47 protein-coding genes and 1 riboswitch (2 of these 48 only partly in view) are annotated in these 57,671 nt (G+C 61.6%); of the genes, 12 read left to right on the top strand and 35 right to left on the bottom strand.

Annotation, left to right across the window (positions count from 1 at the left end; translation table 11 throughout):
• From GGI60_RS18565 to metA, 6 genes are all read right to left on the bottom strand, one after another.
• On the bottom strand, positions 1-138 hold the 5' end (the start) of the coding sequence (locus GGI60_RS18565; protein WP_183917565.1) for an SIS domain-containing protein. It extends 591 nt beyond the left edge of the window; the window shows 138 of its 729 coding nt (coding positions 1-138); its start codon is at positions 136-138; its stop codon lies beyond the left edge, outside the window.
• Between the two features lie 17 nt (positions 139-155).
• On the bottom strand, positions 156-1,307 hold the full coding sequence (nagA, locus tag GGI60_RS18560; RefSeq protein WP_183917563.1) for an N-acetylglucosamine-6-phosphate deacetylase: 1,152 nt from the start codon (positions 1,305-1,307) through the stop codon (positions 156-158).
• Positions 1,307-2,338, bottom strand: coding sequence for an SIS domain-containing protein (locus GGI60_RS18555; protein WP_183917561.1), 1,032 nt, complete (start codon positions 2,336-2,338; stop codon positions 1,307-1,309). The genes nagA and GGI60_RS18555 overlap by 1 nt, the downstream gene beginning before the upstream one ends.
• Entirely contained in the window at positions 2,335-3,108 is a 774-nt protein-coding gene (locus tag GGI60_RS18550; RefSeq protein WP_183917559.1) for a GntR family transcriptional regulator, read from the bottom strand. Before GGI60_RS18550 ends, GGI60_RS18555 begins: the two co-directional genes overlap by 4 nt.
• Positions 3,109-3,242: 134 nt before the next feature.
• Positions 3,243-4,265, bottom strand: a complete 1,023-nt coding sequence (locus GGI60_RS18545; RefSeq protein WP_183917557.1) for an aldose epimerase family protein — start codon at positions 4,263-4,265, stop codon at positions 3,243-3,245.
• Between the two features lie 114 nt (positions 4,266-4,379).
• On the bottom strand, positions 4,380-5,303 hold the full coding sequence (gene metA / locus GGI60_RS18540) for a homoserine O-succinyltransferase (RefSeq protein ID WP_064683908.1): 924 nt from the start codon (positions 5,301-5,303) through the stop codon (positions 4,380-4,382).
• A gap of 48 nt (positions 5,304-5,351) precedes the next feature.
• Positions 5,352-5,429, bottom strand: a riboswitch (SAM riboswitch).
• 156 nt (positions 5,430-5,585) lie between these two features.
• On the opposite strand from metA, the gene GGI60_RS18535 reads away from it, so the two are divergent.
• Positions 5,586-7,490, top strand: a complete 1,905-nt coding sequence (locus tag GGI60_RS18535) for an ABC transporter ATP-binding protein/permease (protein ID WP_183917555.1) — start codon at positions 5,586-5,588, stop codon at positions 7,488-7,490.
• Between the two features lie 10 nt (positions 7,491-7,500).
• On the opposite strand, the gene GGI60_RS18530 is transcribed toward GGI60_RS18535, so the two are convergent.
• Genes GGI60_RS18530 through GGI60_RS18520 form a run of 3 tightly spaced genes read right to left on the bottom strand, consistent with a single transcriptional unit; the run spans position 7,501 to position 10,561 of the window.
• On the bottom strand, positions 7,501-9,321 hold the full coding sequence (locus GGI60_RS18530; RefSeq protein ID WP_183917553.1) for an ABC-F family ATP-binding cassette domain-containing protein: 1,821 nt from the start codon (positions 9,319-9,321) through the stop codon (positions 7,501-7,503).
• Between the two features lie 3 nt (positions 9,322-9,324).
• Positions 9,325-9,981 carry a thiamine diphosphokinase gene (locus tag GGI60_RS18525; RefSeq protein ID WP_183917551.1) on the bottom strand — a complete coding sequence of 219 codons (657 nt, stop codon included), beginning with the start codon at positions 9,979-9,981 and terminating at the stop codon, positions 9,325-9,327.
• A gap of 55 nt (positions 9,982-10,036) precedes the next feature.
• Entirely contained in the window at positions 10,037-10,561 is a 525-nt protein-coding gene (locus tag GGI60_RS18520; protein WP_183917549.1) for a MarR family winged helix-turn-helix transcriptional regulator, read from the bottom strand.
• Positions 10,562-10,676: 115 nt separating this feature from the next.
• Between GGI60_RS18520 and GGI60_RS18515 the strand changes: the two genes are divergently transcribed.
• Positions 10,677-12,215, top strand: coding sequence for an MDR family MFS transporter (locus GGI60_RS18515; protein WP_183917547.1), 1,539 nt, complete (start codon positions 10,677-10,679; stop codon positions 12,213-12,215).
• Positions 12,216-12,602: 387 nt separating this feature from the next.
• A complete protein-coding gene (locus tag GGI60_RS18510) occupies positions 12,603-14,147 on the top strand; it encodes a M48 family metalloprotease (protein WP_183917544.1) in 1,545 nt (514 codons plus the stop codon).
• A 104-nt stretch (positions 14,148-14,251) separates the two neighbouring features.
• Here the strand turns inward: GGI60_RS18510 and GGI60_RS18505 are convergent, their stop codons facing one another.
• The 5 genes from GGI60_RS18505 to GGI60_RS18485 all read right to left on the bottom strand — a co-directional run bounded on the left by GGI60_RS18505 (position 14,252) and on the right by GGI60_RS18485 (position 20,574).
• Positions 14,252-15,115 (bottom strand): RNA polymerase factor sigma-32, encoded by an 864-nt coding sequence (locus GGI60_RS18505; protein ID WP_018244054.1) that lies wholly within the window; start codon positions 15,113-15,115, stop codon positions 14,252-14,254.
• A 373-nt stretch (positions 15,116-15,488) separates the two neighbouring features.
• Positions 15,489-16,061 (bottom strand): CarD family transcriptional regulator, encoded by a 573-nt coding sequence (locus GGI60_RS18500; protein ID WP_011427211.1) that lies wholly within the window; start codon positions 16,059-16,061, stop codon positions 15,489-15,491.
• A gap of 393 nt (positions 16,062-16,454) precedes the next feature.
• Complete coding sequence (gene fdxA / locus GGI60_RS18495; RefSeq protein WP_183917542.1) at positions 16,455-16,793, bottom strand: ferredoxin FdxA; 339 nt, start codon at positions 16,791-16,793, stop codon at positions 16,455-16,457.
• 194 nt (positions 16,794-16,987) lie between these two features.
• Positions 16,988-17,392 carry an RNA-binding S4 domain-containing protein gene (locus GGI60_RS18490; RefSeq protein ID WP_183917540.1) on the bottom strand — a complete coding sequence of 135 codons (405 nt, stop codon included), beginning with the start codon at positions 17,390-17,392 and terminating at the stop codon, positions 16,988-16,990.
• Positions 17,393-17,394: 2 nt separating this feature from the next.
• Positions 17,395-20,574 carry a helicase-related protein gene (locus GGI60_RS18485; RefSeq protein WP_183917537.1) on the bottom strand — a complete coding sequence of 1,060 codons (3,180 nt, stop codon included), beginning with the start codon at positions 20,572-20,574 and terminating at the stop codon, positions 17,395-17,397.
• 807 nt (positions 20,575-21,381) lie between these two features.
• On the opposite strand from GGI60_RS18485, the gene GGI60_RS18480 reads away from it, so the two are divergent.
• Both GGI60_RS18480 and GGI60_RS18475 read left to right on the top strand, forming a co-directional pair.
• The gene (locus tag GGI60_RS18480) at positions 21,382-21,537 is read left to right on the top strand and encodes a DUF3309 family protein (protein ID WP_003543790.1); all 156 of its coding nucleotides are present in this window, start codon (positions 21,382-21,384) and stop codon (positions 21,535-21,537) included.
• A gap of 26 nt (positions 21,538-21,563) precedes the next feature.
• Positions 21,564-21,824, top strand: coding sequence for a YMGG-like glycine zipper-containing protein (locus tag GGI60_RS18475; protein ID WP_009991900.1), 261 nt, complete (start codon positions 21,564-21,566; stop codon positions 21,822-21,824).
• 157 nt (positions 21,825-21,981) lie between these two features.
• Here the strand turns inward: GGI60_RS18475 and GGI60_RS18470 are convergent, their stop codons facing one another.
• On the bottom strand, positions 21,982-22,707 hold the full coding sequence (locus GGI60_RS18470; RefSeq protein ID WP_038691952.1) for a beta-ketoacyl-ACP reductase: 726 nt from the start codon (positions 22,705-22,707) through the stop codon (positions 21,982-21,984).
• Between the two features lie 71 nt (positions 22,708-22,778).
• Positions 22,779-23,960 (bottom strand): acetyl-CoA C-acetyltransferase, encoded by a 1,182-nt coding sequence (locus GGI60_RS18465; protein ID WP_183917535.1) that lies wholly within the window; start codon positions 23,958-23,960, stop codon positions 22,779-22,781.
• 238 nt (positions 23,961-24,198) lie between these two features.
• Between GGI60_RS18465 and phaR the strand changes: the two genes are divergently transcribed.
• Positions 24,199-24,774, top strand: coding sequence for a polyhydroxyalkanoate synthesis repressor PhaR (gene phaR, locus GGI60_RS18460; protein ID WP_183934845.1), 576 nt, complete (start codon positions 24,199-24,201; stop codon positions 24,772-24,774).
• On the opposite strand, the gene GGI60_RS18455 is transcribed toward phaR, so the two are convergent.
• The 5 genes from GGI60_RS18455 to mtgA all read right to left on the bottom strand — a co-directional run bounded on the left by GGI60_RS18455 (position 24,769) and on the right by mtgA (position 27,882).
• A complete protein-coding gene (locus tag GGI60_RS18455; protein WP_183840209.1) occupies positions 24,769-25,176 on the bottom strand; it encodes a hypothetical protein in 408 nt (135 codons plus the stop codon). The genes phaR and GGI60_RS18455 overlap by 6 nt on opposite strands.
• A gap of 147 nt (positions 25,177-25,323) precedes the next feature.
• On the bottom strand, positions 25,324-25,509 hold the full coding sequence (rpmF, locus tag GGI60_RS18450) for a 50S ribosomal protein L32 (RefSeq protein ID WP_003543812.1): 186 nt from the start codon (positions 25,507-25,509) through the stop codon (positions 25,324-25,326).
• Between the two features lie 155 nt (positions 25,510-25,664).
• Positions 25,665-26,312, bottom strand: coding sequence for a glutathione S-transferase family protein (locus GGI60_RS18445; RefSeq protein WP_183917533.1), 648 nt, complete (start codon positions 26,310-26,312; stop codon positions 25,665-25,667).
• A gap of 13 nt (positions 26,313-26,325) precedes the next feature.
• Positions 26,326-27,048: a DUF1868 domain-containing protein gene (locus GGI60_RS18440; RefSeq protein ID WP_183917531.1), complete on the bottom strand. Its 723-nt coding sequence runs from the start codon at positions 27,046-27,048 to the stop codon at positions 26,326-26,328.
• A gap of 96 nt (positions 27,049-27,144) precedes the next feature.
• Positions 27,145-27,882, bottom strand: a complete 738-nt coding sequence (mtgA, locus tag GGI60_RS18435) for a monofunctional biosynthetic peptidoglycan transglycosylase (RefSeq protein ID WP_183917529.1) — start codon at positions 27,880-27,882, stop codon at positions 27,145-27,147.
• A gap of 137 nt (positions 27,883-28,019) precedes the next feature.
• Here mtgA and GGI60_RS18430 point away from each other — a divergent pair, with 137 nt between their 5' ends.
• Positions 28,020-28,934 carry a polyprenyl synthetase family protein gene (locus tag GGI60_RS18430; protein ID WP_183917527.1) on the top strand — a complete coding sequence of 305 codons (915 nt, stop codon included), beginning with the start codon at positions 28,020-28,022 and terminating at the stop codon, positions 28,932-28,934.
• A gap of 112 nt (positions 28,935-29,046) precedes the next feature.
• On the opposite strand, the gene hisC is transcribed toward GGI60_RS18430, so the two are convergent.
• The 4 genes from hisC to GGI60_RS18410 all read right to left on the bottom strand — a co-directional run bounded on the left by hisC (position 29,047) and on the right by GGI60_RS18410 (position 33,609).
• Positions 29,047-30,108 (bottom strand): histidinol-phosphate transaminase, encoded by a 1,062-nt coding sequence (hisC, locus tag GGI60_RS18425; protein ID WP_183917525.1) that lies wholly within the window; start codon positions 30,106-30,108, stop codon positions 29,047-29,049.
• Positions 30,109-30,124: 16 nt separating this feature from the next.
• Positions 30,125-31,375, bottom strand: a complete 1,251-nt coding sequence (gene ispG / locus GGI60_RS18420; protein WP_183917523.1) for a flavodoxin-dependent (E)-4-hydroxy-3-methylbut-2-enyl-diphosphate synthase — start codon at positions 31,373-31,375, stop codon at positions 30,125-30,127.
• A gap of 200 nt (positions 31,376-31,575) precedes the next feature.
• On the bottom strand, positions 31,576-32,769 hold the full coding sequence (locus tag GGI60_RS18415; RefSeq protein ID WP_183917521.1) for an MFS transporter: 1,194 nt from the start codon (positions 32,767-32,769) through the stop codon (positions 31,576-31,578).
• Positions 32,770-32,832: 63 nt separating this feature from the next.
• On the bottom strand, positions 32,833-33,609 hold the full coding sequence (locus tag GGI60_RS18410) for a DeoR/GlpR family DNA-binding transcription regulator (RefSeq protein WP_183917519.1): 777 nt from the start codon (positions 33,607-33,609) through the stop codon (positions 32,833-32,835).
• Positions 33,610-33,888: 279 nt separating this feature from the next.
• On the opposite strand from GGI60_RS18410, the gene GGI60_RS18405 reads away from it, so the two are divergent.
• The 3 genes from GGI60_RS18405 (at position 33,889) to GGI60_RS18395 (ending at position 36,321) form a co-directional block, all read left to right on the top strand.
• The gene (locus GGI60_RS18405) at positions 33,889-34,662 is read left to right on the top strand and encodes an amino acid ABC transporter substrate-binding protein (RefSeq protein WP_183917517.1); all 774 of its coding nucleotides are present in this window, start codon (positions 33,889-33,891) and stop codon (positions 34,660-34,662) included.
• 220 nt (positions 34,663-34,882) lie between these two features.
• Positions 34,883-35,563 (top strand): amino acid ABC transporter permease, encoded by a 681-nt coding sequence (locus GGI60_RS18400; RefSeq protein ID WP_183917515.1) that lies wholly within the window; start codon positions 34,883-34,885, stop codon positions 35,561-35,563.
• Complete coding sequence (locus GGI60_RS18395) at positions 35,560-36,321, top strand: amino acid ABC transporter ATP-binding protein (protein WP_183917513.1); 762 nt, start codon at positions 35,560-35,562, stop codon at positions 36,319-36,321. Before GGI60_RS18400 ends, GGI60_RS18395 begins: the two co-directional genes overlap by 4 nt.
• A 41-nt stretch (positions 36,322-36,362) precedes the next feature.
• On the opposite strand, the gene GGI60_RS18390 is transcribed toward GGI60_RS18395, so the two are convergent.
• The 3 genes from GGI60_RS18390 to GGI60_RS18380 form a co-directional block, all read right to left on the bottom strand.
• Positions 36,363-36,935: an NADPH-dependent FMN reductase gene (locus GGI60_RS18390; protein WP_183917512.1), complete on the bottom strand. Its 573-nt coding sequence runs from the start codon at positions 36,933-36,935 to the stop codon at positions 36,363-36,365.
• A 186-nt stretch (positions 36,936-37,121) separates the two neighbouring features.
• The gene (gene pyc / locus GGI60_RS18385) at positions 37,122-40,586 is read right to left on the bottom strand and encodes a pyruvate carboxylase (RefSeq protein ID WP_183917510.1); all 3,465 of its coding nucleotides are present in this window, start codon (positions 40,584-40,586) and stop codon (positions 37,122-37,124) included.
• Positions 40,587-40,760: 174 nt separating this feature from the next.
• Positions 40,761-41,507 (bottom strand): LuxR family transcriptional regulator, encoded by a 747-nt coding sequence (locus tag GGI60_RS18380; RefSeq protein ID WP_183917508.1) that lies wholly within the window; start codon positions 41,505-41,507, stop codon positions 40,761-40,763.
• A 384-nt stretch (positions 41,508-41,891) separates the two neighbouring features.
• On the opposite strand from GGI60_RS18380, the gene GGI60_RS18375 reads away from it, so the two are divergent.
• Both GGI60_RS18375 and GGI60_RS18370 read left to right on the top strand, forming a co-directional pair.
• Positions 41,892-43,655 carry a glucan ABC transporter ATP-binding protein/ permease gene (locus GGI60_RS18375; protein ID WP_183917506.1) on the top strand — a complete coding sequence of 588 codons (1,764 nt, stop codon included), beginning with the start codon at positions 41,892-41,894 and terminating at the stop codon, positions 43,653-43,655.
• 351 nt (positions 43,656-44,006) lie between these two features.
• Complete coding sequence (locus GGI60_RS18370; protein ID WP_183917504.1) at positions 44,007-44,360, top strand: VOC family protein; 354 nt, start codon at positions 44,007-44,009, stop codon at positions 44,358-44,360.
• 50 nt (positions 44,361-44,410) lie between these two features.
• Here GGI60_RS18370 and GGI60_RS18365 read toward each other — a convergent pair whose 3' ends face one another.
• From GGI60_RS18365 to GGI60_RS18335, 7 genes are all read right to left on the bottom strand, one after another.
• Positions 44,411-45,649: an OpgC family protein gene (locus tag GGI60_RS18365; protein ID WP_183934844.1), complete on the bottom strand. Its 1,239-nt coding sequence runs from the start codon at positions 45,647-45,649 to the stop codon at positions 44,411-44,413.
• Positions 45,650-45,751: 102 nt separating this feature from the next.
• Complete coding sequence (locus tag GGI60_RS18360) at positions 45,752-54,271, bottom strand: GH36-type glycosyl hydrolase domain-containing protein (protein ID WP_183917500.1); 8,520 nt, start codon at positions 54,269-54,271, stop codon at positions 45,752-45,754.
• Between the two features lie 685 nt (positions 54,272-54,956).
• Positions 54,957-55,121: a hypothetical protein gene (locus GGI60_RS18355; RefSeq protein WP_183917498.1), complete on the bottom strand. Its 165-nt coding sequence runs from the start codon at positions 55,119-55,121 to the stop codon at positions 54,957-54,959.
• 124 nt (positions 55,122-55,245) lie between these two features.
• Complete coding sequence (locus GGI60_RS18350; protein WP_183917496.1) at positions 55,246-55,431, bottom strand: hypothetical protein; 186 nt, start codon at positions 55,429-55,431, stop codon at positions 55,246-55,248.
• A gap of 162 nt (positions 55,432-55,593) precedes the next feature.
• A complete protein-coding gene (locus tag GGI60_RS18345; protein ID WP_183917494.1) occupies positions 55,594-56,343 on the bottom strand; it encodes an ABC transporter ATP-binding protein in 750 nt (249 codons plus the stop codon).
• On the bottom strand, positions 56,340-57,173 hold the full coding sequence (locus GGI60_RS18340) for an ABC transporter ATP-binding protein (protein WP_183917493.1): 834 nt from the start codon (positions 57,171-57,173) through the stop codon (positions 56,340-56,342). Before GGI60_RS18340 ends, GGI60_RS18345 begins: the two co-directional genes overlap by 4 nt.
• Positions 57,170-57,671, bottom strand: partial view of an ABC transporter permease gene (locus GGI60_RS18335; protein ID WP_183917491.1) — the 3' portion only. 434 nt of this gene lie beyond the right edge of the window; 502 of the gene's 936 nt are visible here — the last part of the coding sequence; its start codon lies off the right edge, out of view — the gene reads right to left on this strand; it ends in the stop codon at positions 57,170-57,172. The genes GGI60_RS18340 and GGI60_RS18335 overlap by 4 nt, the downstream gene beginning before the upstream one ends.

Here is a 57,671-nt window from a genome sequence, read left to right as displayed (position 1 = left end):
GACATAAACGCGCTTGTCGCCGCGGGCGGCATCGAGGATGACCGACGCTACCTGCGCCATCGGCTCGGCAAGTACCCGTTTCAGCGTCTCCAGTCGACCGATCAGATTGGAGAAATAGGCATCGGTGATATCAGTCATGCCACGTCTCCTTGATGTCAGGCCGCCTCGCCGGCGAGCCAGGTGGCGGTAACAGTCAGCTCATCGGTAAGATGGACGAGATCGGCGCGCGCGCCCGGCGAGAGATGGCCGCGATCGGCAAGTCTGAGGAAACGCGCGGGATAGAGGGTCGCCATGCGCAAGGCCTCGGCGAGCGTCAGGTCGAGATAAGTGACGCCGTAACGGATCGTCGAGATCATGTCGACGTCGGAACCGGCCAGCGTGCCGTCGGACAGCACCAGCTTCGAGCAGAAGCCGCCTTTTTCGCGCCGGACGGTGCGCCCGTTCAGCGTGAACGAATCCTCTTCCGATCCGACGAGCGACATCGCGTCGGTGACGAAGAACAGCTTGCCTTCGCCGCGTTTGGCGCGCAGCGCCGTGCGCAAAGCCTTCGGATCGACGTGATGGCCGTCGGCAATGATGCCGCACCAGGTCGAGGGATGATCGATCGCCGCGCCGACGAGGCCGGGGGCGCGATGTCCCATCTGGCTCATCGCGTTGAAGAGATGCGTGACGCCGCGCGCCCCGGCATCGAAACGTTCCTCCGCCGCCTCGCTCGAACAATCGGAATGGCCGATGCTGACGGTGACGCCGGCTTCGGCAAGTTCGCGCACCTGGGCAACCGTCACCTGTTCGGCGGCAATAGTGACGAGCAGCGTGCCGATCGCCTCACGCGCCCGGATGAAGGCCTTGACGTCGCGGTCCTCCACCGGCCGCATCAATTCGGCCAGATGCGCGCCTTTGCGCGCCGGCGCCAGATGCGGGCCTTCGAGATGCAAGCCGGCGACGCCGCGGTGCCCTTTGACAGCCTCGATCGCGGCCTCGATCGCGGCGATGGAGGCCTCTGCCGTATCCGTGATCAGCGTCGGCAGCAGTGACGTCGTGCCATAGGGCCGATGCCCCTGTGCGATGATCTCCATCGAGGCGACTGATGGTTCGTCGTTCAGCATCCGTCCGCCGCCGCCGTTGACCTGCGCATCGATGAAGCCGGCCGAAAGCACGCCGCCGGCAAGCGTCACCGTCTCGCCGTCCGGCAGGTCGTTTGTCGCAACGATCGCTTCGACCCGGCCGTCGGCGACGATGAGCGCCTTGTCGTCACGAAAGCGCTCGCCGTCGAAAATACGGGCGCCGATGAAGATCTTGCGGGCCATCAGACCGTCTCCGTCACCTTGAGCAGGTTTGCCGGCTTGTCCGGATCGAAGCCCTTGCGGCGCGTCACCGACTCGATCAGCCGGTAATAGACGAGCAGCGACACCAGCGGATCGACGAGGCCGTTGCCCGTTGTCGGCACGCGCAGATTGATGCCGGAAAGCGGCTGCGTGGAGAAACCGACAGTGGTGGCGCCGAGCTTCTGCAGGCGCTCCAGCGCCTGGCTGTTATTGGCGAAGGCCGCGTCGTCGGGCGCAAAGGCGACGATCGGGAAACCCGGCTGCACAAGGCGCATCGGACCGTGCATCAGTTCCGCCAGCGAGAAAGCTTCTGCATGCAGGCCGGCGGTTTCCTTGGCCTTCAATGCCGCTTCAAGCGCGATCGCGAAAGCCGGGCCACGGCCGCCCGTATAGAGCGAGGTCGCATGGAAGAGCACCTCTTCGGCTGCCGCCGTATCGATCCCGGCGGTTGCCGAAAGCGCCTCCGGCAGCTTGGCGAGCGCTGTCTGCAGGTCGAACGCGCCGCCGATCGCAGCCGTGACGCCGGCAAGAGCGGCAACGGAAGCGATGAAGGACTTCGTTGCCGCAACGCTCTTTTCGGCGCCGGCATTCAGGCCGAGAACGATATCAGCCTGTTTCGCCAGCGGGCTGTCGGTGACGTTGACGACGGCGATCGTCGTCGCCCCGCCTTTCTTGGCCGCCTCCTGCAGCGCCACGATATCGGGGCTTGCACCCGATTGCGAGACGGTGAAATGCACGCCGCCCTTCAGATGGAGCGCGGCGCCGTAAACGGAAGCGATCGACGGACCGACGGACGCAACCGGAACGCCGCAGGTGATCTCGAAAAGATATTTGAAGAAGGTGGCAGCGTGATCCGAGGAACCGCGCGCCGCCGTCGTCACGACGCTCGGGCGGGCGGACGAAAACAGCCGGGCGATCTCGGCAAAGACCGGCTTTTCCTTTTCGAGGAGTGTGGCTACCACCTCCGGCGACTGGCCGGCTTCCTGCAGCATCAGCGACTGGTTCTCACTCATAGGTCATCTCCGATTCTCAATTCGGCAACGAAATCATAGGCATCGCCGCGATAGTGCGAGCGGGTGTATTCAACGACGCGCTGGTCTTCCAGGCGCGAGACGCGCTCGATCAGAAGCGCCGGCGCGCCTGATTTGACATTCAGGATGGCGGCCGAGGACGGGTCGAGCGTGACCGCGGTCAGCCGCTGCAGCGCCCGCACCGGCCTGTGGCCGTTGGCCGCCAGCGCATCGTAAAGCGATCCTTCGCCGCCGGCATCGTCGCCCAGGAACTTGATCGGCACCACCGCGCGCTCGATCGCCAGCGGCAGGCCGTCGGCAAGACGCAAGCGGTCGAGCCGCAGAACCGGCTCGTCGCCACCGAGGCCGAGCAGGAAGGATTCCTCCGGCGACGGCGTGTTGACCGACCGCGACAAGATCCGTGCGGCCGGCAGCCGCCCGCGCGAGCGCATGTCGGCGGAGAAGGAGGACAGCCGCCAGAGCGACTGTTCCATGCGCTCCACTCTGCTCGATACGAAAGTACCGCTTCCGTGCCGCGATTCCAGTACGCCCGACGCCATCAGATCGCGATAGGCGGTGCGCACGGTGACGCGGCCGAGCTTCAAGGCCTCGGCAAGGTCGCGCTCGCCCGGAAGCGCTGTGCCAGGCTTCAGCAGGCCTTCCTGCACAAGGCCGGTCAGGGCCAGCGCCAGCCGCTTGTAGAGCGGGCCGGTCAGGCCCGCGTCACGCAGACCGCGGCTATTCAGTTCCGCTATCAGACTGGTTCTATCCATGGGATGGCAATAGAACCTATTTAGAACCAATCGGCAAGACGCAATCGGATGCCGATAGAAAAAACCCTCCCCGGCGCGTGTCCGGAGAGGGTTTCATAGCGCTCAAATTTGACACGTGTTCGTCCGGCCGACGCTCAGCTCTTGGTAAAAATATAATCCGTCTCCTGACGCAGCACTTCGCCGGGGCGCAGCACCGCATTCGGGAAACCTTGGTGATTGATGGCATCCGGCCAGACCTGCGTTTCAAGGCAGAAACCTGCGAAGGGTCCGTATTTGCGCCCACCGAGGCCGGGCGCCCCGGTATTCAGCTTGAAACCGGCATAGAACTGCACGCCCGGCTCGGTGCTACGCACCTCAAGCGACACACCGGAATAAAGGCTGCGGGCGAGCGCGACGCTGCGCTTGGCGGTGCGTTCGGCTGACAGGCAGAAATTATGGTCGTACAGCACCTGCTCGCTGCCGACGAAACGCTTCATCGGCGTCATTTCGCGCAGGTCGAATTCCGTGCCGGCGACGGAACGAATCTCGCCGGTCGGCACCTGCCTCTCGTCGGTCGGCAGATAGTGGTCGGCGGCGATCATGATGTCGTGGCCGAGCGCATCCTCGCGGCCGTCGAGATTGAAATAGGCGTGCTGGCAGACATTGGCGAGCGTCGGCTGATCGCTGGTCGATTCGTAGGTCACCGACAGTTCGCCGTTGTCGCGCACCCAGAAGGTTGCCTGGATAGTGCAATTGCCAGGATAGCCGGCGCGGCCATCCGGATCGACGATCTTCAGCACCACGCGGTCGACGGCATGTTCGACGATCGTCCAGTTGCGTTTGGCGATATTGTCGCTGCCGCCATGCAGATGCGTGACGCCGTTTTCGTTCGGCTCGAGCTGATAGTCCTTGCCGTCGAGCGTGAATTTACCGCCGCCGATGCGATTGGCGCAGCGGCCTGGCGTCGCGCCGAAATAGGCGGAATAGAGCGGATAGCTGTCGAAATCCTCAAAGCCGAGCGAGAGCGGCGCATCATGTCCCTCAAGGCGCAGATCCTGGATGACCGCGCCCCAGCTGATGATCTTGGCTGTCAACCCGCCGCCCTTGATGACGACACGATAGACGGTTTCGCCCGCCTTCGTCTGCCCGAAAACTTCCCGCTCCAACTTCTCCGACATGATCGACATCCGTTCCGTTCTATCCTTGGGGTTCAGGATCGGAACCTGCCCGCATTTGCTTCAATCCGCAACCTGTCGGATCAGAAAGAAATGCCGCGGCATCCGCTCATCCGCTCAGAGATCCATGCCGATCTCTTCGACATCATAGGGCGTCGTCTGGTAAATTTCGTTGATCCAGTTGCCGAACAGGAGATGTGCGTGGCTGCGCCAGCGGTTCTGCGGCGCAAGCGCCGGATCGTTATGCGGGAAGTAATTGTGCGGCATCTTGATCGGCACGCCGGCGTCGACATCACGGAAATACTCGTCCGAGAGCGAGGTGGAATCATATTCGACATGATTGAACATGTAGAGCCGCCGGCCCCTTTTCTCATGCACGAGGCAGACGCCCATCTCGCTCGATTCCATCAGAATTTCCAGGCTTTCGGATTTCTCGATATCAGCGCGCCGGACCTCCGTCCAGCGCGACACCGGCACCTCGAAATTATCGGAAAAGCCGTTGAGATAGATCGAGGAAGGCTTCAGGTTCCGGTGGCGGTAGACGCCGAAGGCCTTCTCCTTCAGCTCGTATTTCGGAACGCCGTGGAAATGATAGATCGCCGCCATCGCGCCCCAGCAGACGTTCATCGTCGAATGGACGTTGGTTTCGGTCCAGTCGAGAATCTCCTGCATCTCTTTCCAATAGGTGACGTCTTCATAGGGCAGGAGTTCGATCGGTGCGCCGGTGATGATGAAGCCGTCGAATTTGCGCTGCTTTACCTCTTCCCAGGTCTGGTAGAAGGCGAGCAGGTGATCTTCGGAGGTGTTCTTCGCCTTGTGCCCGCCGATGCGAATGAGCGACAGCTCCACCTGCAGCGGCGAGGCGCCGACCAGGCGGGCCATCTGCAATTCGGTCTTGATCTTGTTCGGCATGAGATTGAGCAGCCCGATCTGCAACGGGCGGATATCCTGTCGGATCGCCATTGTCTCGGTCATTACCCGTACACCCTCCTGGACGAGGGTTTCGAAAGCGGGCAGCGTATCGGGGATCTTGATGGGCATTGCGGTCACTCGATCAAAAATAAAAACCGGCGGCGACAAAAAATCGCTACCGGTCCGCACGCGGCCCTTTAGCGAATTTTTTAACGTGGCTGCAAGCCGGCCGGCCAAATCACCACGGAATGCCTTAATTAGTCCCAGTCGCGCGACGAATCAACTGCCGAATGCATACAGCGGCGACTCAGGCAAGCCTCATCACAGTTTAATGACTGATAGAATCTGTTGATAGACCGGTGACGCCACCATGTTAATAATGACAGTATGGGGCGGTGTTGGAAAAGCGTGATGGCAGATAAGACCAAGGGGAGGCCGGGTATTCGGAGGCAGGATGGAGTAGGTTATGATTTCAGCCTGGCATATCGCCTCGGGGTGATGTTCTCCGCATTCTGGAATTCTGAAGTGCGTGGCAAGGTGCTGTTTCTGGCGACCGTGCTGATCCTCGTTATCCTGGCGACGTCCTACGGCCAGGTCATCCTCAATGAGTGGAATGCCCCGTTCTACGACTCGCTGGAGCGCCGCGACCTCGGCGAATTTTTCCACCAGCTCGAAATCTTCGCGATGATCGCCGGCACGCTGCTGCTCCTCAACGTGCTGCAGGCCTGGCTGAACCAAATGACCGCGCTCTATATGCGCGAGGGCCTGTCGCGCGATCTCGTCGACCAGTGGCTGAAGCGCAAGCGGGCGCTGCGGCTCGCCTCCAGCGGCCTGATCGGCGTCAATCCGGATCAGCGGCTGCACGAGGATTCCCGCAATCTCGCCGAAAGCACGACGGGGCTTGTTCTCGGCCTGCTCCAATCGACCATTCTTCTGGTCAGCTTCATCGGCGTGCTCTGGCAACTTTCCAGTGGCTTCATCTTCCATATCAGCGGCCACAGCTTCTCCATTCCGGGCTACATGGTCTGGGCCGCAATCTTTTACGCCGCCTCCGCCTCGGTGCTGAGCCAGGTGGTCGGCCGCAAACTGGTGAAGCTCAATGCCGACCGCTTCTCGAAAGAGGCCGAGCTTCGCTTCACGCTGATGCATGCCAATGAAAACATGCCGGCGATCACCGTCGCCCGCGGCGAGGAGAACGAGCGCCGGCGCATCAACACCGACATCAGCTCGGTGCTGCGGGTCGTCAAGCGCCTCGCCATGGCCAATACCAACCTCACCTGGGTATCGGCCGGCTACGGCTGGCTGGTGATCGTCATTCCGATCATCGTTGCCGCACCTGCCTATTTCTCCGGCGGCCTGACCCTCGGCCAGCTGATGATGTCGGTCGGTGCCTTCAACCAGGTCAATACCGCGCTGCGGTGGTATGTCGCCAATTTCGGTCCCATCGCCGAATGGCGCGCCACGCTGATGCGCGTCACCGATTTCCGCCAGGCGCTGCTCGACATGGACGCGGACTACGACCTGAAGGACAGCATCGCTTACGAAAACACCGCACCCGACACACTGACGCTGAAGGATGTGGTGATCAACGCCAAGATCGGCGAAGATATAGACGAATGCGGCGGTTTCCGTCTGCGCGAAACCGATGTCGTGATCAAGGCCGGCGAGAAAGTCATGATCAACGGTGATCACAGCGTCAACCGCAAGCTGCTGTTTCAGGCCATGGCCGGCCTCTGGCCATGCGGCAGCGGTACGATGGGTCTGCCGCCAGTCGACGATATCCTGTTCGTGCCGCAGGTCGCCTATGTGCCGGGCGGCACGCTACGCGAGGCGCTGGCTTTCCCCGAAAGCCCCAATGCTTACGAGAAGGCCGCCGTCGAGGCCGCCCTCGACAAGGCCGGCCTGCATTCGCTGATCACAAGGCTCGATACCCGCGCCCGCTGGGACAAGCTGCTCGACAGCGACGAACAGAAGGCGATCGGCTTCGCCCGTCTGCTGCTCGTACGCCCGCGCTGGATCGTCTTCGACGAAGTGCTGGAAGGCATGGAGCCGGAGTGGCAGGCAACGATGGCAAAGCTGCTGACCGCCATGCCCGAAACCGGCATGATCTATATCGGCCGCTCCGAAGCCTATCTCGAGGCGCTGCAGCCGCGCGTCCTGCATCTGCAGGCGCTGCCTTCAAAATCCGAAGGTCCGCAGCCGCAGGTCGCTCAGACGGGCGCCAGCGCCAGTGCGGGCGCCGCTGCCGTCCCCGCTCCCAGCGCCTTGGGTCGCCCTCGCCGGACCACTGGTTACATGGATAAAGCGAGCGGCTGAGTTGTGAAACTCAGCCCTCCAGCTCTTCCCGCAGCATTTCGAGCTCCAGCCACTCCTCTTCCATGGCGGTCAGACCGGCGCGCAGTTTCTCCATCTCGGCTGCAAGCCGGTTAAAGGCTGCCGGATCACGCGTGAAGAAATTGGGATCTGCCATCACCTGTTCGCGCTTGGCGATCTCGGCTTCGGCTTTGGCCATCTCCTTCGGCAGGTTTTCCAGCGCGAATTTCTGCTTGAAGGAGAGCTTGCCCCTTGCGCTTCCCGCGGCAGCTGCCGTCTCCTGGGTTTTCGGCCTCTCCGCCGCCTTCTCAGCCCTTTTGCGCTCCTCGAGCGCGCCCTTTCGCTGGGCGAGCATATCCGAATAGCCGCCGGCATATTCGATCCAGCGGCCATCAGGCGCATCCGGCACTGCAGGGGCGATCGTCGAGGTCACGGTGCGGTCGAGGAAATCGCGGTCGTGGCTGACGAGAATGACGGTGCCGGGAAAGCCGGCGACCATTTCCTGCAAGAGGTCGAGTGTTTCGATATCGAGATCGTTGGTCGGCTCGTCGAGGATCAGAAGATTCGCCGGGCGCGAAAGAATGCGGGCCAGCATCAGTCGGGCGCGCTCGCCGCCGGAGAGGCTCCTGATCGGCGTCCGCGCCTGTTCCGGCTGAAACAGGAACTCCTTCATGTAACCAGTGACATGCCGCTGCTCGCCGTTGACGATCAGGTTTTCGCCGCGCCCGTCCGTCAGGTAGTTTGCAAGCGTATCCTCGGGATCGAGATCCTCGCGCTTCTGGTCGAGCGTCGCGACCTCCAGATTGGTGCCGAGCTTTATCGTGCCGCTATCCGGAGAAAGCTGCCCGGTCAGCATTTTCAACAATGTCGTCTTGCCGGCGCCGTTCGGGCCGACCAAGCCAATGCAATCGCCGCGATGCACGCGGATGGAGAAGGGCGTGACGATGGCGCGCTCGCCGAAACTCTTGGTGATCTTATCGGCCTCGATCACCAGCTTGCCGGATTCCTGCGCGTCTGAAAGAGTCGCCTGCACCGTGCCCTGCGGTCCCTTATGGCCGCGATACTGCGAACGCATCGTCTGCAGCTCGCCGAGCCGGCGCATATTGCGCTTGCGCCGCGCCGTGACGCCGTAGCGCAGCCAGTGCTCCTCGCGCTCAATCGCTTTGCCGAGCTTGTGCTGCTCCAACTCCTCGGCCTCCAGAACCTGGTCACGCCACGCTTCGAAATGCGCAAACCCCCTGTCGAGCCGGCGCGAGGTGCCGCGGTCGAGCCAGACGGTCGCGGTCGAAACCTTTTCCAGGAAACGCCGGTCGTGCGAGATCAGCACCAGGGCGCTGCGGCTCTTCTGCAACTCGCCTTCCAGCCATTCGATCGTCGGCAGATCGAGATGGTTGGTCGGCTCGTCGAGCAGGAGAATGTCAGGTTCCGGCGCCAGCACCCGCGCTAGGGCGGCACGCCGTGATTCACCGCCGGAAAGATTGCTCGGATTTTCTTCGCCGGTCAGCCCGAGATGCGACAGCAGATAGGTGACGCGATAAGGGTCGTCACCCGGCCCGAGCCCGGCTTCCGCATAAGCCTGCACCGTGCTGAAGCCTGCAAAATCCGGCGACTGTTCGAGATAACGCACCGTCGAAGAGGGATGGCGGAAGACCTCGCCCGACTGCGCCTCCACCAGGCCGGCGGCAATCTTCAGCAGCGTGGATTTTCCCGAGCCGTTGCGGCCGACGAGACAGATCTTGTCGCCGGGTTCGATCTGCAGCGAAGCACCCGCCAGAAGCGGCGCGCCGCCGAAGCTCAAAAAGATGTCGTCGAGTTTCAGAATGGGAGGGGCCAAAAATCAGACTCCGGAAAGATCGTAAGGTCGGGCAAGCACGATCGCCCGGCCGCTGCCGAGCGAAAAACGAACCTTGCCTTTCGCCACGTTGGAAATGGTGCGCGACGAGCCGAAAGGCAGATCGTAATCCGTGAGCGGATAACGCGCATTCTCAATCGAAAGGCCGGTCAGCGGGCTGAATCCGGGCACTGAAAACAGGCTGCCTGCGGGGAGATCGAGTTCGATCATGCCGGCAATCAACGGCACCGCCTCCTCCTTGCCCGAGGTCAGCAGCACATCGAAACCCTCTTCCGCCAGGCTGACGGCCGACAACAGATGCTGGAGCGCATGGTCGGAGCGTTCGCCGCCGAGCGCGCCGGCGAGGATCAGCCGCCGCGCACCGCGGGCGATCGCTTCCGATACGGCGATTTCGCCGTCCGTCGCTGCTTTTGCCGCCGGGTAAGGCTGTCTCGGCACATTGGGAAACGCCCCGTCGAGATCGGCCGGAGTCGAATCGAAATCGCCGACCCAGAGCTCCGGCGTCACGCTGAGTGCCGCCGCATGCCGCATGCCGCCATCGGCTGCGATGAAGCGGCTGCCGCCGATCGCACGGCGAAGGCGCTCCGTCAGGCTGAGTTCGCCGCCGAGCAGAATGGTGAAGGTCGATTGGCTCATGGGCATTGCCCTTAGCGCAAACGGGGGGTCGAGGGGAAGGGCCGAAGGATCGGGGATCACCTCAACCCGGCGTATCCTTGTCACGCGACAGGAAGATCGCCTCGTAACCGCCGATAAAACGATCGAACAGCGTTGCGAAACGTTCGACATCCTCTTCAGGCCAATCGGAGACGATCTGAGAGATGATTGCGAATTTCTGCGCGCGGATCTCTGCAAGCAGGGCCTCACCCGCCGCCGTCATGACGACGACGATCCGCCGCGCATCGGCTTGCGATGCCTCGCGGCGCAGCACGTTGCGTCCGACCATGTCGGCGACCACCCTACTTGCCCGTGAGGGATCGATGCGCAGCATCTCCGCGATCAGGCCGACCGTGACCTCGCCGGCAGGCTGCGCCCTGCGCACGGCATCGAGCACATCGAGATGCGAAAGCTCGAGGCCCGGTGCGGCGCTTTGGATGGCCAACCGGCCGATCAGCCGCCGTCCTGTCAGCAGCCGCATGCGCGCCATGCTCCGGCCGATGAGGGGCACGTTGTCGTCCGGCTCGGCCGGGCTGTTGGACAGGATGCTGGTCAGAGTTTCATTCATCACGACACCATAACAGAGCGGAAGCGGAAACTGAATATGCCCGCGTCAATAATGTGCTATTGACAACTATATGCTAACAGCACATAAAAAGCCGACCAATCGGAACGAAGCATCCATGGACATGCAACTCGCGCCTGCGCCGCTGGTGACGGATCCTCGTCGCCGGCTTATCCTCTTCTTCTTCCTGATGACCGCCATGTTCATGGCGACGCTGGATAATCAGATAGTTTCCACGGCGCTGCCGACGATCGTCGGCGAATTCGGCCATCTCGAACGTTTCGGCTGGATCGGATCGGCCTATCTTCTGGCTCTCAGCGCCGTCATGCCGCTTTACGGCAAGCTCGGCGATCTCTTCGGCCGCAAATACGTGATGATGACGGCGATCGCAATCTTCACCGTCGGCTCTGCGGTCTGCGGCCTCGCTGTCTCGATGGATACGCTAATAGCCGCCCGCGTGCTACAAGGCCTCGGCGGCGGCGGCATCATGGTATCGATCTTTGCCGTCAACGCCGATCTGTTCGAGCCACGCGAGCGGGCGCGCTATCAGAGCTATTCCAGCCTGGTGCTGATGGCGTCGGGCGCGGTCGGGCCAGTGCTCGGCGGTACGATGAGTGACCTCTTCGGCTGGCGCTCGATCTTCCTCGTCAACGTGCCGATCGGCTTCATCGCGCTGACCGGCCTTGCCTTCATGCTACCTTACCGCAAACCGCATCGCCGCCCCAAGATCGACTATGCCGGTGCGCTGCTGCTTGCGTTGACGACGACGAGCATCGTGCTCGCCACCGATAGCAGCGAACTGTTCGGCGCATTGATCTCGCCTGAGAGCATTGGCGTCGTCGCCTTCGGCATCGTTTGCGCCGTCGCCTGGGTTTTCGTCGAACGCCGCGCATTGGAGCCGATCCTGCCGCTGCAGCTCTTCCGCAATTCGACCTTCAGCCTGCTGCTGATCATCTCGATCATGGGCGGCGCCATTGCCATCGGCATGGTCAATTACTTCGCTCTCTTCCTGCAGACGACGACGGGTCTTTCGCCATCCGCCGCCGGCCTTCTGTTCATCCTTCTCACGGGCGGTCTCGTGTGCGGATCGCTATCGGCAGGCCGCATCATTTCCAGAACGGGGCGCTACAAACCCTTCGCCGTCGCCAGTTTCACCTGTAGCGCCGTCGCCTTCGCGCTGATGTCGCAGATCCAGGCCGGAACGCCAATCGTCTTCATCGGGGCGATTATGCTGCTGCACGGAATCGGGATCGGCCTTGCCCAGCAGGTTCCCGTTATCGGCGTGCAGAATGCTGCGCCGGCCCGCGACGTCGGCGCCGCGACCGGCTCGGTGACGCTCTCGCGCATGGGCGGCGCTTCGATCGCCATTTCCATCTACGGCGCCATCATCGCCTCTGGTCTCGGCAAGGCCGGCATTCCCATTGCCGGGGTTGCCGATATCGAACAGCTGACGCCGAAGATGATGGCCGCGCTTCCCGAAGCCAGCCGCCAGGCCGTCGCGGATCTCTATGCCGCCGCCTTCTCGCCGCTGTTCGTGACCTCCTGCGCCATTGCCCTGATCGGCCTTGCCGCCGCTGTGATGGTGAAGCCCGTGCAGCTGCCGCGCGCCGGCGAGACGAAGCAACTGCAACCGGCAAGGGCGGAAGCGGCGGAATAGCCCGATGGCAAAATCGGAACGCTTCACATCAGGTGTCCCGTCCTGAGAATCACGATCAGGAGTTGTTGTTTTCGTGCGCTGTTTCTGTTTCTGCGGCGATTGCCTCAATCACTCCGTTCTTTTTCCGTGGCGCCGACAAATCAGCGCCGCGTGACGGAACTTTCGCCATAATTTCATCCGAGCGAAGGGAGACCTCAAGGCTGAGGCATTGCCAAAATGCAACGGCGCCACAATTAAACAGAGTCTCGCTATGCAACCGATGCGTAAATCAGCTACAGCAATGACTTGTATCGGCCTATTGTGCAGCGCGAGATCAGGGGTGCACACCTGTTGAGTTCCCCTTGCCAAGGCCGGTCCCGATTTGCGGCAAACCGGCAAAGCAGCGAGATGATGCGGAGAACCAGACTGGACAGCTTGACGACGTGGAAATCACCCGCGCTTTCCAGTGATGCCATCTCCGCGCCGCGCCGTTTCGCGCGTCAGCTGATGTTGCTGTCAGCCATCGCAATGGCGCTGAACGGGTGTCAATCGCTGATAGAACAATCCTATCAGCCGAGCATCTCGCCGTCTTCCAATCCGCAGATCGTTGACGAGGTGCAGAAGAACGACCCGCGTGCAGCGATGGGCGCGCGGGAACATCCGCGCATCGTGGCAAGCTACGGCGGCGAATATAAGGATGCCAAGACCGAGCGTCTCGTCGCCCGCATCGCCGGCGCGCTCACGGCGGTGTCGGAAAATCCGAGCCAGTCCTACCGCATCACCATCTTGAACTCGCCGGCTATCAACGCCTTCGCGCTGCCGGGCGGTTATCTCTACGTTACGCGCGGCCTGCTCGCCCTTGCCAATGACGCCTCGGAGGTCGCCGCCGTGCTGTCGCATGAGATGGGCCATGTGACGGCGAACCACGGCATCGAGCGGCAGAAGCGCGAAGAGGCGGAGGTCATCGCCAGCCGCGTCGTCGCCGAGGTCCTTTCCAGCGATATCGCCGGCAAACAGGCGTTGGCCCGCGGCAAGCTGCGGCTGGCCGCCTTCTCCCGCCAGCAGGAGCTGCAGGCCGATGTCATCGGCGTGCGCATGCTTGGCGAAGCCGGTTACGATCCCTATGCGGCCGCCCGCTTCCTCGATTCCATGGCGGCCTACAGCCGCTTCATGTCGGTCGATCCGGAAGCCGACCAGAGCCTCGACTTCCTGTCGAGCCACCCGAATTCCGCCCAGCGCATCGAGCTTGCCCGCACCCATGCGCGGGCCTTCGGCCAGGAAGGTTCGGTCGGCGACAAGGGCCGCGATTATTATCTCGACGGCATAGACGGCCTGCTCTACGGCGACAGCCCGGAAGAAGGCTATGTGCGCGGTCAGACCTTCCTGCACGGCGGTCTCGGCATCCGCTTCGACGTGCCGCCGGACTTTCACATCGATAACAAGGTCGAGGCGGTGATGGCCACCGGCCCGAGCGACATCGCCGTCCGTTTCGATGGCGTCGCCGACAACCAGAACCAGAGCCTTACCAACTATATCTCCAGCGGCTGGGTGACCGGTCTCGATCCGTCGACCATCCAGCAGATCACCGTCAATGGCATGGAAGCTGCCACCGCACGCGCCAGCGCCGATCGCTGGGATTTCGATGTCACCGTGATCCGCAACAATGCGCAGATCTTCCGTTTCCTCACCGCGGTGCCGAAAGGCAGCGAGGCCCTGGAGCCGACGGCCAATGTTCTGCGGGCGAGTTTCCGGCGCATGACGCCGGCGGAAGCGGCCTCGCTGAAGCCGATGCGCATCCGTGTCGTCACGGTGCGGCCGGGCGAGAACATCTCGACGCTTGCCGCCCGGATGATGGGCACCGACCGCAAGCTCGATCTCTTCAAACTCATCAACGCCCTGCCCATGGGCGCGGCCGTTTCACCCGGCGATCGCGTCAAGATCATTGCCGAGTAAAAAAAGCCCGGCTTGCGCCGGGCCAGTCTGTGCTGCTGGAGGGGAACGAGGTTTACGGCGCGCGTCTTTTCAAACGCGCAAAGGATGCTGTAAGCACTCTCGGGCTACGCGTAGGCCGCCATATGCGGGTCGGCGCTGACCAGCGCACTGCGAAGCTTTTCCATCGCCCGGCTTTCGATCTGCCGCACACGCTCTTTGGAAATGCCGAGATCGGCGCCGAGTTCTTCGAGCGTAGCGCCATCTTCGGCAAGTCGCCGGGCGCTGATGATCTTCATCTCGCGTTCGTTGAGATGTTTCAGCGCCGAGGCGAGCCAGACGCGGCGGCGCTCGCCGTCAATCATGTTGGAAACCTGTTCGTCCGGCAACGGATCGTCGCTGACGAGAAAATCCATCTTCTCCGCACTCTCGGCATCGCCGGAGACCGAGGGCGCCTGCAGCGAAGCGTCGTTGCCGGAAAGTCTGGCATCCATGGTCTGAACGTCGGCAAGGCTGACGCCGAGGGCGGCGGCGATTTCCTGATGAATCGATTGCAGCGTCAGTTGCGTGTCGCCCTTGGCGAGCTTGGCGCGCAGGCGACGCAGATTGAAGAACAGCGCCTTCTGCGCCGAACTCGTGCCACCGCGCACGATCGACCAGTTGCGCAGGATATAGTCCTGGATCGACGCCCTGATCCACCAGCTGGCATAGGTCGAAAAGCGCACATCACGTTCCGGTTCGAAACGCGCGGCCGCTTCCAGCAGTCCGACATAGCCCTCCTGCACGAGGTCGCTCATCGGCAGGCCGAAATTGCGGAACTTGCCGGCCATGGAGATCACCAGGCGCATATGCGCCATGGCGATTTGGTTGCGCGCACCGCGATCGTCGTGATCTTTCCAGCGTGTGGCGAGATCGTGCTCTTCCTGACGGGCGAGATAGGGGGCGGCCATCGCGATTTTGATCATGCGCCGATCTGCAGACATGTTCTTCATTTCGATCTCCCGAAACAGGCCTTCGCCCTCAAAATGAACAATAAAACTCACGTTCCGGAACATCGCTGTCCGGACTGAATGGGGTTCTGAATGCAAAAGGCCTCACCCCTGGACTTTTCAGGGAGAAGCCCTAATTCTCATCATGTGCCGCTGAGACGGCTGGGCCGGACCTGTTTCTTCCCGTTGCCGGATGGGCAATATTGAAAAAGCATGATCCGCTCCTCATCGAACATGACGGAATAGCAGTTCGCCCGACGAGCATCGCCCGACGAGCAGTCCGCAATTACGTGTGATAAACGCGGCAGTCGCGAAAAAGTTCCAATAAAAAAACCCGGCTCGATGGCCGGGTTTTTTTAGGAAAAAGAAAGTCGCGTCATGCGGCTTCGTCCTGCGAGTCGTCTTCTTCGATGGCCTTGCCGCGCTTCGGACCCTTGTTGAGATTGGTCTCGACGAGGCGCACGGCCTCCGTTTCCGACATCTTGTTGACAGCGGCGATCTCGCGCGCCATGCGATCGAGCGCAGCCTCGTAGAGCTGGCGCTCGGAATAGGACTGCTCGGGCTGATTCTCCGCACGATAGAGATCACGCACGACTTCAGCGATGGAAATCAGATCACCGGAATTGATCTTGGCATCATATTCCTGGGCGCGGCGGGACCACATGGTGCGCTTAACGCGCGCCTTGCCCTGCACGACCTTCAATGCACGATCGACGAAATCCGTTTCCGAAAGCTTGCGCATGCCGATGCTCATAGCCTTGGCGACCGGAACCTTCAGGCGCATCTTGTCCTTTTCGAAATCGATAACGAAAAGTTCGAGCTTCATGCCGGCAACTTCTTGCTCTTCAATAGCGGTGATGGTACCGACGCCGTGAGCGGGGTAGACGATCGATTCACCGGTCTTGAAGCCGTGACGTGCTGTAGAAGGTTTTTTCTGCTGAGTCGTCATTCTATCCAAAAACTCCCTGTTACGCTTCCGGCGGCGGCCGGAGCCGGGTCAGTCAGGCCCGGTTGAGACGGTTGCATCCGTCGGGTGACTTCACTCTGGTCCCATCAGGCAAAAGCAAGGACTTCTTGCGCGCGATCTGGGGGATCCCACGCTCAAAGCGTTGATATGTCACGGAAACCGCGTACGGATTGGTTTTGCTTTCGTGATGGTTTTGGGCATGCGTCATGCCACAAATGGAACAGTAGGCGAAACCTATCATAAAAATATGAGGAAATCAATAATTTGGTTCGCCTGAGTCATGCGGGCAACACACACCACCCATATGCGACACGCAGGATTTAAAACGTTTCATCGAGTAAACGCCCAAATCCGGCGGTCGATCGGCCAGCCGTGCTAATCGCCGGCGCCGGGTTTTTCGGAGAAATACTTCTCGAATTTTCCGGTCTGGCCGTCCATCTCCTTGGCCTCCGGCAGCGGATCCTTCTTGACCGTGATATTCGGCCAGATACTGGCATATTCGGTGTTGATCTTCAGCCACTTGTCGAGGCCCGGCTCGGTATCCGGCTTGATCGCCTCGGCGGGACACTCGGGTTCGCAGACGCCGCAATCGATGCATTCGTCGGGATGGATGACGAGGAAATTCTCGCCTTCATAGAAGCAGTCGACGGGGCAGACTTCTACGCAATCGGTGTATTTGCACTTGATGCAATTGTCGGTCACGACATAGGTCATGAAGAACTCCAGGACTTCCATGCGGATGGGGCCGGGCAACCTGGAACGTCGCGCCTATCCCCGTGCCGGACGAAAAGCGTGGACAGGCTTGGGAGGCAAGCACGCTTCCGGCAGATTGTCAGTGACCTATCGGCTTTATCGCCGGAATTCAAGGATAAACGATCTGCAAAAGCCGCCGCCGCAGACAGAGTTTTCTAATCCTCGTCCGACATCAGCCTGTCAATTGCGCGTCTTTCCTTTTTAGTCGGACGGCCGGTCCCGGTCGCCCGGATCGCCTGCTCGTAGGGGGTGAGGCGTTTTGCCTCATCTGGCGGCGGGGATTGGTCATCATAGAGGAGGCGGGCCTCCTCATAGGGACCCCGCCGCTCCCCGGCGAGGCGTACGATGAGAACGATGTCACGCCGTTCCAGCGTCAATTCGATGCGGTCGCCCGGCTTGACCATCTGACTCGGATGGCTGCAACGCTCGCCGTTGATGCGCACGTGCCCCGACTGGACATGGCTCTGCGCCAGCGAACGCGACTTCACCATGCGCGTGAAGAACAGCCACTTGTCGATGCGCTGGCGCGAACCGCTTGTCGGCTGTGTCTCCCCGCCCATGACTACTTCTTCATCTGTTCCTTGAGAGCTGCGAGCTTGGCGAAGGGAGAATCCGGATCGATCGGCTTCTCCTTGCGCGGCGGCTTGGCCTCGAAGCGCAGCGGCTGGGCTCCGCGATTGTTGTTGCGGTCGTTACGGTCATTGCGATCATTGCGATCGCCGCGATCCTGCCGGTCGCCGCGCGGCTGGTCCTTGCGCTCGCCGCCCCTTGCCTGCTGCGGCCGGCCATCGCGACCGCCGTCCTTGCCGCGGTTGTTGCGGTTGTTGTCGCGTCCGTCGCCGCGATTGCCCTCGCCGCCTTCACCGCCGCCCGGACGGCGATTGCGCTCGCCGCGGTCCTGGTTCTGGCCGCGATCGTGGCCCTGGCCACCGCGGCGTTCGCCATGACCACGCGCCTGGCGATGATTATCATTGCGGCCGCCGAGGCGCCACAGAAGAACCGGCTTCGGTTCCGCCGGTTCGCCAGCCTCCCCGATAGCAACGGTCGCATCGCCGGCAGCCGAAGCCTCCGCCGAGGCGGATGTTTCGGCCGCAGGGGTGCTTTGGAGTGCTTCTGCCGCGGGCGCGTCGGCTGCGGCCGAGGCCGCCGGAGGCTCGGAAGCAGCCTCTTCCGCCACCGCGTCGGCGTCGTCATGATCGGCCTTTTCCACCGTCTCGTCCGCGGAGGTTTCCGCAGCGGCGGCAGGCGCCGAAGCGGCGTCCTGCGCGGCAAGATGAGCTGAGGCCTCTTCCGCCTTCACGGCATCGGCGCGATAGCCGAGACCCTTGAGGATTTCTTCCATGTCCTCGAGCGTCGCGCCGAGGATCGACAGCATCGCCGTCGTCGTCATGAAGCGGCGGCCGTCATAGGCGCCCTCCGGACGGTTGTTCTGACCGGGCTTCCACTGCAGCAGCGGACGGATGATGTCGGCAAGCCGCTCAAGAATGTCGATGCGCACGGCGCGCTTGCCGAGGAAACGGAAGCCGGCGAGCTTGTAGAACATCCGCTCGTAGCTCGGATCGGTCACGACGGAGGTACGGCCGGCGGCCAGCACGGGAATGAGGTCACCGTAACCCGGCTTGTCGAGACCGTCGTTCTTCAACGCCCAGAGCAGCGTGATCAATTCGGCCGGCGCCGGCTTCAGCAGTGCCGGCACGAAGATGTGATAAGCGCCGAAACGCACGCCGTAGCGGCGCATGGAGGCGCGGGCCTCCTGATCCAGCGACTTCACCTCCTCGGTCACATCGCGACGGAAGAGCACGCCGAGATTTTCGACGAGCTGGAAGGCCAGCCCCTTGGCCAGCCCCTGCAGGTCCTCAGCGCGCGACAGATCGTCGAGCGGCTTCAGCACCGTGCTGATGTGGTGATTGACGAAGCGCTCGATGCGGGCGGCGACGTGATCGCGGGCATTGCCCGTCAACTGTTCGTCGGCCAGCAGGATCACCCGCGGGCGCATGACGTGATCGCTGCCCGAAAGCCGCGCCACCGGGTCGCCGAGCCAGCGGATCAACCCGTCCGAGCCGATCGCCAGATCGCTATTGCCGGCGGCATGCATCCGCGCCGCTCTGGCTTCGAATTCGAGCGCGAGCGCCTTCTGTGACGCAGCCTGAACCGCCTTGGCATCCGGTCCGTCCGTTCCCGCCACCGGCGTGAAACGGAATCCGCTTAACTGCCCTACATGATGTCCTTCAACGAAGACATCGCCATTCACACTGATTTCAGCTTCCAGCATCGCATTCTCTCTCAGGCGCTTCATGAGCACAGATGTCCTGCGATCAACAAAGCGTTTCGTCAACCTTTCATGTAACGCATCGGACAATCGATCTTCGATTTCCCGCGTCTTTTCCTGCCAATGTGTCGGATCAGCCAGCCAACCGGGCCGATTCGAAACATAGGTCCAGGTCCTTATCTGCGCGATTCGCGCCGAAAGCGTGTCAATTTCCCCATCTGTCCGGTCCGAGCGATGAACCTGTTCCGCCAGAAACTGCTCGTTCACCGTGCCATAGCGGACGAGATCGGAAAAGAGGGTCGAGATAAGATCGGCATGTTGTGCCGGAGTGATACGCCGGTAGTCGGGAAGTGCGCAAGCCTCCCAGAGTTTTTCGACGCGGGCCGGCCGATCGGCGAGATCGATGACCTCCGGATAGCGCGAAAGCTGTTCCAGCGCCTGTTGGTCGACCGCGGGCAGTGCTCGCGTCAGCCCTGCCACGCGCGGTCCCGCCTCGAGGCTGGCGCGCAGCGCGTTGATCGAGGAGAAGTCCATCTCGGTCGTGCGCCATTGCAAAACCTTGACGTTGTCGAATTCGTGACCCTCGATGCGCTGCACAAGCTCTTCGTCGAAGGGCGAGACCTGGCCGGTGACGCCGAAGGTTCCGTCGCGCACATGCCGCCCGGCGCGGCCGGCTATCTGGCCGAGTTCACCCGGATTGAGGTTGCGGAACTGGTACCCGTCGAATTTTCGGTCCTGGGCGAAGGCAACGTGATCGACATCGAGGTTCAGTCCCATGCCGATCGCATCGGTCGCCACCAGATATTCGACGTCGCCCGCCTGGTAAAGCGCCACCTGCGCATTGCGGGTGCGCGGGCTGAGCGCCCCCAGCACGACAGCCGCGCCGCCGCGCTGCCGGCGGATGAGCTCGGCGATGGCATAGACCTCGTCGGCCGAAAAGGCGACGATTGCGGAGCGCTGAGGCAGCCGGGTGATCTTTTTCTGTCCGGCGTAGAAAAGGTGCGAAAGCCGCGGCCGCTCGACGATGGTAATACCGGGCAGGAGCTGCTGCAGGATCGGCCGCATCGTTGCCGCGCCGAGTAGTAGCGTTTCCTCGCGACCGCGCAGATGCAGGATTCGGTCGGTGAAGATATGGCCGCGCTCGAGATCGCCGGCAAGCTGCACCTCGTCGATCGCGACAAAGGCGGCCTTGGTCTCACGCGGCATCGCTTCGACGGTACAGACCGAAAAACGTGCATTGACGGGCGAAATCTTTTCCTCACCGGTGACCAGCGCCACGTTCTGTACACCGACCTTCTCCACCACCCGCGTATAGACCTCGCGCGCCAGCAGCCGGAGCGGAAGGCCGATCACACCGGTCCCGTGTGCGACCATGCGCTCGATAGCATAATGGGTCTTGCCGGTATTGGTTGGTCCGAGCATCGCGGTCACACCGCGCCCGCTCAGAATCATCGGCTGCGAAGTCAGAGTCATCGTCCATGCAATTGAGGCAGGCGGCCCCAGGAAAACTGTCGCCTCGCGACGGAGGCACAGAACACATGGACAGCTATCGCCGCAAACGCAAGGGCAGATTTTAAAATGCTTCCGCAATTACGACCTTTGCGAGTCATCGGGAGCGCCCGCATTTCAGATTCGGAACAGCCTGAGAACGAATCAGCGACGAATCGCTGACTCCCGCTGATTCAGCTTTTGTTCACGGCTAAGTATTGATTTTGAATCACTTTTTCCTACTAGATGCTGAATCGCGAGAGTCTGTCCCTTCGCATTTCCGTCGCCTTGCCGGCGGTCTGTCGCGCGCTTTTTGCCGGTCGAAAATTCCACCCCACATTAATTTCTCGACCAAATCCGGAACGAAGCGGAGACGAATCGCCGACCCAACCGCTTTCACCTTTCGTTCACGGCAAGATCTGGTGGCGCCGCCGCCACCCGCCGCTAGATGCAGGCAGGCGACAGATCCTCGCATCTGATGCTTCGGACAGGCGTTAACCTTTCGACGACGAAATTCACACAGTCTAAGCCCGGGAAACCGCTTGTGCGATCGGTCGATCAAAAACGGAACGAATCACCGACGAATCGGCGACATAGCGACTTTTCCGCTTTGTTCGCCGCAACATATTGTATTTAAACATCTTTTTAATCATATTGACAATTTACCGGGGAACACGGATCGCAAACCATGAATCTCCTCGCAGCACAATTCGCGCGCTCAACCGGGAACAAAAATCGCCAATGCGTGTTTCTTGTCCATTCAGATTGCGGATGAAATGAAGGAAACACACCATGCTTGGCACGATACTTCTCGTTATCCTCATTCTGCTCTTGATCGGAGCCTTGCCGAATTGGGGTTATAGCCGTGGCTGGGGCTATGGACCTTCCGGCGGTTTGGGGCTAGTTCTCGTCATTATCATTATCCTTGTACTAATGGGCCGCATCTAAAGCCCGACAACCTGGGGAGTTACGACATGATGAAGAAGATTGTTCTCATTGGCGCGCTCGTGGGCGCTCTCGCATCCTGCACGGCGACCGAGCAGGGCACGGCGATCGGCGCCGGTACCGGTGCGGTTATCGGCGGCGCCGTCACCAATAGCTGGGGTGGTGCCGCTGTCGGCGCCGTTGCCGGCGGTCTGACCGGCGCTCTGATCGGCCAGTCGGTTGAACGCCGCGGCTACTGCATCTATCGCGACCGCTACGGCCGCCGCTACGAGGCCCGTTGCCGCTACTGATCGAGCAACGCATATCGGACTTCCCAACGGGCGCTTCGGCGCCCGTTTTTCTTTGCTCGCCGTGGCCGTCAGCGCCAACGGTGGCATGCCGGGACAGAAAAGGAGCGCATCCAGCCGGATGCGCTCCCCTTTTCGACCCACGTGATCGGAGAATGGGCTAGACGAAGAACTGCCCGCCATTGGCCGTCAGCGTCGAACCGGTGATGAAGCCGGCATCATCGGAGACGAGGAAGGTGACGCAACGGGCAATCTCTTCCGGCTCGCCGAGACGGCCGACGGGAATTTGGGGAATGATCCGTTCGTTCAGCACTTTCTCCGGCACGGCAAGCACCATTTCCGTGCCGATGTAACCGGGGCAGATGGCGTTGACCGTAATGTTTTTCGCCGCGCCTTCCTGCGCAAGCGCCTTGGTGAAACCGAGATCGCCGGCCTTGGCGGCCGAATAGTTCGCCTGGCCCATCTGGCCCTTCTGGCCGTTGATCGAGGAGATGTTGACGATGCGCCCGAAGCTGCGGTCGCGCATGCCGGTCCAGACCTGATGCGTCATGTTGAACAGGCCGGTGAGATTGGTATTGATCACCTCGTGCCACTGCTGCGGCGTCATCTTGTGGAACATTGCATCGCGGGTGATGCCGGCATTGTTGACGAGAATTTCGACCGGTCCAATCTCGCTTTCAACCGTGGCGATCCCTTCACCGCAGGCGGCGTAGTCCGAAACGTCCCACTTGAATACGGCAACGCCGGTGACCTCGTGGAAGGCTCTGGCCTTCTCGTCATTGCCGGCATAAGTCGCCGCAACCCTGTATCCGGCGTTTTTCAGCGCCATTGATATGGCCGCGCCGATGCCGCGTGTACCTCCGGTGACCAGAGCCACTCTACTCATGTTCCGCTCCCTTTGTATTTTCGCCCGCACGCAGCGGGATTTCAATCAATGACGGATCGTATCGTGTGCTATTAAAATGCCTCGAAACACATGGCGACGCCCATGCCGCCGCCGATGCAAAGCGTGGCCAGGCCCTTCTTCGCGCCGCGGCGCTTCATTTCGAACAACAGCGTGTTGAGAACACGCGCGCCGGAAGCGCCGATCGGATGGCCGATCGCAATCGCCCCGCCATTGACGTTGACGATGGCTGGATCCCATCCGAGATCCTTAGTGACGGCGCAGGCCTGCGCCGCAAAAGCCTCGTTGGCTTCGACGAGATCAAGATCGCCGACCGACCAGCCGGCCCTTTCCAGCGCCTTGCGGGACGCCGGGATCGGGCCGGTGCCCATGATCGAAGGATCGACCCCCGCCGTTGCCCAGGAAACGATGCGGGCGAGCGGCTGGATGCCGCGACGGACCGCTTCCGCTTCGCTCATCAGCAGCGCGGCGGCGGCGCCGTCGTTGAGACCGGAGGCATTTGCAGCCGTCACCGTGCCGTCCTTGTCGAAGGCCGGACGCAGCTTGCCCATCGCCTCCAGCGTGGCGCCGTGGCGGATATATTCGTCGGCATCGACGGTCACGTCGCCCTTACGCGTCTGGATGACATAAGGGATGATCTCATCGGCAAAGCGGCCGGCTTTCTGGGCGGCCTCCGCCTTGTTCTGCGAAGCGACGGCGAACTGATCCTGCTCGTCGCGCGAAAGCTGCCATTGGCGCGCAATATTCTCGGCAGTGATGCCCATGTGATAACCGTGGAAGGCATCGGTCAGGCCGTCCTTGATCATCGTGTCGACCATCTTCGCGTCGCCCATCTTGACGCCGCCGCGCAAATGCAAGGCATGCGGCGCCATCGACATGGATTCCTGGCCCCCGGCAACGATGATCCTGGCATCGCCGGTGGCGATCTGCTGCATGCCGAGCGCGACGGCGCGTAGGCCCGAGCCGCAGAGCTGGTTGACGCCCCAGGCCGTCGCTTCCTTGGGAATGCCGGCTTTGATTGCCGCCTGGCGGGCCGGGTTCTGGCCCTCGCCGGCGGCCAGCACCTGACCGAGGATCACCTCGTCGACTTCGCCGGCTTCGACGCCGGCGCGCGCGAGCGCACTCTTGATGACGGCCGCACCGAGTTCATGGGCGGGGACCGTTGCGAAAGCGCCGTTGAATGAACCGACTGCGGTTCGACCTGCGCTGGCGATGACGACGGATGAATTGCTCATGGGGAGGCTCCTCGTTTTTCGTCCCACTTACATTAGGGGAAACTGGCAAAGCTTTTAGCACAAGTCAAACGCGAAGACCGGCCGCCGGCATTTTTCGGCGGCGGCCCGCAAAGCCGATTCGTATGATCTGTTAAAGGTTTGCCGCATCGCACAAAGAGATTGTCACCGGCCTTCTTTTGCGTTTACAGTCTGAAGTGGAGGAACATCCATAAATCAGACGGGGGTTCAGGAGACTGATATGGCGAAGAATGAGGGTCAGATAGTCATCAAGAAATACGCCAATCGCCGCCTGTACAATACAGGCACCAGCACCTATGTGACGCTGGAAGATCTGGCGGAGATGGTGAATAAGGGCGAGGATTTTACCGTCCAGGATGCAAAAAGCGGAGATGACATCACCCATTCGGTGCTGACCCAGATCATCTTCGAACAGGAATCGAAGACCGGCAACACACTGCTCCCCATCTCCTTCCTGCGCCAGCTCATCACTTATTACGGCGACCAGATGCAGATGGTCGTGCCGAGCTTTCTCGAACATTCGATGCGCGCCTTTAGCGAACAGCAGGCGCAGATGCGTGAGCAGGTGAACCGCGCCTTTGGCGAAACGCCGCTCGGCAAGAATCTGCAATTGCCGATGCAGATGGTCGAGGACCAGGTTCGCCGCAATACGGAGCTGTTTCAGCAGGCAATGCAGATGTTCTCACCTTTCATGAACCCGCCGGCGGCCAAGGAAAGCCGCAAGGCCGAGGCCAAGGATATCGACGAGCTGAAGGAGCAGCTCCGCGCCCTTCAGAACAAGCTCGATAACCTATAAGCCGATCGAGACATCCCGCCCGGCGCTTCGGATCGAAACGGCAAAACCGCCGATCACATCGATCAGAGCGATCGTCATCAGTATGAAGAATACCTGCGTCGCAGCGTCCTGGACGAGCAGAAACTCGACCAGGAAGGCGATGAACACCAGCATCGACAAGATATGGTTGATGAGGTTGCCGGGGCCGGTTCTGGTTGCCTTCAGGATTTCGAAGAAGAGCACGACGAGCGCTATAACGATGAAGAGATCGCCGAGCGCCATGCTCCAGATCGCGCCCGAGAGCATCGACAGCACAATGATGTCGTGCTGCAGCGCTGCAATGCCGCCGTCGCCCATCAGGCCGAGCATCGCCAGATTGTAGAGAATAAACGGGATAATCATCAGCGGCATGGCGGCTATCATCGGCAATCTCTCCTTGGCGACCGGAAGAATACTGCCGTAAACCGTTGCTCCACTGCAAGCCATTGCAAATATTATATCGCCGAAACGCAAAAGGCCGGCGTGATGCCGGCCTTTGAAACTTTCGATCGGACAAGCCGGATCGGAAAATTATGCGCTTTCCTTCGGCGTCAGAACCTGGCGGCCACGATACATGCCGGTCTTCAGGTCGATGTGATGCGGGCGGCGCAGTTCGCCGGAATTCTTGTCTTCGACATAGGTCGGAGCCTTCAGCGCATCAGCGGAACGGCGCATGCCGCGCTTGGACGGGCTCGTTTTTCTCTTCGGTACAGCCATTTCTCTTACTCCACTTGCGGGCAAAACATTCCCACGGCCAGACTGGCGGCCGAAACGGACATGTCGCGATTTCGGAAATTTTGCGCGCTTATACATGCAAGGGGCGGCCTTGACCAGTCCCCATGAATATTTTTTGCGAGGCGACGATTCCTGCCTCAGACTTCGTCTTCCGCCACGATCCAACGTTCGGCGCGGGCCGCCTCCTCCCATTTGCGCCAGGCCGGATGCGCCTTCATCGTCGTCATATAGGCGAGCGTGTCGTCCCGATCGACGAGGTCATAAATGTCGAACCGGTTGACGACAGGCGCAAACATCGCATCCGCACCGCTGAAGGCACCGAAGAGAAACGGTCCTCCGGATTGCTGCAGGAGGTCGCGCCAGATCGTCTCGATACGGCTGATATCGGCGGCGACACCATCCGGCAAGACGATCCTGGCCTTCGGCCGGCGGATATTCATCGGGCAGGCGCCGCGCAGGGCCCGGAAGCTCGATAGCATTTCCATCGAAACCGAACGGGCGAGCGCCCGCGCAGCGCGATCCCTCGGCAGAAGGCCGGCTTCGGGATAAAGCTCGGCGGTATATTCGATGATCGCCAGCGATTCCCAGATCTTCAATGCGCCGTGCTGCAGGACCGGCACATTGCCGCTTGGCGAGATGGCCTTGATGTCGGGATTGCCGCCGGGATAGTCGAAGGGGATCAGGACCTCCTCGAAATCAACACCGGCGCCCGTCAGCGCCATCCACGGCCGGAACGACCAGGAGGAGTAATTCTTGTTGGCGATGTAGAGCGTCGGTCTGTCCATAGGCCTCTCCTATTCAGGCGTCGAAATCAAAGATCAGCAGTTCGTGGAAATGGTTCATGTCCTCGTAGACGCAGAATGCCGGCGGCATCAGCTCGAAAACAGGGATTTTACGACGAATATTCTCAACCACCTCGCCAAGCATCGCCTGCCAGCGCGGCAGGGCGTCGTCCTCCAGCCATTCGAGCGGATAGGCGAAGGTGATGTGGAACGTGTAGTCTGCATGGTTCGGTTGGCGATAGCCGAACAGATCGGCAAAGGCATCGCGCCAGGCGCGCATGATCCTCCGGTCCTTCTCCGTCGCGCCGTCGACCAGCAAGCCTGAAGGGCGGGCTCCGGTGACGGCGACCTTGAAAGGCTCGGCCATCGAAAAACCTTCGAGCCGAGCCGCCAGCAGCGCTGTCATTTCCTTGATTGGCGTCTCGAGAGGAAGATCGGCCGGCCAGCGATCCTGCCGGCGCATGGTCTCGATGATGCCGTCGAAGAGCGTCATGTGAAGGCTGGAGATCGGCGTGAAGAGGAATTGCGGCGCCTCCGGCATCGCAAGATATTTGTCCCGCGCCTCGATCAATGCCGTCAGCGTCCTTGAACGCTTCACCGGGTGGCAGACGATGGTGTTGCCGGCCTCCGGCAGGAAGCCGCCGACCTTGCGATAACGGCTGCCGAGATGGGCGGGCGGATTGGGATTGTGCCTCTTCGAATAAAGGAGAAGTTCGGGAGAAAAGATCGTGGCGGTCATGGGCGACTCAAGGGTTCTGGGTGGACTTCATTCGCCCATATGGCAGGACCAAGAATGTCAGATGACGCTTGCCGCTTCTAACGACAAGTTCTGACTTCACCCATAGATGCATTTGATATAATCGCCTGATCCCTGCGCGCGCCTTTCGATGACGCCGGCCAGCCGACGAAGGCCGCGTCCTGGTTTGCCGGCATTGCGGTCGATCGGGTTCGGCAGCGAGACGGCAAGCAGCGATGCCTGCCGCCGCGTCAGCTTCGAGGCAGGCACCTTGAAATGATGCTGGGCTGCCGCCTCGACGCCGTAGATACCGGGACCCCACTCGGCGATGTTGAGATAGATTTCCATCAGCCGCCGTTTCGACAGCACGAAATCCGTGGAGACGGCCAGCGGAAGCTCCATCGCTTTGCGCACGAAGGAGCGGCTGTTCCAGAGAAAGAGATTCTTGGCCGTCTGCATCGGGATGGTGCTGCCGCCGCGTGTTGCCTGGCCTTTCAGCGTATCCTCGACCAGCATGCGCATCTCGGCCCAATCGACGCCGCCATGAAAACAATATTGCCCGTCCTCGGACATCATCACCGACTGCACCAGGACCGGAGAGATCTCGTCCAGCGACACCCATCTGCGGTCATAACCACGCAACAGCACGAGATCGCGCAGCATCAGCGTCGAGACCGGGTGGATGAAGGGCAGCAGATACAAAAAGATCAGCACATAGGGAAGGACTACCAGCGCCAGCAGGGCAAGAACGACGCGCTTCAGCACAAGCCGATTTTCGAACCATCGCCGACGGGCCGGCATGTCGGCGATATCCTCTGTCTCCGGCGCTATATCCAAAACGTCCCCAGTCCACTTCGCTCCCCTGTCGTTCTCATAGCGCCTGTGAGGCGCTTATGCCAGAGCACATGGGAAATCTTGCGGCGGCCATCGACAATTCCGTTGCAAGCCCCCTTGCCCCATGCCAAACAGCGCCGATGGACGCGAACCGGGACACTTTCGAGACGAGGCTGAAGAACAACGCCCGCGAGATCGAGGCGCTGCTCGTCGCATTGCTGTCGCCGAAAGCCCTCTCCGACGAAATCGCCAGGCCCGAGACCCTGCGCAACGCCATGCACTATGCCGTGTTGAACGGCGGCAAGCGGCTGCGCCCATTCCTGGTTGTCGAAAGTGCCGCTCTTCTCGGCGGCGATGCGCAGGCCGCCCTTCGTATCGGCGCCGCGCTCGAATGCGTGCACTGTTATTCCCTCGTGCATGACGATCTGCCGGCCATGGACGATGACGACATGCGCCGCGGCAAACCGACGGTGCACATCAAGTTCGATGAAGCCACCGCGATCCTAGCCGGCGACAGCCTGCTGACCTACGCCTTCGACATTGTCGCAGCACCGGAAACGGCGCTTCCCGATGCCAGCAAGGCATCGCTGGTGCTGGCTCTTGCGCGCGCCGCCGGTCTCGGCGGCATGGCCGGCGGCCAGGCGCTCGATCTAGCGGCGGAAAAACAAGCTCCAGACGAGGCCGGCATCATCCGCCTGCAGGCGATGAAAACGGGCGCGCTGATCCGCTTCGGCTGCGAGGCCGGCGCCATCATCGCGGGAAGCCCGCAGGACGATCGCCGTCGCCTGCGCGCCTTCGGCGAAAAGATCGGCCTTGCCTTCCAGCTCGCCGACGACATTCTCGACCTGACCTCGGATGCTGCGACCATGGGCAAGGCGACTGGCAAGGATGCGGCCCGAGGCAAGGGAACGCTCGTGGCGCTGCACGACATGGAATGGGCCGAGACCGAGCTCCGACGGCATGTGGCCGACGCCGAAGCACTGCTGGCTCCCTACGGCGCCCGCGCATCGACCCTCATCGCCGCGGCGCATTTCATCGCCGATCGGAAGAACTAAAGCACGTCGCATCGCATTTGCTTCATGCCACGCGCTTTAGCTCCTTGTTTTGATGCATGTCGTTGTTCCGGAACCGCTGCACGCTTCCGGGCGACATGCATTAACTGGCGGATCAGGCCGACAATATTTCGTTGAGAGCGGACACCAGACGGGCGCATTCCTTATCCGTGCCGATGCTGATGCGCAGGAATTCCGAAATGCGCGGCTTGGCGAAATGCCGGACGAGAACACCACGCTCGCGCAGAGCCGCTTGAAGCGCGGCACCAGATCGACTTTCGTGCCTTGCAAAAACGAAATTCGCCTGAGACGGCAGCACCTCGAAATCCAATGCTTCGAGTTCCCGGACGAGAGCGTCCCGGCTGACGATGAGCTTCTTCCGGCACGTCTCGAACCAAGCCTCGTCCTTGATCGCCGCCGTTGCGGCGACCTGCGCCAGGCGATCGAGTGGATAGGAGTTGAAGCTGTCCTTGACGCGCACAAGCGCCTCGATCAGCTGCCGCTGCCCCAGCGCAAAACCGACGCGCAGACCCGCAAGCGAGCGGGATTTCGACAAGGTCTGGATGACAAGCAGATTGGGATATTTGGAAATGAGCGGGACAGCGCTTTCACACCCGAAATCGACATAGGCCTCGTCGATCGCCACGACCGCATCCGGATGGGCGGCGACAAGCGCCTCTATGTCGGCAAGCGGCAGGCCGATGCCGGTCGGCGCATTCGGATTGGGGATGAGGATCGCGCCGCACGGCCTCTCGTAATCCGACGGCCGGATCCGGAACCTGTCGTCGACAGGCACTTCGATCGTTTCAACGTCGTATAGCAGGCTATAGGCTGGATAGAACGGATAGCTGACATCCGGATAGAGAAGCGGCAGCTGGTGTTTCAGCAGCGCCTGAAACGTATGAGCGAGCACCTCGTCGGAGCCGTTGCCGACGAAGACTTCATCTGCTTCCAGACCGAAACGGGCGGCGATCGCCTCGCGCAATTCCGTCGCAGTCGGATCGGGATAGAGCCGCAAACGATCGTCCGCCGCTTGCCCAATCGCCTCGAGCGCCCTGGGAGACGGCCCGTAGGGATTCTCGTTGGTGTTAAGCTTGATCAGGCCGGGAATACGGGGCTGCTCCCCCGCGACATAGGGCCGAAGCTTGCTCACAATAGGCGACCAGTACCGGCTCATCCAAACACGCCGGTTTTCATTCCGCCGCCGTCCGCTGGCCGAAGCGCTTCTCGATATAATCGACGACAAGTGCTTCGAAATCAGCGGCGATATTGGGGCCGCGCAGCGTCAGCGCCTTCTTGCCGTCGATGAAAACGGGCGCGGCCGGCGTCTCGCCGGTGCCGGGAAGCGAAATGCCGATATCGGCGTGCTTGCTTTCGCCTGGTCCGTTGACGATGCAGCCCATGACGGCGACGTTCAGCGCCTCGACACCGGGATATTTCTCGCGCCAGACCGGCATGTTCTTGCGGATATCATTCTGGATGTTCTGGGCCAGTTCCTGGAACACCGTTGACGTCGTGCGTCCGCAGCCCGGACAGGCGGCAACGACAGGCACGAACTGGCGGAAGCCCATGACCTGCAGGATTTCCTGCGCCACTTGGACTTCACGCGTACGGTCGCCGTTCGGCTCCGGCGTCAACGATACGCGGATCGTATCGCCGATGCCATGCTGCAGCACGAAGCCCATCGCCGCCGACGAGGCGACGATGCCCTTGCTGCCCATGCCGGCTTCGGTGAGGCCGAGATGCAGCGCATGGTTGGAGCGCTCGGCGAGCATGGAATTGACGGCGATCAGATCCTGCACCTGGCTGACCTTGGCCGAGAGGATGATGCGGTTGCGAGGCAGGCCGATTTCCTCGGCAAGGGCGGCCGAAAGCAGCGCCGACTGCACGATAGCTTCGCGCGTCACCTGCCGGGCCGAGAGCGGCGAGCCGGCTCCAGCATTCTCATCCATCAGCGCCGTCAGCAGGTCCTGATCGAGCGAGCCCCAGTTGACGCCGATGCGCACCGGCTTGTCGTAGCGGATCGCCATCTCGATGATCTCGGCGAACTGCTTGTCCTTCTTGTCCTTGAAACCGACATTGCCGGGATTGATGCGGTATTTCGCCAGGGCCTCGGCGCAGGCCGGGTGATCGGCGAGCAGCTTGTGGCCGACATAGTGGAAGTCGCCGATCAGCGGCACGTCCATGCCGAGCCGCAGCAGCCGCTCGCGGATCTTCGGCACGGCAGCTGCACTCTCGTCGCGGTCGACGGTGATGCGGACCAGCTCCGAGCCCGCGCGGTGGAGGGCCGCGACCTGGGCGACGGTCGAATCGATATCGGCCGTATCGGTGTTCGTCATGGACTGCACGACGATCGGCGCACCGCCGCCGACGATGACGCCGCCGACATCGACGGCGACGGAAGCGCGGCGCGGTTTCGGATCAAAATCGGCGGCTGACAACATTGAAAGCTCTTGCACCCCTAAACATGTCGCGCAAAAGTGCGCAGCGGTTTTGCGATAACGACATGCGTAAAACAAAGATCTAAAGCGCGGCAAGCGAATCTGAAAAGATTGCGCAGCGCTTTAGAAATGGTGCCTTTCAGGTGGATCATGACCGCTTTCTTGTCAACCGCCCCCTATATCACTTTTGTTTTGGAGGCGGCTCAATGGCCGCCTCCGGAAACTCCGTCGGCATAATGGGCCAGCTTCGAAAACGCGAGAACGAACAGCAGCAGCACCGGCAGCGCTATAAAGACGACGGCAAAGCCGATATGTTCAGCAACGAAACCGATCAGCGACGGCGCGACGAGCATGCCGGAATAGCCCATCGTCGTGACGACGGAGATGCCGATGCCGGGTTTAAGGCCAGGAATATTGCCTGCCGCCGAGAAAGCGATCGGCACCATGTTTGATATGCCGATGCCGCAAAGGGCAAAACCCAGGATGGCGATCTCGGCGTCCGGCGCAAGGCCGGCAAGCAACATGCCGACGATGGCAAAGATCGTGCAGATGCGTAGCGTCTTGACGCCTCCGAGGCGATCGCGCACCAGATCGCCGGCAAAGCGCATGGTCGCCATGGTCGCCGAAAAGGCTGCGAAACCGAGACCTGAAAGGGCGACCGACGCATCCATTTCCTGCCGGAGGTAGAGCGCGCCCCAATCCAGAACCGCGCCTTCCGGCACCATGGAGAACAGCGCCATCAGGCCGAGCAGCCATGGCAGCGGTACCATCGGCAGTCTCGTCTTCTCCTTCTTGGCATCGGGATGGGGCGGATCCGCAAGAATCATCGGCCAGGCGACGGCAACGAAGATCGCCGCCAGCACGGTCGCCAGTTGGGCGTGGCCGAGAATGCCGAGCTTGGCGATCACGATGCCGCCGAGGCCGGAGCCGATCAAGCCGCCGAGGCTCCAGAAAGCGTGGCAGGACGACATGATGGCGCGGCGCATGGATTTTTCGACAGAGACTGCGTTGGCATTCATCGCCACATCCATGGCGCCGATGAAGCCGCCGAACAGGAAGAGCGAGATAGCCGCGGTGATCACGGTCGGGGCGAGCGTCAAAGCCAGGAGCAGCGGCAGCACGCAAACGGCGGTTGCCCGAACGACGACACGCGAGCCATGTTTGGCGATCTGCGCGCCGGCGATCGGCATCATGACCAGCGAACCGACACCGAAGACGATAATCATAAGCCCGAGCTCGAACTTGCTCAGCCCAAGACGCTCGGCAAAATCGGGTATCTTCGGCGCCCAGCAGCCGACGACGAAGCCGTTCATGAGAAAGAGCAGGGAAACCGCCGCCCTGCTTCTCGTAATGAAGCCGCTCCTGGCCCCCCGCGGTGCATTCACATGACTGTCCATCTCTCGGTCTTTCCTCGTTGCCGGGTTGCGCGCCCGGTTTCCCTAAACTCTATGACAGCGGTCTCAGTTCGTTTGCTCGGCGGTGACGGTCCTGCAGCCGCGCGCGCGGTAGGCGGCAAGGACGGCCGGGTCGGCATCGTGCTCGACAACCAGGCATTCGCAATGCGCCATGGGCAGGATGCTGTGGGGCGCAGCGGTGCCGAATTTCTCCGAGGTCACGGCCACAAGAACTCTTCTGCTTTTCGACGTGGCAAACCGTTTGAACTCGGCATCCTCGAAGCCGAACGCGGTGATGCCGGCCTCGAGATCCACGCCGCAGGCGCCGAGAATGCAGAGATCCGGCGATATCTGCTCCATATCGCGCAACGCCTTGGCGCCGAGCGCCCCGCCGGTCTGCCGATCCACCATGCCGCCGATCAGGATGACGTTGACGGCAGGCTTGTCGATGAGCACCGCGGCGATCGCCGGCGCATTGGTCGCAGCCGTCAGTTCGAGTTCGGCCGGCAAGGCATTGGCAATCGCCAGATTGGTGCTGCCGGCGTCGAAGAACACGGTCAGACCGGCGGTGATTTGTTTTGCCGCGGCCCGCGCCAGTGCCTGCTTCCGCTCGGCGGCAAGTCCGATGCGCTGCGTCAGGCTTCCATGCGCCGGCGCGACCGGCAAGGCGCCGCCATAGACCCGCTCGCAGAGTCCCGCCGCCGCCATCTCGCGAAGGTCGCGCCGCACCGTATCTTCGGAGACGCCGAATTCGAGCGCAAGTTCCGCCGCCAGCACGCGGCCGTTCAGCCGCAGCCTTTCGGAAATCACACCTTGACGCTCTCGCAACAGAAAATCATGCATGTTTCTACCGGATCGATAATTGAGTTATGTAAAACGTGCATAAACGCTTACGACCGTGCATGCAATACGCACGGCCACACGTTTTCTGACGTATTGAAATAAAACCCCGCCAAAAAAGCAAAAATGGTCTGGTTCCCAGGCAATTGGATGCCCGGTCAGCCGCTTGAGAAAAATATTTGCACTTGCTGCTTTTATTCGCAGTTTTCTTCGCTTCCGGCGCCCTAGTTTTCTGCAAACTATGCCGTATCCGATGACAACCTCCCAAGGATGGAAAAAACAATGAACTGGTTGAAAACCGTCGCCGCCGTTGCCCTCATTCAGGCTGCTGCCCTCCTGCCCGCCCATGCTGGCGAAAACCTTGCCGCCATCAAATCGGCCGGCGTCTTCAAGATCGGCACCGAGGGCACCTATGCGCCCTTCACCTATCATGACGAAAGCGGCAAGCTGGTCGGCTTCGACGTCGAGATCGGCGAAGCGGTCGCCGCAAAGCTCGGCGTCAAGGCTGAATTCGTCGAAGGCAAGTGGGATGGCCTGATCGCCGGCCTCGACGCCAAGCGCTACGACACCGTCATCAACCAGGTCGGCATCACCGAGGCCCGCAAGCAGAAGTATGATTTCTCCGAACCCTATATCGCTTCCAAGGCGGTGCTGATCGTCCGCGACGGCGACGACAGCATCAAGACCTTCGCCGATCTGAAGGGCAAGAAATCCGCCCAGTCGCTGACCAGCAATTTCGGCAAGCTCGCGACCGAAGCCGGCGCCGAACTCGTCGGCACCGACGGTTTCGACCAATCGATCCAGCTGGTGCTGACTAAGCGCGCCGATGCGACGATCAACGACAGTCTCTCCTTCCTCGATTTCAAGAAGCATAAGCCGGACGCGCCGGTGAAGATTGCCGCAGAGCAGGAAAATGCCGATTACTCCGGCATCATCATCCGCAAGGGCGAGCCGGAGCTGCTCGCCGAAATCAACAAGGCGCTCGCCGACATCAAAGCCGACGGTACGTACAAGAAGATCGCCGACAAATATTTCGGCCAGGACGTATCGAAGTAGGCTCGGGGAAAAAGTCCCCTCCCCAACCCTCCCCACAATCTCGCCACAAAGGGGAGGGGCTAACTTGCAGCATCCGCTTGCAGAAGGCAGCAGCCTTCCTGCGGATGAAACGAATAAGTGGAAAGCTTCGGGGAGCGGCATCCAAGCCCCGCCCCTTGTGGGGAGGGGTTGGGGAGGGGTATTCGAGATATCACCACCCAACTGACGAGAAGGAACGCCCTTGCAGCACTGGCTCCAATTGATGGCGGAATCGCTCCCTTCGCTCCTCTGGGCGGGGCTGATCTTCACCATCCCCCTCACGCTGCTGTCCTTCAGCTTCGGCCTGATCCTCGGCCTGATCACCGCGATCGCCCGCCTCTTCGGTCCCGCACCGGTCGCGATCGTCGCCCGTTTCTATGTCTGGGTCATCCGTGGCACGCCGCTGCTCGTACAGCTCTTCGTGATCTTCTACGGCCTGCCGAGCATCGGCATCCTGCTCGATGCCTTTCCGGCCGCCCTCATCGGCTTTACGTTGAATATCGGCGCTTACAGCTCCGAGATCATCCGCGCCGTCATCTCCTCCGTGCCCAAGGGCCAGTGGGAAGCGGCCTATTCAATTGGCATGAGCTGGCGTCAGGCGATGAGCCGCACGATCCTGCCGCAGGCCGGCCGCGTGGCCGTACCGCCGTTGTCGAATACCTTCATCTCGCTGGTGAAGGACACGTCGCTTGCCGCCGCCATCACCGTGCCGGAGCTTTTCCAGGCCGCGCAGCGCATCGTCGCCACCACCTATGAGCCGCTGATCCTCTATATCGAGGCGGCGCTGATCTATCTTGCCCTGAGCTCCGTGCTCTCGCAGCTGCAGGTGCGGCTGGAACGCCGCTTCGCGCGTTACGGCGGCATGCTGGAGGCAAACGCATGATCGAGCTTTCCAACATCGAAAAGCGCTTCGGCGACGCCATCATCCTGAAGGATATCAGCATTCGCATCCCGGAGGGCAGCGTCACCGCGCTGGTCGGACCCTCAGGCGGCGGCAAAAGCACGCTGCTGCGCTCTATCAACCTGCTCGAAATCCCGACATCAGGTGCAATCCGCCTCGGCGAGGCAGAGCTTTCCTTCGCGCCCGGCAAACGCGTCGGCTGGCAGGCGATTCAGAAAATCCGCCGTCAGACCGGCATGGTTTTCCAGAACTTCCAGCTATTCCCGCATCAAACCGCGATCGAAAATGTCATGGAAGGTCTGGTCACGGTGCTGAAATGGCCGAAGGAGAAAGCCCGCGAGCGCGCCGCGGAACTTTTAACCAAGGTGGGTATGGCGCACAAAGCCGATGCCTGGCCCTCGACATTATCGGGCGGCCAGCAACAGCGCGTGGCGATCGCCCGGGCGCTGGCGCCATCGCCGCGCGTGCTTCTGTGTGACGAGCCGACCTCGGCGCTCGATCCGGAACTCTCGGCGGAAGTGGTCGATGTGCTGGGCCAACTGGCCCGGGAGGGCACGACCATGGTGATGGCGACCCATGATCTGCGCCTCGCCTCCAAGATCGCCAATGACGTCGTCTTCCTGGAAGCTGGCAGTGTGGTAGAAACGGGCAGCGCCAGAGCGATCTTCACCGCTCCGGAGCGCGAACGCACCAAGCGGTTCATCTCGACGATCAACGCGGCGCATACCTACGATATTTAATACGGTGCCGGGCTCTCGCCCCGGCACCGCCGGCATTTCGATCAAGCGGCCGTGACGACGGTGCGCGCGGCCTTCAAGGCGTTGCCCCACCAGGTCAGCTGGTCGAGCATGTTCTTGGCGGCTTCGTTGAGATGCGCGTAGTCCCCAAGCTGCTTGCCCTCCTTGAGAACGGCAAGATATTCGCTGAAGGCAATGTGAACACCGGTCTTGACCGACGCTGCGCTCATTTCGACGAAGATCAGGCGAAGCTGCTCGACGGCCCGTGCACCGCCGACGCCGCCATAGCCGACGAAGCCGACCGGCTTCTGGAGGAACTCGCCGAGATCGATGGCGTTCTTCAGAACTGCCGTCGGCGCGTGATTGTACTCGGCGACGGTAAAAATAAACCCGTCGAATTCGCGCAGCTTCTTCTTCCAGCGTTCGGCGGCTTCGCTTTCCGCCGTCGTTGCGCGCTCTTCGCCGAAGAAATGCATGGGATAGTCGAGAAGATCGAGAACCTCACATTCGAGATCGGAGCGCTGGCCGACGAGCCCGGCGATCCACTTGGCCGGATGTTCGGCAAAACGGCCAATACGCGTGCTGCCGACGATGACGGCAATCTTCAATTTGTTCATGGAAAGGATTTCCTGGTTGTTCTTGGGACGGATAATACGACCTCAAGTCTATGAGAAAGCCTCCTCACCGGGCAAGGCGAGGAGGCGGTAAACGCGTCGAAAAATCAGCTTTCCGACAGCCCGATCACACACAATCAGGTGATTGGCCGAAGCGGCCGGCAAACTGAACAAGCCGCTCGGTAAGGTTCAACCGGCATAGACAACCAGCAGATCCTTGGCATCGATCTGGTCGCCGGCCTTGACGAGGATTTCGGCAATGGTTCCATCCTTTTCCGCATGGATGGCCGTTTCCATTTTCATAGCCTCGATGGAGACGAGCACGTCACCGGCGCTGACGGCCTGGCCGGACGAGGCGAAGACGCGGCTGATGACGCCGGGCATCGGCGCGCCGACATGGGCACCATTGCCGGGCTCGGCCTTGCGGCGCACGGCAGCACCCGTTGCTCCATGGGCCCGGTCCGGCACCTTGATGCGGCGCGGCTGGCCGTTGAGCTCGAAGAAGACGGTGACCATGCCCTGGCTGTCGGTGGCGCTCATCGCCTGATTGACGATGACGAGCGTCTTGCCCTTTTCGATATCGGCAAACAGCTCGTCGCCATCGGCCAGCCCGTAGAAATAGGCGGGCGTCGGCAGCACCGAGACCGGGCCATAGGTATCCGATGCGAGCGCAAAGTCGGTGAAGACCTTCGGATACATCAGGTAGGAGGCGAACTCGAAATCGCTGACCTGGCGCTCCAGCTTGGTCTCGATGACCTTGCGCTCGGCATTGAGATCGGCTTCCTTCAGCAGCGAGCCGGGACGCACCGTATAGGGCTTTTCGCCCTTCAGCGCCTTCTTCTGCAGCGCTGCCGGCCATCCCGACGGCGGCTGGCCGAGATCGCCCTTCAACATCGAGACCACCGATTCCGGGAAGGAGACTTCGCGCTCGGGGCTGACGACATCGGCGACTGTCAGGTCCTGGCTGACCATCATCAGCGCCATGTCGCCGACGACCTTGGAGGAGGGCGTCACCTTGACGATATCGCCGAACATCTGGTTGGCGTCGGCATAGGCCTGCGCCACTTGGTGCCAGCGGGTTTCCAGGCCCAGCGAGCGGGCCTGCTCCTTGAGGTTGGTAAACTGGCCACCCGGCATTTCGTGCAGATAGACTTCCGAGGCCGGCCCCTTGAGGTCGCTTTCGAAGGCGGCATATTGGTTGCGCACCGCTTCCCAATAGAAGGAGATGCGGCGGATCCATTCCGGATCGAGGCCCGGATCGCGCTCGGAGCCGGAAAGCGCCTCGACAATCGAGCCGAGACAGGGCTGCGAGGTGTTGCCGGAAAGCGCATCCATTGCCGCATCGACGGCATCGACACCGGCTTCGACCGCGGCAAGCACCGTCGCCGCCGCAATGCCGGAGGTGTCATGCGTGTGGAAATGGATCGGCAGGCCAGTCGCCTCGCGCAGCGCCTTGAACAGAACCTTGGCCGCCGCGGGCTTGAGCAGACCGGCCATGTCCTTGACGGCGATGATATGAGCGCCGGCCTTTTCGAGTTCGACCGCAAGATCGGTATAATATTTCAGGTCATATTTCGGGCGGGCGGAATTCAGGATATCGCCGGTATAGCAGATCGCCGCCTCGCAGAGCTTGTTCTCCTCGGCGATCGCATCCATCGACACCCGCATATTCTCGACCCAGTTCAGGCAGTCGAAGACGCGGAAGAGATCGATGCCGCCCCTGGCCGCCTGTCGGACGAAATATTTGACGACATTGTCGGGATAGTTGGTGTAGCCGACGCCATTGGCGCCGCGCAGCAGCATCTGCAAGAGCAGGTTCGGCGCGCCCTCGCGGATCAGCGCCAGCCGCTCCCACGGATCTTCGGTGAGGAAGCGCATCGAGACGTCGAAGGTCGCGCCGCCCCAGCATTCGAGCGACAAGAGGTTCGGCAGCGCATGCGCATAGGTGCCGGCGATGCGGGCGATATCATAGGTGCGCATGCGGGTGGCGAGCAGCGACTGGTGGCCGTCGCGCATCGTTGTATCGGTCAGAAGGACGCGCTTCTCGTTGCGCATCCATTCACCGAACTTCTTCGGGCCGAGCGTGTCGAGTAGCTGCTTGGTGCCGTCCTTGACGCCATTGCCGTTGGCGTAGGGCACCACGGGCTTGGCGGCGTTTTGCAGCGGCTTCGGCCTGTCCTTGGCCTCGGGATGGCCGTTGACAGTGACGTCGGCGAGATAGGTCAAGAGCTTCGTCGCGCGGTCCTGGCGCTTGACCTGCTGGAAGAGCTCCGGCGTCGTGTCGATGAAGCGGGTGGTATAGCTGTTGTCGCGGAATTTCGGGTGACTAATGATTGCTTCGAGGAAGGTCAGGTTGGTGGCCACCCCGCGGATGCGGAATTCGCGCAGTGCCCGGTCCATGCGGCTGATGGCTTCGGACGGGTTCGGCGCCCAGGCAGTCACCTTGACGAGCAGCGGATCGTAATAGCGGGTGATGATGGCGCCGGAATAGGAGGTGCCGCCGTCAAGGCGGATGCCGAAGCCGGAAGCGGAGCGATAGGCGGTGATACGGCCGTAATCCGGAATGAAGTTGTGCTCCGGATCTTCGGTGGTGATGCGGCACTGCAGCGCATGGCCGTTGAGACGGATGTCGGCCTGAGCGGGAACGCCCGATTCCGGCGTGCCGATCGCAGCACCGTCAAGGAAATGGATCTGCGCCTTGACGATATCGATGCCGGTGACGACTTCGGTCACCGTATGCTCGACCTGGATGCGCGGATTGACCTCGATGAAGTAGAATTTGCCGGTGTCGGCATCCATCAGATATTCGACGGTGCCGGCGCCGATATAGTTGGTCGCCGCCGCGATCTTCAGCGAATAGGCGGCGAGCTCCTGGCGCTGCGCCTCGGAAAGATAAGGGGCCGGCGCGCGCTCGACGACCTTCTGGTTGCGGCGCTGGATCGAGCAGTCGCGCTCGAAGAGATGCACGACATTGCCGTGCGTATCGCCGAGGATCTGGCTTTCGACATGGCGGGCGCGCTCGACCAGCTTTTCCAGATAGACCTCGTCCTTGCCGAAGGCGGCCATCGCCTCGCGCTTGGCCTCGGTCACCTCGCGGGCAAGATCCTTCGGATCGCGGATCGCGCGCATGCCGCGTCCGCCGCCGCCCCAGGAAGCCTTCAGCATGACGGGATAACCGATCTCTTCGGCCATCTTCGCCACTTCGGCCATATCGTCCGGCAACGGTTCGGTTGCCGGCACGACGGGCACGCCGACCGAGATCGCCAGATTGCGCGCCGCCACCTTGTTGCCGAGCTGGCGCATCGTATCGGCCTTCGGGCCGATGAAGATGATGCCGGCCTTGTTGCAGGCATCGACGAATTCGGGGCTTTCCGACAAGAGGCCGTAGCCGGGATGAATGGCGTCGGCGCCCGAAAGCTTGGCGACCCGGATCACCTCGTCGATCGACAGATAGCTTTCGATCGGGCCGAGATCGCGCGCAAGATGCGGGCCGCGCCCGACCTGATAACTCTCATCCGCCTTGAAGCGATGCAGCGCCAGCTTGTCCTCTTCCGCCCAGATCGCCACCGTTTTTATTCCAAGCTCGTTGGCCGCGCGGAACACGCGGATGGCTATTTCAGAGCGATTGGCAACGAGTATCTTGGAAATGGGCAAAACGGTCTCCTCCGTCGTTCAGACGCGGGCATGCTGCACCCGCGAAGAAAATTCTTAACTTCTTGTGACAGGAAGTTCAATTTCTCTTGCGACTGCGAAACGCAATTTCTCGCCATGCGAAGGCATGTCGACTGGCAGTATGCGGAGATTTTGGCGAAATGGATAAGGAAAAGCTCAGCTTATCAGGCCATGGCGGAAGGCAAGCGCCACCGCCTGTTGCCTGTTCTTCGCCTTTAGCTTGTTCTGCAGGCCGTTCATATACCAATCGACAGTGTGGTTCGAGATCTTCAGCATCTTGCTGATCTCCATCGACGTCATGCCTTCGGCGAGATAGTGCAGGATTTCCATCTCGCGCCGCGTCAGCGGCGTCTCAGACGGCAGCACCGTCTCCAGCGCCTCGGCCTCGCCTGTCAGCTCGAGCAAGCGCCAAAAGGTCTTGCGTGCCACGGCCTCGAGCAAGGCGATCTCCACCGGCGACAATTCGATCGGTCTGCCGCCGAGACTGAGGCTTCCCAGAATGCCGTTGCGCCCGTGGATCGGAAAGAGATAGCCGTCCTCCAATCCGTGGCCGAAGGCATCGACCATCATCTGCTCCATGCGGCGCCTATGTGCATCGCCGTTGAACGCCGCCATACTCTCCCGCCAGCGGAACGGCCGTTGCGCATGGGTGAGATAGCGCACCATCGGATCGATCCGGACATATTTTTTCGCGGCATATATCTGCAGCCATTGTTCCGGCCAGCGGCCGGCGAGCGGCGCGGCCCGCAGCTCCTGCTGCGCCGGAGTTTGCAAATGGCGCAGCAGACCGTAATACTCGAAGCCGGAAAGGTGGAGGACCTGCTCGAGCTCGGCGATGACGGCATCCGGATCGGGGCACTCTTCCAAAATGACAAGCAATTGAATTAACGAATTAATAGTCACAAAAACGCCCCTGTCCGGACCCCAAGTCCGCATCGAGGCCGTTGGCGGCATTCACACCTTGGTCGCGGAACGGTCTTCTTCAAAAACTGCAGTCTCTAATTTATTGCTGTGCTAAAACATTTATTAAAATGCAAGCGCAAATTGTTTCGGCATATAAGCTGCCCGCAATTCCCGCGCCAGACCCTGATAAAGAAAAATGTGAGGGCTCGTCACCCGATCTGCTCTATGCTGTTGATGCCGCTTCGGATTAGCCGCAAGCCGCGAAAGTCGGCGGAGGTCGATTAACCCTCGGATGGACTCTGAATACTCCGTTAATCGCCGGTTCAGGTAGCCTTTCGTAGCATCGCATCATTCCCGTTTTCGCAGATGCACAAGAGGTTAGACGTGTCGCTATTCAAGGTCTATGCAAGAGCTCTGCGCTATCTTGGCGCCTACAAGCTCCGCGTATCCCTGGTCGTTATCGCCAATATTGTTCTGGCGACCATCACCATTGCGGAACCGATCCTGTTCGGTCGCATCATCGATGCGATCTCGGGCAAGGGTGAAGTCAAGCCCATCCTGTTCATGTGGGCGGGCTTCGCCGTGTTCAACACCATCGCCTTCGTCCTGGTATCGCGCGAGGCCGACCGGCTTGCCCATGGGCGGCGGGCCACGTTGCTGACGGAGGCTTTCGGCCGGATCATATCCATGCCACTCGCCTGGCACCACCAGCGCGGCACCTCCAACGCGCTGCATACGCTGCTGCGCGCCTGCGAGACGCTGTTCGGCCTCTGGCTGGAATTCATGCGCAACCATCTGTCGACGGTCATCGCGCTTGCCCTGCTCGTGCCGACCGCAATATCGATGGACCTGCGCCTGTCGGCCGTCCTCATCGTGCTCGGCATTGCTTACTGGCTGATCGGCCGTGTGGTCATGAGCCGCACCAAGGATGGCCAGGCTTCGGTCGAGAACCACTATCATACCGTCTTCTCACATGTCAGCGACTCGATCAGCAACGTGTCCGTTCTGCATAGCTACAACCGCATCGAAGCCGAAACCAAGGCGTTGAAATCCTTCGCCGACCGGCTGCTCGAAGCCCAGTATCCGGTGCTCGACTGGTGGGCGATCGCCAGTGCGCTGAATCGGATGGCCTCAACCATCGCGATGATGGTTGTCCTGATCATCGGCACGATGCTCGTTCAGTCCGGCCAGCTGCGCGTCGGTGACGTCATTGCCTTCATCGGCTTTGCCAACCTGCTGATTGCCCGCCTTGACCTGATGCGTCAATTCGCCACGCAGATCTTCGAGGCTCGTTCCAAGCTGCAGGATTTCTACACGCTCGAAGATTCGGTGCGTGAACGCGAAGAGCCGGCCGGCAACGGCGAGATCAAGAGCGTCAAGGGTGCGGTCGAATTCCGCGACGTCTCCTTCGGCTTCGGCAACAGCTCGCAGGGTCTGCACAATGTCTCCTTCTCGGTGAAGGCCGGCCAGACAGTTGCCATCGTCGGCCCGACCGGCGCCGGCAAGACGACGCTGGTCAACCTGCTGCAGCGCGTTTACGACCCGCAGGGTGGCCAGATCCTCGTCGACGGCACCGATATCACCAAGGTGACCCGCAAGTCGCTGCGTCGCCATATCGCCACCGTCTTCCAGGATGCCGGCCTGCTGAACCGTTCGATCAGCGACAATATCCGCCTTGGCCGGGAGGGTGCCAGCGAAGAGGAAATGCGCCGTGCGGCCGAAGCCGCCGCCGCTGCCGACTTCATCGAAACCCGCGAGGAGCGTTACGATACGCATGTCGGCGAACGCGGCAACAAGCTCTCCGGCGGCGAGCGCCAGCGCATCGCGATTGCCCGCGCTATCCTCAAGGACGCGCCGATCCTGGTGCTCGACGAGGCGACCTCGGCGCTCGATGTCGAGACGGAAGCCCGCGTCAAGGCGGCGATCGACAATCTGCGTGAGAACCGGACCACCTTCATCATCGCCCACCGTCTGTCGACGGTCCGCGAAGCTGATATGGTGCTCTTCCTGGACAACGGCCGCGTCGCCGAGCAGGGCAGCTTCGACGAGCTCAGCCACAGCAACGGCCGCTTCGCCGCCCTGCTGCGCGCCAGCGGTATCCTGACGGACGACGAAGTCCGCAAGGCCCACGCCACCGAAGCCGCCTAATCGGTCGGGTTTCAAAACAAAGGCCGGAAGGATAGTTCCTTCCGGCCTTTGTTTGGCGGGTTAGGCCAGTCCAATTCCTCCGTGTACATGAGACACCCCTCTGCCCTGCCGGGGATCTCCCCCACAGGTGGGGAGATTGGCTGGGCGCACCGGCTTCCCCAACCAACAACGAACCGGTGTTCGCACGACGGCGGAAAGGGACTACGGGGCCAACCTTTTGCCGATCACCCAACTTTTGGGGGATGTTCGGAAGGGGGGGTGCCGCACGCCGCCGTTCCGAGCCAAACCCCGATTGACCACCCTGCCGATCTTCCTACCTTCCACCTTGTCCAAGCATCGGAGGGAAAGACCATGAAGGTCCTGCGGATCGTCGCCAATATTGCGGCACCCGACACCACGCCGGCGCGGCGATTCTATCAGGATATCCTGGGTCTCGACGTTGTCATGGATCACGGCTGGATCACCACCTTCGGCGCCGCGAGGCCTATGAATGTTCAGGTGAGCGTCGCCAGCCAAGGCGGCTCCGGCACGCCGGTGCCGGACCTCTCGATCGAAGTCGACGATCTGGATGCTGCTTTCGCGGCGATGTCGGCCGCCGGTTTTCCGATCGAATACGGCCCGGTGGACGAGCCCTGGGGCGTCAGGCGCTTTTATGCCCGCGATCCCCTGGGCAGGCTGGTGAACATCCTCGTTCACAAAAACTGAGCCGGCGGGCATGGCTCGCCGGCTCAGTTATATCCAGGCAAGGCTGGCTGCTATTGCCGATTGGTGCGGCGATAGGTGTTTGCCGCTCCACCGATCCGCACGGGCACCGGGACGGCGGCAGCCTCGGTGACGAGCTTGCGCTTGACCTTGCCCAGCTGACGTTTGTGTTCGAGATAGTAGGCATAGGTGAATTGCGTCGCAATGCCGGCGATGACAAAGATCGGGCCGACCAGCGGATCCTTGTTGGTGATGTAGAGCACCACCTGGCCGACCATGGCGAGGATCGTGCCGGCGACAAAGATGTTGAGCGAATGGCGGCCGAGGATCGTCAGCGGATGGTCCGCGGGACGCCGCAGGATGCGGGAGAATGCGGGGATGCTGATAATCAGATAGGTCAGCGCCAGCACATGCAGCAGCCGCGGCAGTGACAGGAAGGTCTTGTCGAAACCGGTGATAACAGGCGGCAGGCCAAGCGCTGCCAGCGAGTTGCCGAAAATCCAGAGATGACCTGTCACCCAGACGAAGGACAGCACGACGTAAGCGGCGGCGACCCCAAGCAATAGCGGGTGCCGCGGAATCCGGCCGCCGCGCTTGATATGCAGGATCGAGACAATGCCGATCGAAAACAGGAACTGCCAGGACAGCGGATTGAGGAACCAATAGCCCTCGATCAGCATGTTGTGCGGCGCCACCTGATAAATGCCGGCGAGCAGCCAGACCGCGCCCGAGACGGCAAGCGCCAATAGCGGGCTTCGCTCGTTCAGGAGAAGGAGGATGGGCACCATCAGCAGCAACGCCCCGTACATGGGCAGGATATTGTTGTAGCCGATCTGGTGGCCGAGCAGGAGCAGCGCCGGGATACCTTCCTTGAGGTTCATCAGAACCGCTAGAATATTGATTTCGACAAGCAGTCCGGGCCGGTGGAACAGCCAGGCGCCGCAGATGAACAGCGCCAGCGTCATGAAGGTCGTGATCATATGGGCGAGGTAGAGCGTAAAGGCCCGCTTTGCCGCCTTGATCGCCATTCTGAGCCGGTTGCCCGGCTGAAAGCGGGATCCGTAGGCAAGGCCGACGGCAATGCCAGATATCAGCACGAAGGCCTCGGCGGCATCGGAGAAGCCGAAATTCTTCGTCGTCGCATATTCGAAGAATTGCCCGGGAACATGATTGATGAAGATCATGATCAGGGCGAGGCCACGCAGCACGTCAAGCCTTGTATCGCGCCCTGGCGCAGCTACGGATAGAGAACTGCGCTCGGCGCCGATGGCTTCGGTCAGCGTGCTTGCCATGGGGTGTCTCCTGTTATCCGATTTTGCAAACGCGACGACGGCCAAAAGGGTTCCCTTTTGGCCGTTCGCGAATCGCCGTGATGTCTGCGTGGAGAAACGCTTTTATCCGAGCGGATATCCCTCTTCGGGATCGGCGATTTCGCTGCCGTTGATCGACAGAGTGTAGCCGCTGGCATTGGACGCTTTTGAGACCGAAATGCGGTATTTGCCGTCGCCCCGCTCCACCTCTGCCGCAAAACCGTCCCATTCAGACGGGAGCGACGGACGCACATAAAGCCGGCCGTCTTTCAGCCGGATACCGAGAATGCCCTCGACGGCAGCCCGGTAGAGCCAGCCGGCCGAGCCGGTGTACCAGGTCCAGCCGCCGCGCGCCGTATAAGGCTCATGTCCATAAACGTCGGCGGCCACGACGTAGGGTTCGACCCGGTATTGCTCGGCCGAAGCCTTGTCGAGCGCATGGGTGATCGGGTTGAGGATCTGGAAGCAGCGGAAGGCATCGTCGCCCCGCTTGAGCTCCGCCAACGCCATCACCACCCAGGTCGCGGCATGGGTATATTGGCCGCCGTTTTCGCGCACGCCCGGCGGATAAGCCTTGATATAACCGGGATCCCTGGCGGAATTGATGAAAGGCGGCGTGAACAGCCGGATGATGCGGGCTTCCTCGTCGACCAGTTGATCGAGCACGGCGTCCATCGCCTTGACAGCGCGGGCCGGGTCGCCCTCGCCGGACAGAACGCTCCAGGACTGCGCGATCGAATCGATCCGGCATTCCGGGCTTTCCTTGGAACCGAGCCGCGCGCCATCGTCAAACGTGCCCCGGCGATAATAGCCGCCGTCCCACGCCGCCGTTTCGAGCGCCTTCTTCAAGTCCTTGAGATGTGCAGTCCAGCGCTTTGCGCGCGCCGTGTCGCCGCGCTCTTCGGCATAGGGAATGAAGTTGCGCAATGCACCCGCCAGGAACCAGCCGAGCCAGACGCTGGTGCCGCGGCCGGCGATGCCGACGCGGTTCATGCCGTCGTTCCAGTCGCCGCCGAGGAACAGCGGCAGGCCGTTAGCCCCCTTGCGGGCGATGGCGAGATCGAGTGCCAGCGCCGCATGTTCGTAGACGCTCGCCTTATCCTCGGAAATCTCCGGCTTGTAGAACGAGTCATGCTGTCCCTCGAGAAGCGCCGGGCCTTCCAGGAAGGCAATTTCCTCGTCGAGCACGCTCTTGTCACCGGTGACGCTGCAATAGTGATGGATCGCATAGCTCAGCCAGACGACGTCGTCCGAGATCATCGTGCGGACGCCGGCACCCGTTCCCGGCAGCCACCAATGCTGGACGTCGCCCTCGCGGAATTGGCGCGAGGCGGCGTTCAGGATCTGCCGGCGGGCGATCGAGGGTTCGTGCAGCAGGAAGGCCAGCGTGTCCTGCAGCTGATCTCGGAAGCCAAAGGCGCCGCTTGCCTGGTAGAAGGCGGTGCGGGCCATGATCCGGCAGCCGAGGCTCTGATAGGGCAGCCAGGTGTTGACGAGATTGTTCATCCCGCGATCCGGCGTCGAGATCTGCAGCCTGCCGGTGAAATCTCGCCAGAAGCTGCGGTTTGCCTCGACGGCGTCATCGAACGAAGCCTTGCGGATATCGGCGATGACGTCGCGCGCTTCTTCTTCCGTCGGCATATCGCCGAGGAAGAAGGTGAAGTCGCGCTCCTCGCCGGCGTTAAGCTCGATGTCGATAGCCAGAGCCGCGGCCGGATCGCCGTCGAGTTCGGTCGCACCCGAAAGAGCAGCCGCTGACGTAACGGCCTGCGGCGCCTGGATCGTTCCCGCCTTGCCGATGAACTCGCGCCGGCTTGCGCAGACGCTCGAAGGCGTCTCGCTCGCCGCGAAGAAGGCGGTTCGGTTGGAAAAATCGATGCTGTAGGGATTGGTGGCGAACAGCGCTCCCGTCTCCTCATCATGGCTCGACAGGATGAAGGGTGCAGTGCGTGCCGGATTGTTGCCGAGGACCCATTCGACATAACCGTAGAGCCGTAGCTTGCGACCGGTCGAGCCGGTATTGCGCAGGCGCAGACGCTGCAGCTTGACCGGCTTGTCGCGAGCGATCGTCTGCGTCAGCTCCAGTGCGATCTCGTGCTGGACGCTTGAGAAGACCGAATAGCCGAGCCCATGGCGGGCTTCAAAACGAATGTCCGGCCGGCGCGACAGCGCCGCGAACGGCGTCATGACCGCACCGCTGTCGAGGTCGGCGAGATAGAAGGCCTCCCCCGAACGGTTGACCACGGCATCGTTCGACCAGGAGGTCAGCTGGTAGTCGCGCGAATTGACGCTCCAGGTGAAGCCTGCGCCTTCGGCCGACACGTGAAAGCCGAACCTGTCATTGGAAATGACGTTGATCCAGGGCTGCGGCGTTGCATGACCGCCGGGCAAGCGAACGACATATTCGCGGCCGTCTCGGGCAAACCCGCCGATGCCATTCCAGAAGTCGAGATCGCCTTCCTCTTCGATGACGACGGCCGGCACGACAGGCGGCGGCACCGGCGCGACACGCTTGACCGAAGCCTTGTTGCGCTCAGCGCGCTCCATCTCCTGCAGTTCATCCTTCGACGGTGCAAACAGGGCGACGGCGCGGTTGATCTGGTCGACCACCTTGCCGTTCTTCGCATGCAGGGTGACGCGGGAAGCCGCGATCACCGCACGATAGGTGCTCTCCTCCATCAGATCCTTTCGAACCGCGAAGATATGCTGACGCAATCCGTCGGCCTGGCCGATGCGGCGCACGTTCTCGCACATGGCGTCGAGCGCGTGCTGCATGTCCTGTGCGTAGGAAGAGGCACGTTCGTTCATGATGATGAGATCGGCGGTGACGCCGCGCGAGCGCAGATATTCCTGTGCCAGCAGGGCCTCGCGGGCAATGTCGAGATCCATGTCGTCGTTGACGCGCAACGTGAAAATCGGAAAATCGCCGGAGATCGCCAAAGGCCACAGCGCCGATTGCGACTGAAGGCCGGCCTCGACGGTCGCTTCATCCTTGCGCAGCTGCATGTCGGGATAGACGAGGTAGCGTCCGAGATGCTGGAAGGCTGCCGCCTGCTGAGAGGTGACGCCGACGTGGCGCATCTGCACCTGCGTGCGCGTCCAGGCCTGGACGAGCTCATGGTTGAAGGCGTCGGGATGACGGTAGCGATTGACCGCCTTGTCGACCTCGTCGCGGTTTGGAGCGGCGATCGTCCAGAAGAACACGCTGACCTTTTTGCCGGCCGGCACACGCACAGTGCGGCGCAGCGACATGACGGGGTCGAGCGTGAAGCCGTCGCTGCCGGAAAGCGTGGCACCCGGATCGAAGGCCGCCGCATCGGCGAGGCTGCGGCCACGGCCGATAAACTTGCGCCGGTCAGTCTCGAATTCCGTATGACGGGTGTCGCCGGCATTGTCGACGATCAGATGGGCGATGCTGATGTTCGGCTCATTCGGATCGCGTTTGTTGCGTTCGGCGCGGATGACGTCGCCGCGCTTGCCGATCTCGGTCTTGATGAACATGCGGGCGAAGGCCGGATGCGCATTGTCGGTATCATCCGAGGTGATGACCGGTTCGAGATAGGATGTGACTTCGATGAAACGATCTTCCGTGCCCATGTTGAGCAGGGTGACACGGCGAGCCTCGGCATCATGCTCTGTCGCGATGATGCACTCCACCTCACTCGTCAGGTCACCAATCGTCTTGGTGAACTGCGCTTTTTCGTCGGCGAACTCGACCTTGATCTTTTCGCCCTCGACCCCCTTCGGCTCTGCTGTCGCCGACCACCATTCGTTGGTGGCGGTATCGCGGAGGAAGATGAAGGTGCCCCAGCGGTCTTCGGTCGGATCGGCCTTCCAGCGGGACACGGAAAGACCATTCCAGCGGGAATAGCCGGCGCCCGTCGCCGTCAGCATCAGCGAGTAATGGCCGTTCGACAGGAATACGAGTTCGCGGTCGCGCGACGCCGGATCGTTGATCTTCCTGATCTCCGGCCGCAGCAGATCGTCCTGGATGCTGGCCGGCGTGTCCGATTCATGCTTGCCGCTCATGACCGGAATGTCGCGCGGCGCCTTTTCCTGCAGTAGAAGCTCCGCCGCCTCGATGACCGGGTCGGAATGGAAGAGCTCGCGCAGATGGCCGTTGAAGGCGACGTTGGCGACGGCGGCAATCGACATGCCGTGATGGTGGGCATAATAATTGTAGACCACCGCGCATTTCTTGCCTTCCGGCACGCGCGTCGGCGTGAAGTCGACCGCGTCGTGGAAGCCGAACTTGCCGAGCGCACCGACCTTGCGCAGCCGCTGCAGATTTTCGAGTGCGCCCTGCGGGTCGTACTGGCTGGCGAGCAGCGAAGCATAGGGCGCGATGACGGCATTGTGGCCGAGGCCACGCTTCAGACCGAGCGTCGGCACGCCGAAATTCGTGTATTGATAATTGAGGTTATGGTCGCGGGCGTTGAAGGCCGCTTCCGAAATGCCCCACGGAATACCGAGCTTGCGGGCGTAGTTTATCTGCTCGACCACAACCAGATTATTGGTCTGGTTGAGGATGCCGCCGCCGCGCTCCTGCATGACGAGCGGTGGCATCAGATATTCGAACATCGAGCCGGACCAGGAGACCAGCGCGCCGCGCGATCCCACCGGCACCACCTGGCGTCCGAGGCGATACCAGTGCTCCGTCGGCAGGTCGCCCTTGGCGATGCCGAACAGGCTGGTCAGGCGGCATTCGGAAGCCAGCAGATCGTAGCAGGCCTGGTCGAGTTCGCCGCTTTCGACACGGTAGCCGATCGACAGCAGGCGCCGTTCCGGCCGGAACAGGAAGCCGAAATCCATCGAGAACGCGAGATCGCGGGCCTTATCGCGCAGCGCCACCAGCCGCGGCCGGAGCGCGTCGACCTTGGAAAGGTCGAAGGTACTGTCGGAGATATGCGCCTCGCAGACCTTGACGAGAGATGCCGCCCATTGGGTGACCTCTTCGCTCTGCTTCGACTTGACCTCGTGGTCGAGATTGGCCGCGAGTTTTTCGATGTCGCGGGCGAGAACGGCGAGGTTGATGATGCGGATTGAGGCGAATTCGTGCTCGCGCTTGACGGCGGCAAGCGCGTTCTGGAAGCCGACAATGCGCTCTTCCAGGCGCCGGCGCAGCGGGCGCACGGTCTTGCGGTCATCCGGCAGATCCGCCAGCACCTCGCCCAAAATGCCTGCCGTATCGCCGACACCGTCGAGATTGCCCTGCATATGGGCCGACGGCGCCTCGGCCCAGTTGCGGCAGGCCGAAGAAACGGCGATCAGATGGCCGGCGAGATTGCCGCTGTCGACCGCCGAGACGTAACGCGGCCCCAGCGTCTGCAGCGTATCGCTGTGATACCAGTTGTACAGATGGCCGCGGAATTTCTCCATTTTGTCGATCGTGGCAATCGTCTGCTCCAACCGCTCGAGCGTCTCCTCGAAGGAGAACCAGCCGAAATGCCGGCCGGACACGACGGAAAGCAGATAGACGCCGATATTGGTCGGCGACGTGCGGGCCGCGACGATGACATGCGGCGTTTCCTGGATATTGTCCGGCGGCAGATAATTCTGCTCGGCCGTGGTGAAGGTCTCGAAATAGCGCCAGGTGCGCCGGGCGATCTTGCGCAACTCGCTCGACACGGAGTCGGCGACTTCGAGCCGGTCCTCGGTCTCGGCCGACTGGCTGACGTACCAGGCGACGACAGGCGAGAGGATCCACAGCAGCGCGAAGGGGATGCCGACCAGGAAGGCGTTGTCGCCGGGAAGGGCTGCGAAACCAAGCGCCAGCAGCGCCAGCGCAGGCGCATGCCACATCCGCTTGTAATAAGAGGCGAGGGTGCCTTGCCCGCCGGCCTGAACGCTGGCGGCGGTCCGCCACTGCAGCATCATCTTACGGCTGACGAACAGGCGGTAGAGCGAACGGCCGATCGCATCCGCCATCATGGCGGCCGAATCGGCAATGAAGACGATCCGCAATGCGACCTGCGCATTGGCGGCCGTGATATCCGACCAGACCGTATAGAGATGGGCGCGGGCGATGATATCGCTGGTGCGCGGGATGATGCCGTTGATGAGCGACAGCGTCGGCGCCACGAAGAGGCAGAAGATCAGCAGAATCTGCCAGACGAGCGCGCCGAGCGGGCCCATAAAATACCAGCCGAGCACGGAGGCGAAGAACCAGGCGATCGGCGTCAGCGAACGGCGCAGATTGTCGAACATCTTCCAGCGGCCGAGCGCCGTGACGCCGTATTTCGGATTGAACATATAAGGCAGGAGCTGCCAGTCGCCGCGCGCCCAGCGATGCTGGCGCGAGGTCTCCACCTCGTAGCGGATCGGGAAATCCTCGACCAGCTCGAGATCGGTGACGAGGGCGCAGCGCGCCATCGAACCTTCGAGAAGATCGTGGCTGAGGACGGAATTCTCGTCGATCCGGCCCCTCAGCGAGGCTTCGAAGGCATCGACATGGTAGAGGCCCTTACCGGTGAAGGTGCCCTCGCCGGCGAGATCCTGATAGACGTCGGAAACCGTGAAGACATAAGGATCTAGGCCGCGGTTGATCGAAAAGACGCGCTGGAAGACCGAGGCGTCCTTGCCCGTCGTCAACGACGGCGTGACACGCGGCTGCAGCACGCCGTAGCCGCTTTCGACACGGCCGGTTTTCGGATTGATGACCGGGCGGTTGATCGGATGATAGAGCTTGCCGACGAGCTTGGTGACGGCGTCGCGCATCAGGCGCGTGTCGGCATCGAGCGTCATGACATATTGCACATTGGCCGGCACGGCATTGGCGCCCGGCAGATAGGTCGTGTCGCGGTCGCCGCGCAGCAGCATGTTCAGCTCGTGCAGCTTGCCGCGCTTGCGCTCCCAGCCCATCCAGACGCCTTCCGAGGCGTTGTAGAGACGGCGGCGATGCAACAGGTAGAAACGCGTCTTGCCGTCATAGGCATAGCGGGCGGAGAGATTGGCGATCTCGCGCCTTGCATAGTCGAGAACCTCGAGATCGGCGGGCGTCTCCTCGACATCGCTGTCCGGCCAGTCGCTGAGCAGCGCGAAATAGATCTCGCCGCGCGGATTGGCGAGATAGTGGACCTCAAGATTGCGCACGTGGTCGTCGACGCTGTCGCGGTTCGAGATCAGGCAGGGCACGACGAGCAGCGTGCGCGCATCCTCCGGAATGCCCTCCTTGAACTCGTAGCCGACGAGACGCGCCGGCGTCACGAAGAAGGAAAGCAGCGTGTTGAAGAGACCCGTCGCCCCCTCCGATGCCGGCAGCGAGAACATGATCAGCAGCACGGCGATTTCGATCGGACCCATGCCGGCATTCGCCATGAACTTGCCGACAACAGCCATGGCAATAACAGTCAGCAGCATGACGGGAACGGCAATTGCCAGCCAGTTGAACTGGCGCACGGCGCGCACGAAATGCTGGGTAATCGTCGGGCGGTAATTCGCCCGCGCCTCGAGCTTCGGCCGCTGCGTGCCGGACAGGAAGCCGCCGACATTCGGTTCATGCGGCTGCGCCTCGCCCGAGGCCTTGGCGGCATTCGTCATATCGAGCGCCAGCTGGGCGATTTCCATCTCGGTCAACGGCGAACGTTTGGCGAGCTTCTCAATCTGCTTGCGGTATTTGTTGCGCGAGCCGGAATCGAGGATGCCGTAATCCGAATGTTCCCAGAGCAGCTTGTCGACATGGCTGACCTGCTCGACCCAGACCGACCATTCGGTGTCGTCGATCTCGCGCAGGCTGCGGATGATGTTGCCCATCGTCACGTTGCCGGAGGAGAGACGGCTGTGTTCGGCCGTCGTCGCCTCTTCGGTGTTGCGGCCAAGCTCTTCCAGCCGCGCGTCGAGCCAGGTGATCGCCAGGCTCGAGGTCTGCGAGCCGTCACGCAGGCGATAGAGGAACTGCGTCGAGAAGGTGTTGTCCTCGGCCAGCGGTTCCAGCGTCTTCAGATAGGCGGCCGCCCTGGCCGGATCGGTCAGGCGCACCAGCTCGTCGGCGGCCTCGTTGGCGCGGCGGCGCAGCCGGCGGCTGGCTTCGACACGGCTCGAAATACGGCGAAGGTTTTCGACGAGCACGTAGCGGACCAGCGAAGGCAGCGCCCAGAGTTCACCGATCCTCAGCGTCTCGCTGGCCTGGAAGCCGTCGACCAGCGCCGTCAGACTTTCCTGCGAGATCGTGCTGTGGGTATGAGCGACGTAGAGCCAGGCAAGCACCAGAGTGCGCGGAATCTCGACTCCGCCGACAGACATGGTCGGCAATTCGCGGTAGAAGCGGCGGGGGAAGTCACGCCGCACCTCCTGAATTGCCTCTTCGACGATATAATGGTTGTCGAGCAGCCATTCCGCCGCCGGCGTGATCGTCTCGCCGGCCTCGACATCCGTCGCCGTCGTGCGATAGACGCGCAGGATTTCCTTCTGATTTTCCTTGTGGCGTGCGAAGAAATCGAAAGGGGCGAAAGCCGGCAGCTTGTCGACGCCGTTACGGGCGACTGCATCGCCCATCGCCTTGATGTCCTCGATGGAAAGATAGGTCGAGCGGATCGAATCATTGTGATCGATCTGCTTCATCTCGGGTTCGCGAGGAAGGCTCGGAGAAAGAATGGCAATAGACATGGGTTCGGTTCTGGATCCAAACAAAGTTATGGCTGGTTTTGCTCAGCCTTTTGCACTGCTTATCATGACTGCTACATGAACGGGCTCCGATTCGTCGAAGATCGATGAAGCCGGAGTGAATGACGTCTGGCAAGTGATGCAACCCGGCGCAGCCCTGGTCCAGGACAGAGGGCGATCAATACACTCTCCGCAAAACCATGTCGAAAAGTTGGACACCATCGGGACAATTCAAGTCAAGAGGCATGCGCCGCCTGACTGCTGCGCTTGCGCGGCGGGGGATGGCGAGCATGCCGGCGCCCGGTTGCGGCGAGGCAGGCGCAGAGGAAGAATTTTCCGGATCTTCGTCTGTCTTTGAGCGACTTGTTCGCCTGCTTACGGTGTCCGACCGGGGCGTGCGTCGACTTGAACCCGGCCAGACCTAAAGCGCGTCGCATCAAATTTAATTCACGCAACGCGCTTTAGCTCTTTGTTTTAATGCATGTCTCCCGGAACCGCTGCACACTTCCGGGAGACATGCATTAACGGGAGCAAAAATGCGCCGCATGAGTGCGTGAGACGGCGCTCTTTTCGAACGCGTGATAAGGGGAGAGGGATGATCAAGGGGCTTGAAACGCCGAGACAGTGTCCGGCATTCAATAAAGGCGGCAGCCGCAGCCCCGGCGCCTGCCGAGGCTTGTTATGCCGACTATCCAACGACGCCGAAGACCATGGCTACCACGAACAGGAATGCCGCGGTGAAGATTGTCCCATGGAGCACCGTCTGAAGCCTGTGACGCATGGCGTGCGGCTTCTTGGTCGGTACGGAACCATAGTGGTTCACGTGAGTATGCGAAATACCCAGTTCTGCCATATGTCGCCTCCGTTGTTCTCGTGCGGCCGGTTGTGCGGCTCGCTGTTATATTTCGTATTCCCTATCAGGTAGGTAGAGATAAATTTCCATCCAGAGGGAGCGGAAGAGAAAATTCACCCAGCTCTTAGAAGAGCGTGCGCCATGCCCAGATCAGCGAGCGCTCGACGGCGGCCTCGTTCTGGGGCGGGTTGGAGGCCTCGATCAGGCGCCGGTCGTTTTCCGCAGGCATGGAGACCGTCACCTGTTCCTTGCGTTCGGCTCTGGCGGGAGGATCGAGGTAGCCCATGGTCATCCCACCGAGAAAGAACATGCCTTGACCTCCATCGATCACGAAAGCTAACAATCGTTAACGGGATCATGACAGAAGCAGGGCAGCTGTCAATAGTCTAGCTGAATGGTCGTCTTTTAACGAAACATTATCCTTAACGGCAGCGCAGCTGGTTTCTATTCAATAGTTTGAAATGATTGCCTTTCAGGCTTTGACGAAGCCTTTGCTCGCGATCATCAAATTTTTCGTGTAGTCCTCCTGGACCGCGCCCTTTGCCAGCGCTTGCGAGCTCAATCGTTCGACAACGGCGCCATTGCGCATCACGGCGAGCCTATCGCACATATGGGTGATCACACCGAGATCGTGGCTCACCATAATGAAGGTGAGTTTGCGGTCGCGGCGGATCTGCTCGAGCAGGTTCAACACCTCCGCCTGCACCGAGGCGTCGAGCGCCGATGTCGGCTCGTCGAGCAGCAGGATCGACGGTTCGACGATCAGCGCCCGGGCGATCGCCACACGCTGCCGCTGGCCGCCGGAGAGCTGGTGCGGGTAGCGGAAACGGAAGCCATTGCCGAGGCCGACTTCGTCGAGCGCCCGCGCGATGCGCCTGTCGTTGTCCCCGATGCCGTGAATCGCAAGCGGTTCGAGCAGCAGCCGGTCGATCGTCTGACGCGGATGCAACGAACCATAGGGATCCTGGAAGACCATTTGCACACGCCGATAAAAGGCCTTGCTGCGCTTTGCGCCTTTCAATGCTTCGCCGTCAACGCGGATCGCGCCGCCGCTGATCGGCGCAAGTCCGGCCACGGCGCGCAACAAGGTGGATTTGCCCGAACCGGACTCGCCCACGAGACCGAAGGATTCACCGCGTTCGACATCGATGCTGACATCCTTCAGCGCGTGAAATTGATCGTAGACGACGCTGAGATTGTCGACGTGGAGCGCAGCGCTCATGCCGCCCACTCCGGCCTGCGGTCGAGCACCGGCAGCGGATGGCGGTTCGCGCCGATCTCGGGCATGCAATTCAACAGTCCTTGCGTATAGGGATGCTGCGCATGTTTGAGATCGGCGGCCGCAAGCTCCTCGACAATCTTTCCCGCATACATGACGATGACCCGATCGCAGAAAGAGGAGACCAGTCTCAAATCATGGGAGATGAAGATCAATCCCATGCCGCGCTCCGATACCAGCCTGTCCATGATTCTGAGCACATCGAGCTGCACCGTCACGTCGAGCGCCGAAGTCGGCTCGTCGGCAATCAGCAGCTCCGGCCCGGCGATCAGCATCATGGCGATCATCGCCCGCTGCCCCATGCCACCCGAAACTTCGTGCGGATGCAGGTCGAAGACGCGTTTCGGATTGCGGATCTGCACGGCCTCCAGCATGGCGAGCGCGCGCTCGCGCGCCTCCGCTTTGCCGACCCTTTCATGTGTGCGCAGCGTTTCGCAGATCTGCCGGCCGATCGTCATCACAGGATCGAGCGAATATTTCGGATCCTGAAGGATCATGGCGATGCGTTTGCCGCGCAGCCTGCGCCGTTGCCCGGCCGAGGCCTTGAGGAGATCGATACCGCTGAAATCCAGCCTGTCGGCCACGACGATGCCGTGTTTCGGCGTCAGGCCCATGATGGCCCGGCCGGTCTGCGACTTGCCGGAGCCGGATTCGCCGACGATGCCGAGCCTTTCCTTGCCCAGCGTGAAGGAGACGTCGCGCACGGCCTCGATCATGCCGGTGCGCGTGGGGTAGCTGACCTTGAGCCTGTCGACCGTCAGAAGCGTCGTCACCGGCCGCTCTCCTTCGGATCGAGTGCGTCGCGCAGGCCGTCGCCGAGCAGATTGAAGCCGAGGCTGACGATGAGGATGGCGATGCCGGGCATCGCTGCCACCCACCATTGATCGAGGATGAAGCGCCGGCCCGAAGCGATCATCGCGCCCCATTCCGGCAGCGGCGGTTGCGCGCCCAAGCCCAGGAAGCCGAGGCCGGCGGCCGTCAGGATGATGCCGGCCATGTCGAGCGTCACGCGCACGATCAGCGAGGAAATGCAGAGCGGCATCACATGGCGCACGATGATGCGCAGCGGCGAGGCGCCCATCAGCCTCACCGCGGAGATATAGTCGGACCGCCGGACCGTCAGCGTTTCGGCGCGCGCGATCCGGGCATAGGGCGGCCAGGACGTGATGGCGATGGCGATGATCGCGTTCTGGATGCCGGGGCCGAGCGCGGCGACGAAAGCGAGCGCCAGAACCAGCTTCGGAAAGGCGAGGAAAATATCGGTGATGCGC

Origin of the sequence: Rhizobium lentis (assembly GCF_014200175.1) — a bacterium.
Lineage (GTDB): Bacteria > Pseudomonadota > Alphaproteobacteria > Rhizobiales > Rhizobiaceae > Rhizobium > Rhizobium mulingense.
Note: the sequence above shows the minus strand (reverse complement) of the source record. Positions and strands in the feature narration are given on the sequence as shown.

Bases quoted from the DNA above. Each gene is read 5' to 3' on its own strand.
- nagA (WP_183917563.1), bottom strand. From the start codon at position 1,307: ATGGCCCGCAAGATCTTCATCGGCGCCCGTATTTTCGACGGCGAGCGC.
- GGI60_RS18555 (WP_183917561.1), bottom strand. From the start codon at position 2,338: ATGAGTGAGAACCAGTCGCTGATGCTGCAGGAAGCCGGCCAGTCGCCG.
- GGI60_RS18550 (WP_183917559.1), bottom strand. From the start codon at position 3,108: ATGGATAGAACCAGTCTGATAGCGGAACTGAATAGCCGCGGTCTGCGT.
- GGI60_RS18545 (WP_183917557.1), bottom strand. From the start codon at position 4,265: ATGTCGGAGAAGTTGGAGCGGGAAGTTTTCGGGCAGACGAAGGCGGGC.
- metA (WP_064683908.1), bottom strand. From the start codon at position 5,303: ATGCCCATCAAGATCCCCGATACGCTGCCCGCTTTCGAAACCCTCGTC.
- GGI60_RS18535 (WP_183917555.1), top strand. From the start codon at position 5,586: ATGGCAGATAAGACCAAGGGGAGGCCGGGTATTCGGAGGCAGGATGGA.
- GGI60_RS18525 (WP_183917551.1), bottom strand. From the start codon at position 9,981: ATGCCCATGAGCCAATCGACCTTCACCATTCTGCTCGGCGGCGAACTC.
- GGI60_RS18520 (WP_183917549.1), bottom strand. From the start codon at position 10,561: ATGAATGAAACTCTGACCAGCATCCTGTCCAACAGCCCGGCCGAGCCG.
- GGI60_RS18515 (WP_183917547.1), top strand. From the start codon at position 10,677: ATGGACATGCAACTCGCGCCTGCGCCGCTGGTGACGGATCCTCGTCGC.
- GGI60_RS18510 (WP_183917544.1), top strand. From the start codon at position 12,603: ATGATGCGGAGAACCAGACTGGACAGCTTGACGACGTGGAAATCACCC.
- GGI60_RS18505 (WP_018244054.1), bottom strand. From the start codon at position 15,115: ATGAAGAACATGTCTGCAGATCGGCGCATGATCAAAATCGCGATGGCC.
- GGI60_RS18500 (WP_011427211.1), bottom strand. From the start codon at position 16,061: ATGACGACTCAGCAGAAAAAACCTTCTACAGCACGTCACGGCTTCAAG.
- fdxA (WP_183917542.1), bottom strand. From the start codon at position 16,793: ATGACCTATGTCGTGACCGACAATTGCATCAAGTGCAAATACACCGAT.
- GGI60_RS18490 (WP_183917540.1), bottom strand. From the start codon at position 17,392: ATGGGCGGGGAGACACAGCCGACAAGCGGTTCGCGCCAGCGCATCGAC.
- GGI60_RS18485 (WP_183917537.1), bottom strand. From the start codon at position 20,574: ATGACTCTGACTTCGCAGCCGATGATTCTGAGCGGGCGCGGTGTGACC.
- GGI60_RS18480 (WP_003543790.1), top strand. From the start codon at position 21,382: ATGCTTGGCACGATACTTCTCGTTATCCTCATTCTGCTCTTGATCGGA.
- GGI60_RS18475 (WP_009991900.1), top strand. From the start codon at position 21,564: ATGATGAAGAAGATTGTTCTCATTGGCGCGCTCGTGGGCGCTCTCGCA.
- GGI60_RS18470 (WP_038691952.1), bottom strand. From the start codon at position 22,707: ATGAGTAGAGTGGCTCTGGTCACCGGAGGTACACGCGGCATCGGCGCG.
- GGI60_RS18465 (WP_183917535.1), bottom strand. From the start codon at position 23,960: ATGAGCAATTCATCCGTCGTCATCGCCAGCGCAGGTCGAACCGCAGTC.
- phaR (WP_183934845.1), top strand. From the start codon at position 24,199: ATGGCGAAGAATGAGGGTCAGATAGTCATCAAGAAATACGCCAATCGC.
- GGI60_RS18455 (WP_183840209.1), bottom strand. From the start codon at position 25,176: ATGATAGCCGCCATGCCGCTGATGATTATCCCGTTTATTCTCTACAAT.
- rpmF (WP_003543812.1), bottom strand. From the start codon at position 25,509: ATGGCTGTACCGAAGAGAAAAACGAGCCCGTCCAAGCGCGGCATGCGC.
- GGI60_RS18445 (WP_183917533.1), bottom strand. From the start codon at position 26,312: ATGGACAGACCGACGCTCTACATCGCCAACAAGAATTACTCCTCCTGG.
- GGI60_RS18440 (WP_183917531.1), bottom strand. From the start codon at position 27,048: ATGACCGCCACGATCTTTTCTCCCGAACTTCTCCTTTATTCGAAGAGG.
- GGI60_RS18430 (WP_183917527.1), top strand. From the start codon at position 28,020: ATGGACGCGAACCGGGACACTTTCGAGACGAGGCTGAAGAACAACGCC.
- hisC (WP_183917525.1), bottom strand. From the start codon at position 30,108: ATGAGCCGGTACTGGTCGCCTATTGTGAGCAAGCTTCGGCCCTATGTC.
- ispG (WP_183917523.1), bottom strand. From the start codon at position 31,375: ATGTTGTCAGCCGCCGATTTTGATCCGAAACCGCGCCGCGCTTCCGTC.
- GGI60_RS18415 (WP_183917521.1), bottom strand. From the start codon at position 32,769: ATGGACAGTCATGTGAATGCACCGCGGGGGGCCAGGAGCGGCTTCATT.
- GGI60_RS18410 (WP_183917519.1), bottom strand. From the start codon at position 33,609: ATGCATGATTTTCTGTTGCGAGAGCGTCAAGGTGTGATTTCCGAAAGG.
- GGI60_RS18405 (WP_183917517.1), top strand. From the start codon at position 33,889: ATGAACTGGTTGAAAACCGTCGCCGCCGTTGCCCTCATTCAGGCTGCT.
- GGI60_RS18395 (WP_183917513.1), top strand. From the start codon at position 35,560: ATGATCGAGCTTTCCAACATCGAAAAGCGCTTCGGCGACGCCATCATC.
- GGI60_RS18390 (WP_183917512.1), bottom strand. From the start codon at position 36,935: ATGAACAAATTGAAGATTGCCGTCATCGTCGGCAGCACGCGTATTGGC.
- GGI60_RS18370 (WP_183917504.1), top strand. From the start codon at position 44,007: ATGAAGGTCCTGCGGATCGTCGCCAATATTGCGGCACCCGACACCACG.
- GGI60_RS18365 (WP_183934844.1), bottom strand. From the start codon at position 45,649: ATGGCAAGCACGCTGACCGAAGCCATCGGCGCCGAGCGCAGTTCTCTA.
- GGI60_RS18360 (WP_183917500.1), bottom strand. From the start codon at position 54,271: ATGTCTATTGCCATTCTTTCTCCGAGCCTTCCTCGCGAACCCGAGATG.
- GGI60_RS18355 (WP_183917498.1), bottom strand. From the start codon at position 55,121: ATGGCAGAACTGGGTATTTCGCATACTCACGTGAACCACTATGGTTCC.
- GGI60_RS18350 (WP_183917496.1), bottom strand. From the start codon at position 55,431: ATGTTCTTTCTCGGTGGGATGACCATGGGCTACCTCGATCCTCCCGCC.
- GGI60_RS18345 (WP_183917494.1), bottom strand. From the start codon at position 56,343: ATGAGCGCTGCGCTCCACGTCGACAATCTCAGCGTCGTCTACGATCAA.